This window comes from Glycomyces lechevalierae (assembly GCF_027622945.1).
In the GTDB taxonomy this organism is placed as follows: Bacteria; Actinomycetota; Actinomycetes; order Mycobacteriales; family Micromonosporaceae; genus Glycomyces; species Glycomyces rutgersensis.
This window is the reverse complement of record NZ_JAPZVQ010000005.1, coordinates 1-57,671: the sequence shown is the minus strand read 5'-3', so window position 1 is coordinate 57,671 and position 57,671 is coordinate 1. Positions and strand designations below refer to the sequence as shown.

Here is a 57,671-nt window from a genome sequence, read left to right as displayed (position 1 = left end):
GGTACTGTTTTCGCGTTTCCGGGGGTCGGGCACCGCTCGCGCCGGCGGCACGAGGCCGCGATTCCGGCGGGGGACCGGCGGGATGGCGGCGGGAATCCCGGAGGCGATCCGTCGAACCGCCTACTCGCGCAGGTCAACGGGATCATGGAGGTGATCGCGGGCGGCGGCCGGGCGATAGTGTCCCGTCATGGGAGCAGACAAGATCGAGACGTTCCGCAACGGCACCCCTTACGTCCCGGCCGGCGGATGGGCGACCTGCTTCGCCTGGCTGATCGACTTCGTGACGTACCTGGCCCTCGCCCTCACCGGGGCCGTCCTCCTGGGCGGGCTGGGCCAGGCCCTCGACCTGGGCAACGGCGTGCTCGGGCTCGCCGTGATCGTGTGGGTGCTCGTCGCCCCGCTCGTGTGCGGCCTGTGGTACCGGAACGGCCGCGCCCTCGGCGCGCTGTGCACCGGCACGCGGCTGGTGCGGCTCAGCGACGGCGGCCGGATCGGCCCGAAGGGCCCGTGGGCCATGCTCGTGCGCATGATCCTGATGCCGGTGGTGATCATCGCGGTCGTCGTGGGCGGCGGCTACGCGGACGGGACGATGCAGCGTGCGAGCATCGACATCGCCCGCACCCGGAGGCTGCACGCCGAGGGCTACCCCAGACGGGATGCCGGGCAACGGATCTGAGGGCGAAGCGCCGCGAGCCTGATCCCGCCGATCTTCCGCCTCGCGAACCGAGGCGTCCGCGGAAAGAATGGGCGGTGACTTCCCCATCGATCGAAAGAGGCCCCACTGTGCCCATCCGATACACGGCCGTCCTGCCCGTCGCCCTCGCCGCCTTGGGACTCGCCGCGTGCAGCGCGGAGGCCGGGCCCACCGTCTCCGGTATCGACGTGCAGGTCGCCGCCGAGCCCAACGGAGGCGAGGCCGCCGAATCCGCCGCAGAAGAGACCTCCTCCGCGGCGCCGCCCGCCGACGAGGCCGGGCTCGAGATCCCCGCCGAAGACCTCGCCTCCGCGGCCGCGGACGCGCTGGAGGAGCAGGTCGGCATGCGGCCCGAGATCGACTGCGGCGACGGCATCGACATCATCATTTACGAAGGCCGCCAGACCTACTGCGACCTGATCGACGGCGAATCGGTGTACGAGGTCACCATCACCGTCACGAGCATCGAGGGCACCGCCTTCGACTTCGACATCGAGGTCGCCGACGCGCCCAAATAGGCTCGCAGCGACATGAGCCGGCCAGGGAGGCGACGTTGAGGACGACCGCACTGCGGTCGCCCGCGGCCTCACGGACGAGGACCTCGCGGACCTCGCCTAGACCAGATCGGCGTCGTGGGCGAGGAGCGCGATCTGCGTCCGGTTGTCCAGGTCGAGCTTCGTGAGGATGCTCGAGACGTGCGACTTGACGGTGGTGACGCTCATGAGCAGCGCGCGGGCGATCTCCGCGTTGGACCGCCCGTTCGCGATCGCCACGGCCACATCGTGTTCGCGCGGGGTCAGCGCGGCGAGGGCCGTGCGGGCGCGCTCGTAGGCGCCGGTCTGCGCGACCGTGCGGTCCATGAGCCGGCGCATGACCCCGGGGGAGAGCATCGGGTTCCCGGCGGCGACGCGGGCGACCGCGTCCGCGATCTGGGCGGGCGGCGTGTCCTTGAGCAGGAAGCCGCTCGCCCCGGCGCGGAGGGCGTGGACGATGTTCTCGTCGGTGTCGAAGGTGGTCAGGACGATCACCTCGGGCGCGCCGGGCCGGGCCCGGAGGCGCCGGGTGGCGGTGATGCCGTCGACGTGCGGCATCTGGAGGTCCATCAGGACGACGTCGGGATGGTGGGCGTCGGCGGCGGCGACCGCCTCGCGGCCGTCGCCCGCTTCGGCGACGACGGCGATGTCCGCGGTCCCGTCGAGCATGAGCGACAGCCCGGCCCTGACCAGGGCGTCGTCGTCGACCAGGAGTACACGGATCACGCCGGCCATGGTATCCGGGCCCGCAACTGGAAGCGGCCGCAACTGCCTCCGTGATCGAGCTCCCCGCCGGCAAGGCGGACCCGCTCGGTGAGTCCGACCAGGCCCAGGCCGCTGCCGGGCACGGTCGGGCCGTCGCCTTGCGCGGGAAGGGGATTCGCGAGCTCGATGACGAGGTCGGCGCCCGGTTCGCCGCTCAGCGCCACCTCGACGGGGTGCCCGGCGGCGTGCTTGCGGGCGTTCGTCAGTCCCTCTTGGAGGACGCGGAACGCGGTGCGGCCGATCGTGGGCGGCAGCGTGTCCGCGGCGAAGTCCGTGCGAGCCTCGATGACCTGTCCTGCGGCCCTTGACTCCTCGATCAGCTTCTCGAAGTCGGCGGTCGTGACGGGCCCGCTCGCGGACGCGTCCTCGTCCACACGGAGGAGCCCGATCACCTGCCGCAGCTCTTCGAGGGCCTGGTGCACGCCTTCGCGGATCACCCCGGCGGCCACGGCGACCTTCTCAGGCGGCGAGTCGGGCCGGAACTCGAGCGCGCCCGCGTACGTGGCGACGAGCGAGAGCCGGTTCGCGAGCACGTCGTGCATGTCCCGGGCGAGCGCCCGGCGCTCGGCCGCACGGGCCTCGGCCACGCGGCGGCCCTGCTCGGCCTCGGCCCGCTCGGCGCGCTCCCGCAGCGACCACAGGAGCTCACTCCGGTTGCGGGCCAACGCACCCCAGCCGAGCAGCGCACCGTACGCGACGGTGACGAGGAGCGCCCACCAGCCGAACGAGAGCGCCGGATTCGGATGCCAGATCCACTGCAGCAGATGCGCGGCGACCCCGGCGACCGCCACCAACGCGGCCGGCCGGAACCGCCCCCGCCACGCCGCCTGGAGCGCCCCCGAAGTCGCCGCGGGCGTGGCCACGGGGGAGAGCACGGCGAGCACGGTCGCGGCGAGGGCCCCGGCGACGGGCCGCCACGCCTGCAGGTACGCGGCCCCGACACACAGCGCCGCGACCGCGAAGTCCAAGGGCCCCAAGTCGGTGCGCGACCACATCGACAGCGCGGTCAGCACGGCGATGCCGCCGACCAGGGACACCACTTCGGCAGGACGGGGTTTTCGGCGCTCGGTCACGGCCACATGCTAGCCGCGCCAAGGCCCGGCCCATCACCTCCGAAAGTAGGAGACGGCCCCTGCCCCGGGAGGGGAGAGCACGGCTTCCGGACCGAGGCGCGAACCCCTCGGCCGCAACGAGACTGGTCCACATGCAAACACGAACCCGCCGACTCCTCACCGTCCTCGCCGCCCCGGCCGCGGCACTCCTCCTCTGGACCGCCGCCGTTCCGCTCGGCGGCGTGGACCTCACGGTCGACCAGGCCGGCACCCCGCTCACGGTCGGCCCCGCCCTGGTCGCCGCCGCCGCCCTCATCGCCGGCCTCGCCGCCTGGGGGCTCCTCGCGGTCCTCGAGCGGTTCACGGCCCGAGCCGCACTCGTGTGGTCGATCGTCGCCGCCGCCGTACTCGCTTTCTCGCTCACCGGCCCGCTCGCCGCCGCGACGACCGCCGCGATGCTCGTCCTCATGGGCATGCACGTCCTCACCGGCACCATCGTGATCACGGGCTTGGTGCGGCGATGAACATCCCCTGGGGCTACCTCGTCGGCGTCGCCATTATCGCCATCCCCGCACTGCGGTTGCCGCGCATGCCGATCGGGCCCGCCACGGCCGTCTTCTTCGCCAGCATCACCGTCGTCGAACTGCCGTTCCTCGCCGCCGCGGCATTCGCTGCCAGCACCGCCCTCGCCTACACCGACGGCAGTCTCGCGTCGCCGGTCGCGATCGCCGCCGCCGTGCTCGGCGCGGCCTGCGCGACCCTGACCCTGTGGCGCGGCATGCGAACCCAGACCGTCATGCAGGACGCGATGGGCGACCTCCGCATCGGCCCGCGCCCGCCCATGTGGCGACTCGTATTGCGTCCCTTCGCATTTCAGTCCCGCTCCATCGAGAAGATCGCGGACATCGCCTACGGCCCCGCCGGAAAGCAGAACCTCCTCGATCTCTACCGCCACCGCTCGGCCCCCGCCGGCGCGCCCGTCCTCATCCACTTCCACGGCGGCTACTACACGACCGGCCACAAGAGCTCCCAGTCCCGGCCGCTCCTCCACCGCCTCGCCGGCCAAGGCTGGATCACCATCAGCGCCAACTACCGGCTGCGGCCCGACGCAGGCTTCGAGGACCACCTCACCGACGCCAAGCGCGTCATCGCCTGGGTCCGCGAGCACGGCCGCGCCTACGGGGCCGACCCCGACCGGATCGTCCTCTCCGGTTCCTCGGCGGGCGCGCACATGTCGGCGCTGGCGGCGCTCACGCCCGGCCATCCGCGGTTCCAGCCGGGCTTCGAGGACGTCGACACCTCGGTGTCCGCCGTCGTCGGTCTCGGCGGCTATTACGGCGCCTACTTCGACGGCGACCCCGAGAGCGACCCCCTGGCCCACGCCCGTCCCGACGCCCCGCCGTTCCTGATCGTCCACGGCGGCAACGACACCGTCGTCCATCCCGCAGGAGCGCGGCGCTTCGCCGAAGGCCTGCAGGCGGTCTCGACCCGACCGGTGCGCTACGCCGAGCTGCCCGGAGGCCACCACGGCTTCGACCTGTTCCACTCGCCCCGCTTCGAGGCGGTCGTCAACGCGGTCGAGGCCTTCGCGACCCGCGCGGTCGCGCGCGAGCGCTGAGACGCGGAGAGGGACCGTCCCCGAAAGGGCGGTCCCTCTGCTGACTCCCGCAAGCGCTCAGATCCCGACGAAGGCCTCCTTGTTCTCCTGCAGCCAGGTCTTGAACGTCTTGAGCCGCGGGTTGAGCGCCCGCACGGCGGCGAGGTCGCGGCGGCCGGTGAACTCGTCGTCGAACTCGGCGTAGTACTGGAACATGTTGCCGATCTCCTCGGCGGCCGGGAAGCCCGCCGCGCGCAGCCCGTCGAACGGCACCGGGGAGTACTGCACCGGCTCGCCGAGCACCTCGGTGAACGCGGCGGCGTACTCCTCGCCCGTGAGGTGCTCGCCCGCGATGCTCACCGTCTCGCCCACGAGTTCCCTGCCGCGCTTGAAGATCCCGAACGCGGTGCGGCCGATGTCCTCGGCGGCGATCCCGGCGAGCTTCGCGTCCGCCATGGCCAGCGCGAGGACGACGCTGCCGTCCTCCTGCCGCTTCGGCCCCATCCCGCTCGCGAGGCCGTCCCAGTAGAAGGTCGTCTGCAGGAACGTGGTCGGCACTCCGGCCGCGGTGAACAGCGAGTTCGCCTCGGCCTTGACGTCGAAGTGGGGGACCTTGTAGCGGCCCAGGAGGGTCGGCATGCGGTCGTCATCGAGCGGGACGGCGTCGCGCGTGTCCTCCAGGGTCGACCAGACCGCGTGCTGCACGCCCGCGCGCGCGGTCGCCCGGGCCATGTTGCCGGCCTGCTCGTACTCGCGCTCGGGGGACATGTGCTCCCAGAAGTTGGTGACGAGGTACGCGCCGTACGCCCCGTCGAAGGCCTTCGCGAGGCTCGCTTCATCGTCGAGGTCGGCTTCGACCACCTCGGCGCCGAGCCGGGCGAGTTCGCGGGCCCGCCGGGAGTCGGTGTCGCGGGTGAGGGCGCGCACGCGGAACCCGGATTCGGGCTCGGCGAGGATCGCGTGGGCGAGCCCGCCGCCTTGCTGGCCGGTCGCGCCGACGACTGCGATGGTCTTCTGTTCGGACATGATGGTGCCTTTCGGTTCGGTGTCGCGGACGTTCTCTCCGGACGCTAAGTGGATCTGGGGGTGCTCGGTGGCGGTTCGGGCGAACCGCCCGTCCTCGATGCGGGCGGGTACTAGAGGGCGTGCGGGCCGAAGCGGCCCCAGGCGACGACGGCGGTGAGGACGAGCAGGACGAGGTTGGTGACGACCGCCTGGCCTTCCTTGCGGCGGCCGTGGGTGATCGCGGCGCCGGCCATGAGCAGCGCGAGGCCGGTCGCGGCGAGCGGCACGAGGACCACGGCGGTGCCGAGCGCCGCGGGGAGGATCAGGCCGAGCGCGGCGAGGACTTCGAGCGCGCCGATGAGCTTGATGAGGCCGGGCGGGAAGTCCGCGGCCCAGCCCATGTTCGGCGAGCCGAGGAGTTTCTGCTTGGACCGGGCCAGCTTGGTGAGGCCGGCGAACAGGAAGAACGCGGCGAGCAGGCCCGCCAGGATCCAGAGGAGGAGGTTCATGGTTCCCACTTTCGAGGACGTGTAGTTGACGCGTCATGTGTCTCCTCGCGAAGGTTCATGACGCATCATCTACGCTAGCGCGAGGTAAATGACATGTCAAATACCTGGGTTCGCGAGAGGTCCGTTCCGTTCAAGACCGAGGCCCCCGGCCAGGCATAGCGTGGAGGCATGGCACGCATCACCGAGCACATGACCGAACGGGCGGCCGAGTTCATCTGGCTGACCGGCAGCACCCTCGACCAGCGCCGGCTCGAACACCTCCTCGGGGCCGGCGACCGCGACGCGATCCTCACGGCGCTCGCCGCCTACCGCACGGCTGACGGCGGCTACGCGTACGCCCTCGAACCCGACGTGAAAGGGCCCATGCCGCAGCCGCTCGCCGCGATGGCGGCCCTCGAGATCATGGACGAGACCGACACCCTCGCCCAGGACACCGCCGAGCCCGTCTGCGACTGGCTGCTCCATCACGCCGCGCCCGACCGGGGCGTGCCCGACCTCCTCGGCACCGTCGCCGACTACCCGCACCCGCCGTGGGTCGAGCCGCCGCCGCAGGACCGGGGCGGGCTCCTCACCACCGCGCGCTGCGCCGGGCTCCTGCTCGAGCACGGCATCGAACACGAATGGGTCGACGAGGCGAGCGCCTTCTGCCGCAACCGGATCAGCGTCCTCGAGACCACGCATCCCTACGAGGTCTTCAGCGTCATCAGGTTCCTCGACAACACGCCCGACCGCGACTGGGCCGCATCGGAGGCGAAGCGGATCGGCGCCCTCGTGCGCGACGGCCTCGTCCTGCTCGACCCGGCGAATCCGGACGACATGCCGACGCCGCCGGGGTACGCGGAAGGGGAGTACACCCACCCGTGCGAGTTCGCCGCCTCCCCGGAGAGCCTTGCGGCCCAATGGTTCAGCGCCGAGGAGATGGCCCTCTCGCTCGACCGCCTCGCCGCCGACCAGCGCGAGGACGGCGGCTGGCCGATCTACTACCGCCGCTGGAACCCGGCGATCGAACAGCAGGCCCGGCCCGGGTTCACGCTGCGGGCGTTGACGATCCTCGACGCGTGGGACCGGGCTTGACGAGCGCGCGCGGGCTCGCGCCCGCCCATCGCCGCACCTGGCGGCTCAGGTGCGCCTGGTCGGCGTAGCCCTGCTCGGCCGCGATGCGGCTCCAGTCGGGGACGCGGGCTTCGGTCGGGCCCGGAACTCGAACGGGCGCAACGGCTTCCATCGTGCGGCGAAAGCGCAGGATCTGCTCCAGGGTCTTCGGCCCGTACCCGGTAGCGGCCCGCACCCGGCGGCGCAGGTGGCGTTCGGAGTAGCCGAGTTCCCAAGCGAGGCTCGCGATCCCGGGAGGCCGGGGCCGATCGAGCGCGTCGGCGACGGCCACTGCGACCCGATCCGGCTCGTAGGCGGCCATGCGGTCCCGAAGTGCTGCGGCAAGCCCCGCCGCGATCTGCCACGGTTCGCGTGCTCGGGCGAGCGAGTCCGAGAGGCGAAGGGCCGCTTCGCCCCACAAGTCGCGCAGGCCGGGCTGGGCGTCGGCCACGGCGGTCGCCGGGGTATCGCCGAGCAGCGGGCGTGCGGCGCCGGGCCGCAGGCGGACGCCGACGATCAGTTCGCCAGGTGCGAGCAGCACGTCCCGGTGGCCCGTGTCGGGACCCGCGATCTCGAGTTCGCCTCGCCGCCAGAGAAGGTCGGTGCACCCGTCCGGCACGACCCGCGCGCTCGTCGCTCCGGTGTCCGGCGCGCGCCGCACCCACGCGCAGGGCGACCACGGCTGCAGCGGGCCCTGCGGCGAGCGTTCCTCATAGCCAGGTCGCACGACTCCACGGTAGCGCCGGGGCCCGACAGCACCGCCCAACGACAGCACGGTCCGACGACGATTCCGCCAGGCAGTGCGGTTCAGGCCGCGACGGGGATCCGGCGCAGGTCCTCGACGGCCGTCGCGTACGGGAGGTCTTCCAAAGGCTCGCAGGAGAAGAAGCGCAGCATGAGGTCCACGAGCTGGGCCGGGCGCTCGAGGTGGATGAGGTGGTCGGCGCGGGCGAGCTCGACGTACCAGCTCTCCGGGCAGGTCAGCGCCAGCTCGCGGCACAGCTCCGGCGGGGTGAGCGTGTCGTGCTCGCCGGTCGTGAAGAGCGTCGGCACGGCGGGCGGGATCGACGGGTCGATGAGGTCGCGCGAGAGCAGGCGGTTCGTGTTGGCGATGAACTTCGCGAGGTCCGCCTCGTCGGCCGCGTCGAACCGCATCGCGATGATGCGCCGCACGACGACCTTCGACGCGATGTCCGGGTGCGGGCTCATGAGCGCGTCCACCGCGGTCCGGCCGAAGTGCTCGCGGCGGCCGCGTTCGGCGAGGGCCACGGACGCCCGCATCATCGGCCGCGACGCGTGCGGGATGCCGCCCATCGTGCCGGCGAGGACCATGCGGGCGATCCGCTCGGGGTGGGTCTGCGCGAGCCGGTACCCCACCGAGGAGCCGTAGGAGCCCGCGAAGAGGTTCACCCGTTCGATGCCGAGGTCGTCGAGGAGCCGCACCAGCGCCTCGGCCGGGATGTCCGGCCCGAGGTAGGGCGGGAGGAGGTCGGCGCGGCCCCAGCCGGGCAGGTCCGGGCAGATCACGTCCGCGTGGTCGAGCAGGCCCTGCTCGACCCGGCCCCAGTCCTCCTTCCGGTGCAGCGCACCGCCGATGAGGACGACGGGCGCGAGCCGGGGCGAGTCGGAGTAGCGGCGCCGCGACCAGTAGGTGTAGCCCGCGAGGCGGTGCTTGTATTCCTGCGGGGTGGCGGCGTTGCGCGGCATGGAGGCTCCCGTTCGAGGTTCACGGCGGCATGGAGGCCGCCGCAGGTACGGGGAATCACCCTAGTATCCGAAATGCGAATTTCTGGTATTTTGCACCTTGCTTCGAGGCATGTCAGCCTTCCGACGCGAACGCAGCAGCGGCCCGGGGCACCCGCCCCGAGCCGCTCCCGTTAAACCGCGCTAGACCGCGACGCCCTTCCAAGCGCCCCACAGGCTCGCGTACACGCCGCCCGCCTCCAGCAGCTCCGCGTGGCTGCCCTCCTCGGCGATCCGGCCGTCCTGCACCACCGCGATCCGGTCCGCCGACTCGGCCGCCTGCAACTGGTGCGCGATCGCGATCACCGTGCGGCCGTTCAACGCCGCCGCGAGCGACGCCTCCACATTCCCGGCGCTGCCCGGGTCGATCCCCGCCGTCGCCTCGTCCAGGATCACCACATCAGGGTCCGCGAGGATCACGCGCGCCAGCGCCAGCTGCTGCGCCTCCGCCAGGTTGAGCCGGTGGTGCTCATCGCCGAGCATCGTGTCCAGCCCCTCCGGCAGATCGGTCGCCCAGCGGGCGTCCACGGTCGCCAGCGCCGAGCGCAGCGCCTCGTCGTCCGCCTCCGGCGCGGCGAGGTTCAGGTTCTCCCGCAGGCTGGCCGTGAAGATGTAGTGCTCCTGCGTCACCAGGATCACCTTGCGGCGCAACACCTCCAACGGAATATCCGCCACTGGCGCGCCGCCGAGCGTCACCGATCCGGCGCGCGGTCGGTCGATCCCCGCGACGAGCCGCGCGATCGTCGACTTCCCGGCCCCTGAAGGCCCCACGACCACGAGCCGCTCGCCGCGCCGCGGGTGCAGGCTCAAACCGTGCAGCACGTCAGGGCCGTCGCCGTACCCGAACGTCACCTCGTCCAACCGCACCTCCGCACCGTCCGGGGCCGCCTCGCGGACCTCGTCCGGCATGAGGTGCACGCCCTCGACGCGGGCCATCGCGGCCCCGCCCATCTGGAACTCGCTGAGCGACATCATGGTCCGGAACACCGGGCCGTCCAGGCGCAGCGTCAGCATCGCCACCGCGACCACCTCGCCCACCGTCACCCAGTCGTTCAGGTACCAGAGGCCGCCCACGATCGTCACGACCACCGCCGGCGTCAGGAACGTCAGGTCCGTGGCCGGGAAGAACCAGGTCTGCAGCCGCACGATCCCCTTGAGCCGGTCCAGGTGCGTCGCCGCCCGCGCGTACCCGGCCGCGCCCCGCTCCTCCTGCATCCGGTACGCCGCCACCGTCTGCGCGCCCGCCGCCGAAGCCGTCGCGGTCTCCGCGATCTCGCTCATCGCCGCCCGCTCGCTCAGGAACACCGGGCTCGCCAGCCGCAGGTACCGGCGCCCGGCGATGAACAGCATCGGCAGGCCGATCACGAACAGCAGACCCAGCAAGGGGCTCACCACGAACGCGGCCACGATGATCACCGTGCCCTCGATCATCGCGACCGCCACCTCAGGCGCGGTCTTGCGCAGCAGCTCCGCCACCGCGCCCACGTCACCCGACGTGCGCGTCGCGAGGTCGCCCGTCCCGGCGCGCTCCACCGTGCCCAGCGGCAGCCGCAGCACCCGGTCGATGAACGACTCACGCAGCCGCGCGGCCGCCCGCTCCCCGAGCCGGTAGCCGAGACGCCGGCCGGTGCGCATGAGCACCAGCTGCAGCACCACGCACGCCACGATCACGCCGCACACCAGGTCCACCCGGGACGCCGTCCAGCCCGTCCCGATCCCGTCGATGACCTCGCCGAGCATCACCGGCAGGGCCGCACTCGCACCCGCGGCCAGCACGTACAGCGCGACCACGCCCGCGAACGCGCGCCGGTCCGCGAGGACCAGCCGCTTGATCGCCTCGATCATCGCCCCGCGGCCCGCGACCGGCAGGCGCCCGCTCGTTCCATTGGCACTCATCAGGACTCCTGCCTCGAGGTGAGGGACCGGTACTCGTCTTGCAGTGAGAGCTCGGCGTGACTGCCGACGGCGCGGATCTTCCCGTCCCACATCCACGCCACCTGGTCGGCCCGCGCCAGCCACAGCGGCGAGGCCGTCACGACCGCCGTCGTCCGCCCGGCACGCGCCGCCGCGACCCGCTCGGCGATCAGCGACTCGGTGTGCGCGTCCACGGCCGAGGTCGGCTCGACCGCGAGCAGGACCTCCGCATCCGCCGCGAGGGCCCGCGCGAGGCGCAGGCGCTGGCGCTGGCCGCCCGAGAGGTTGCGGCCGCCGTTGTGGACCTCGCCGTCCATGGTGGATCCAAGGCTGGAGTGCACGTCGCCCGCGCCGGCGGCGGCGATCGCGGCCAGCGCGCGGGCCTCGCCGGCACTTCCAGCACCCGTACGCAGGGTCTCGCCGAGGGTCTGGGCGAACAGGTAGTCGTCGCGCAGGAGCAGCACGCGCTCGCGGACCTCGTCGAGGGCGAGGTCGGCGAGTTTCGCGTCCCCCCACTCCGAACTCGACTCGGCGTAGCGGGCCAGGCGCTCCATCGCGGCCTCGGCGGGCTTCGCCTCGGCGCTGACGACCACGGTGAGGCGTCCCGGTTCGATCGCGAGCCCCGACTCGGGGTCGCGCAGCGCGCCGGAAGCGCCCGTCGCGGTGCCGTCGTCGGCGATGTCGCTCTGGGTGTTGAAGAACGCGGTGAGCCGCCGGGAGGCGACCTGAGCGGCGATCACGGCCTGCGCCATGCCGATCATCGCGCCGGAGTGCTGGGCGACGAGCGCCGTCATGCCGAACGCGGCGGAGAGCTCCCCGATACTGATCGCGCCGTTCAGCGCGAGGCGCGCGCCGACCCACGTCACCGCGGCGATGAGCGCCAGCGGCAGGCTCGCTTTGAGGCCCTGCACCCACGAGTCCGCGGTCGCCACGCCGTACCCGGCGTCGCGCAGCTCCGTCGAGGCCGCCCGGTACCGCTGCGAGAACTGCTCCTCGCCGCCCACACCGCGCAGCACGCGCAGGCCGCCCACGACGTCGCTCGCCTGGCCCGTGAGGGTCGCGACCGAGGACCGGTACGCGATCTGGTGGTGCTGGAGGCGGCTGAGCACGGGCCCGACGACGAACCCGATGAGGAGCACGCCCGCGAGCGTGGTCGCCCCGAGCGCGGGGCTGGCCCGCCACAGCAGGACCGCGCCCACCGCGGTCATGACCAGGCCCATCCAGCCGAACCCGAGCTGGAAGATGAACGAACCGGTCTTGTGGGCGTCCTCAGTGGAGAGGTTCACCATCTCGCCGGGTGAGATCGCGCCGCGCACGCCCGTCCCGGCCCGGTTCAGGTGGTCGGTGAGGTTGCGGACCGTGCGCACGCGCGCGTGCGACTCGGCCATGAACAGCGACCGGTAGCCGGCGACGAACACCCACGAGGACGCGATCGCGACCACGACGAGCAGGACCGACCAGCGCGCCAGCGGCTCGGCCGTGCCCGCCAGGAGCACTTCGTCGATGATCTTGGAGATCGTCCACGGCAGCAGGATCCAGGCCGCGCCCGAGACGCTGAGCAGCACGAAGCCGAGGGCGACCAGGCCGGTCTGGGCGCGGGCGACGTACCAGAGGTACCGCCACGGGTCGGCCGGAATGTCCGCGGGGGACAAGGCAGAGGGGTGCAGTGGGTTGGGCTTCACAACTCACAAACGTAGGCACGGCCCTAGCCGTGCGACAAGCGCATAAACTACGAAGCGGCGTGTGATTCACGCCCAGGCGGCACGTAATTTCTTGCGGGCGGTCAGGCCCCGGGACCCGACCGCCCGCGCTCCATGGAGGAGGAGCGCTCCTGCGGGGACCGCGCGCGGGTGGCTTCCCGCGCGCGGCCTCGGTATGGCGACGTTCGCGAAATCCCCTCTGTCGCCGCCATCCCGCAATAGCGCCGAATGGCTTTTTTGCCATCTACTACAACACATCCAGTAGTCAAGCTGCAACAGAAAGTTTCTGCCTGTGGATAACTCCGTGCGCTGCGCCCTCACCAGCGCCTCCGCCGCCGCGTGCAGCCCCGCCGTGAATCGCGGGTTCGACGCCATCACCGGCTCCGCCCGCGCCACTGCCCGCCACGCGTCGTCCTTGTACGTCTCATCGCCCGTGACCTGGAACGCCTCCAGCATCGCGGCCGCCGCCAGCGCCCAACCCGACGCCGTCGGCCCGTCGTGCACGTCCGCGGGCCGGGTCACCAGCGCCTCCGCGTCAGCGGCCGTGTCGTAGAACCCGCCCTCGAAGTCCGTGAAATGCTCCCGGATCTGCTCGATGAGCCCCTGCGCGCGGGCCGTCCACGCCCCGCCGAGCCGCAGGAACCCGAGCGCGACCGCCGCGTAGTCCTCCAGGATCCCCGGCGCATCCGAAGCCACCCCGCCGAGCGAGGCCCGCGCCAGACGGCCGTCAGATGCAATGTGCACGCGCTGCAACAGCTCGGCGGCCCGCTCGGCCGCCAGAAGCGAATCCCGGTGGCCCGTACGCGACGCGTACTCGGCGAGCGCCGCGATCGTGAGCCCGTTCCAGGCCGCGACCACCTTGTCGTCCCGGCCCGGCTGGGCGCGCCGCCGCCGCGCCGCGAGCAGCCGGTGCCGCGCCGCCGCCCAACGCGCGCCGTCCTCCGGATCGCGCGGCAGCTCGAGCACGTTCGCGCCGTGCTCGAAGTTCGGATTCGCCGGCTCGATCCCGAAGACCCCTGCGGCCCACGCCGCGTCCTCACCGAGCGCTGACTCCAGCTCGGCCATCGTCCACACGTACGTCAGGCCCTCGACCCCGTCGGTGTCCGCATCGAACGCCGCCGCGAACCCGCCCTCCTCGGTCGTGAACCGCTCCAGCAGGAACGCCGCCGTCTCGTCCGCGACCCGCGCGAACAGCTCGTCCTCGCCGGAGAGCCGCGCATACAGCCACAGCAGCTCCGCGTTGTCGTACAGCATCTTCTCGAAGTGCGGCACCGTCCACGCCTCGTCCACGCTGTAGCGGGCGAACCCGCCCTCGAGCTGGTCGTAGATCCCGCCGCGCGCCATCCGCTTCGCCGTGAGCTTCACATGGTCGAGCAACGCCGCGTCCCCCGTGCGCACATACGCGTCGCACAGGAACCGCAACGCCGGCACGCTCGGGAACTTCGGCGCCGCCCCGAACCCGCCGTTCACCCTGTCCGCCGAAGCCAGCGTCGTCGCGGCGGCCGCGTCAAGCGACTCGGTGCGCACCGGCGGCGCCGGCGGGCACGGCCCGTCCAGCGGGCACGCCACCGTCACGTCCGCGAACGCCGGCCCGCTCCGCGCACTCGCCTCCACGATCGCCGCGCCCTGGTGCGCCAGCTCCTCCCGCTGCGTCCCCCACGCCGTGTGCACGGCGTCGAGCAGCCGCAGGAAATGCGACTTCGGGAAGTACGTGCCCGCGAAGAACGGCGTCCCGTCCGGGAACGCGAACACCGTCATCGGCCACCCGCCCTGACCCGTGATCGCCATCGTCGCCTGCATGTACACCGCATCCAGGTCCGGGCGCTCCTCCCGGTCGACCTTCACCGCCACGAACCGCGAGTTGATCGCATCCGCGACGGTCTTGTCCTCGAACGACTCGTGCGCCATCACATGGCACCAGTGGCACGTCGAATACCCGATCGAGATCAGGAGCGGCACATCGCGCTCGGCGGCCTCCGCGAGCGCCGCCGCGCTCCACTGGCGCCAGGCCACCGGGTTCGCCGCATGCTGACGCAGATACGGGGACAGGGCTCCCGCCAACTCGTTCACCCCCCAAGCCTCGCACACCGCGCGGTGAAGCGAGCGGGAGCGAGAAGGTAAGGCCTGCGGTACCAACCCCCGGGTGCTGGCGGGGGGAGCGATTCGGGTGCCTTCGTCACTGATTTCAAACCCCGATTTCGCGAGGCTTATTGCATGATCATTCATGCCCCCCTTGGCGACAGTGCCGACACTGCGACCACCCTCAAGGGACTGACGACGGCCGGTTTCACCGCGCTCGCCGCCGGGTTCGCCGCGATGGTCGTCCTCCACGCGACCTCCGGCCTCAACCCCGTCGAGGTCGTCATCAGCCTCCACCTCTACACCCCGCTCGGCTGGCTCCTGCCCGTCGCGCTCGTGCTCTTCGGCCTCGGCGCCTGCGCCTTCGCCGCCGTCGCCCGCCGCGTCCCGGCCCCGCGCTGGCTCAGCCCGATGCTCCTCGTCTGGGCCGGCTTCCTCGCCCTCGTGGCGATCTTCCCGACCGACCCGCCCGGGCTCCCCGAGGTCTCACTGATCTCGGCGATCCACCGCTACGCCGCGTTCTGCGCGTTCAGCACCATGGCCGTCATGGGCCTCGCGTTCGCCCGCTGGGCGAAGGGCACCGACTGCCCCGAGAAGACCCGCAGGGCCGTCCTCGCCACGAGCTGGATCGCCGTCGTCGCCCTCGTCGCCTGCTCCACGCCGTACGTCGCCGAGTGGTTCGGCGTGCCCCGCGAGCCCGGCGCGTTCGCGGCGGGCCTGCTGCAGCGCACCACCGTCGGCATGGAGCTGGTGGCCCTCGCGTTCGTGGGCTCCTGGCTCAAGGGCTCAGTAGAAGCCCTCGGCCTCGGACTGGTTCCAGGCGTCGCAGGGGGCGTCGTACCGGCGCTCGATGTAGTCGAGGCCCCAGAGGATCTGCGTGACGGGGTTGGTCTCCCAGTCGTCGCCGAACGCGGCCATCTTGCTGCCGGGGTAGGACTGCGGGATGCCGTAGGCGCCGATCGAGTTCTCGGCGAGTTCGTTCCAGTGGGACTCCTTGTCCCACAAGCGTTCCAGACACGCGAACTGGTCGAGGCCGTACCCGGCCTCGAGGGTGAGCGCGCAGCCGGTGGCCTTGTTCCCGGAGTACTCGCCGCAGTCGGACGGGACGTCCACTGACGTCGGGTTCGTGTTCGCCGCGGCGGCCTCGTCGGCGTCCTCCTGGGCGTCGTCGAGGCCGTTCGCCTTGTCCTCGGCGTACTCGAGGACCGCTGCGGCCTTCACGGTGACGTCGGCGCCGGCGGTCGCGGCGATGTAGTCGGCGTGGTGGCCGCGCGCCTCCTCGTACGCCTCTTCGGCCTCGGCCTGCTGCTCGGCGGCGGCCTGGCCGGGGTGATCGGCGTCGACCTTCGCGGGGTCGTCGGTGACGGCGTTGACGGCGATGAGGGCGCCGATCGCGAGCACCACGAGGGCGGCGATCCGGGCCCCGTAGCGGGTCAGCTTGGGGATCATGGGGTGGCTCCAAGAAAAAAGGACCGCCGCCCGGGGACCGGGCGGCGGTCTCGCTGCTAGTACCAGCCGACCTCTTCGGAGTGGTTCCAGGCCTCGCAGGGCGTGCCGTAGCGGCCCTCGATGTAGCCCAGGCCCCACTCGATCTGGGTGACGGGGTTGGTCTCCCAGTCGTCGCCCTCGCTGGCCATCTTGTCGCCGGGGAGGGCCTGCGGGATGCCGTAGGCGCCGATGCCGTTGGCGGCGGTCTCGTTCCAGCCGGACTCGCGGTCCCACAGGGCGACCAGGCAGCCGACCTCCTCGAGGTCGAAGCCGTGCTCCTGGGCGAGCGCGCAGCCGGTGGCCTTGTTGCCGGAGTATTCGCCGCAGCTGCCCGGAATGTCCACATCGGTCCGGCCAGCGTTGGCGGCCTCTTCGGCCGCCTCCTCGGCGGCCTGCTCGGCCTCGTCGGCGTCCTTCTGGGCGTCGTTCAGGCTGTTCGCCTTGTCGGCGGCGTAGTCGAACACGGCCTCGGACTTGACGGTGACGTCGGCGCCGGCGGTCTCGGCGATGTAGTTGACGTGCTGGTAGCGGACTTCCTCGTACGCCTCTTCGGCCTCGGCCTGCTGCTCGGCGGCGGCCTGGCTGGGGTGCCGGGCGTCGTCTTCCGAGGGTTTGTCGTTCACGGCGTTGACGACGATGACGGCCCCGAGTGCGAGGACGAGCACGGCGGCGAGTTTCGCGCCGTAGCGGGTCAGCAGTGGGATCATTCGCTCTACTCCTGTGTCCCGGGCGTCTGTCCACAGACGCCCGGGACACAGCATGCCAGAGCAGGATCCCTAGCCTTCGAGCAGGTTGGTGACCATCTCCGCGATCTCCGAACGCTCACTGCGCGTAAGCGTCACATGGGCGAACAGTGGGTGGCCCTTCAGCACGTCGATCACCGAGGCGACCCCGTCGTGGCGGCCCACCCGCAGGTTGTCGCGTTGCGCGACGTCGTGGGTGAGCACCACTTTGGAGCCCTGGCCGATGCGCGAGAGCACCGTCAGGAGCACTCCGCGCTCGAGCGACTGCGCCTCGTCGACGATGACGAACGCGTCGTGCAGGGAGCGGCCGCGGATGTGGGTGAGCGGCAGGACCTCGAGCATGCCGCGCTCCAGGACCTCCGAGATCACCACGTCGTTCGTGACCGCGCCGAGCGTGTCGAACACCGCCTGGCCCCACGGGCTCATCTTCTCGCCCTCGGAGCCGGGCAGGTACCCGAGCTGCTGGCCGCCCACCGCGTACAGCGGGCGGAACACGATGACCTTCTTGAACAGCTCGCGTTCGAGCACCTGCTCGAGCCCGGCGCACAGGGCCATCGCGGACTTGCCGGTGCCGGCCTTGCCGCCGAGCGACACGATCCCGATGTCCGGGTCGAGCAGCAGGTCGAGTGCGACCCGCTGCTCGGCGGAGCGGCCGTGCACGCCGAAGGCGTCCCGGCCCCGGACAAGGCGGATGCGCTTGTCCACAGTGACCCGGCCCAGCGCCTTCGAGCTGTTGCCGTTGAGGACGAGCCCGGTGTGGCAGGGCAGGTCCTCGTCGTGCGGCAGGTCGACCTCCGCGCCGTCGAAGAGTTGATCGATCACCTCGTCGGCGACGGCGAGCTCGGCCATCCCGGACCACGTGGGGTCCACGGCCTGCCCGTGGCGGTACTCCTCGGTGGGGATGCCGACCGCGGAGGCCTTGACCCGAAGCGGCATGTCCTTGGTGACCAGCACCGCGTCGGCGCCTTCGAGCCCCAGTGCCCGAGTGACGGCGATGATGCGCGAGTCGTTGGTGTCCACGGCGAACCCGGCCGGCAGGCCGGAGGTGTCGACGTGGTTGAGCTCGACCCGGATGGAACCGCCGTGGTCCCCGACGGGGATCGGCTGGTCGAGGCGCCCGTGCCTGATGCGGAGTTCGTCGAGGCGCCGGAGGCACTCCCGGGCGAACCAGCCCAGTTCGGGGTGGTGGCGTTTGGCCTCCAGTTCGCTTACTACTACGAGCGGAATGACCACGTGGTGTTCGTCGAACCGTGAGAACGCACCAGGGTCTGATAGCAGAACCGAGGTGTCGAGGACGTAAGTGCGTTGCACTGGCACGGTCGCCTCCCGGGTGTCGATGTGTAGGGGCGAGCCCCGTTGGTACTCACACTCTAGTTGGGAGGTACGTCACTCCGCCACCGTTAAATGCATCGAAAGCAATACTCGCAGTCATGGGAGCGTCGGAAATCCGACAAAGCAGACACGCCGGGTTGTGGTGCGATCACGGAAAGTGGACGTTTTCTCGGTGAGAATGAGCCTGTGTCCACCGTGAGCGTCGCCGAACTCAAGTCCGCCATCGCCGCCGCGCTCCAGCAGGTGCGCGACGGCCAGGCCGCCATTACCTCCGCCAGCCAGAACATCGAAGCCGCCCAAGGGAGCCTGACCGCCGTCACCGCCGGGTCGGGCCACGACTCCGTCGCCACCGCGCAGGCCGCGCTCGCGCAGGCGGCCGCCGAGCTCGAGCAGTCGCTCGCCGCCACGTTCGCCGCCGCCGAGCAGGCCGAGGCGTACGCCGCGACCCTCTAGACCTCGTAGAACGGAGCCCCCTGTGGACGTCGCCGCCCTCGCCGGGCGCCTCAAGGCCCTGGCCGCCGACCTCCCTCTGCCCGCCCTCGACACCGCCGACCAGTGCTTCGAGGCCGCCCAGGCGGAACTGAAGGAAGCCTCGCGGGAGTCGAACGCCGAGATCGGGCTCCACAAGCTCGGCGCCGCCCGCGAACGCCTCGACGCGGCCCGTGTCCGCCTCGCTGAGGCCGCCACCGCGATCGGCGACTACCTCGACGGCATCGGCGCCGGAGCTGCCGCCGCTCCTGCCACGGCCGCTCCACAAGGGAAAGCGGTGAAGCCCCCGCCGGTCGACCCGCGCCAGTGGTGGACCGACCGCGTCAACGAGCTCTGCGACCGCGCTGGCGCGGCCGACCCGCAGCAGGTGCCGCCCACGCGCTTGTTCAACGAGCTGCTCAAAGCCGCCGGCGACGGCAACGCCGAGGCCTACTGCAAGCGCCTGCGCGACGCCGGGCCCCAGACCGGCGTCAAGCTGCCGGGCCTGGCCTGGCCGCTCGTGCGCACCCTCGCCGCCGAGCACCTGGGCCGCACCCCGACCGCGCGCGACGTGCCCGGCCTGCGCGACAAGTGCGCCGAAAAGGTGCGGTCCCTCGTGCCGAAGGCCGAGCCGGACCACATCGGCGCCGCGCTCGCCTCGGCCTGCACCCTGGGGCGCAGGGGCGGGGACGACGAAGGCGACGCGGCCCGGACCGCGGCGATGGGCCCGGCCCTGGTCGCGGCCCTGCACCGGCTGAGCAAGAGCGAGCGGAGGGCCTGACCATGAGCAGTTGGCGGCGACGGTTGGTGACGGCCATGGGCGACGAACTGGGGCGCGCCCGCGGCGAGGCCCGGTTCCTCGCCGAGCGCACCGCGGCCGAGGCCGAGGCCGAACGCGACAAGGCCGAGCGGGCCATCACCGACGCGAGCCGCAAGCAGGCGCAGCTCAAGGGCATCCACGAGCGCATGCTCGCCACTCTCGAAGCCCGCAAGGCCGCCGCGGTGCGGGACGGCCACGAAGCGGCCCTCGCGGCCGCCGCGAAGGCGGCGCCTGCCGCCGCGGGGGCATTGTGGAGCGCATGGCAGCCCGAATCGGGACTGGGACGGGGTTCGGCGCCGCTGCTGCGCATCGGGCGTATCGCCGACAGCGAGTTGATGCCTTCTTCGGGGCCCTCCCTCCCCCCTCCCCACCCACCCACCACCGCCACCGCCTTGTCGGCTGCCACCTCGACCGGGCGCGCTCCGGTCGAGAGTGGTGATGACCCCGGTGCCTCCGGAAAATTCCGGATTCGTTCCGGTGCAGCGGTTGCATCCGCCGACCTGTCCAGTGTGGCAGGAGGGTACGACAATCCAGCACCCCCGGTGACGACGATCTCACTCCCCGCTCTCATTCCGCTGCTCGACCGGTCCCATCTGCGCATCGACACCACTGCGGCACAAGCACTTTCGGGCCTGCTGCTGCGGGCGGTGGGGGCCGTGCCCGCCGGGCTGGTGCGGTTGCACGTCTACGACCCCGAGCATCTCGGCGGGTCGCTGTCGGCGTTCGCCGCGCTCGGGAAGGCCGGGCTGCTGTCGTTCATCGGCCCTTCGGGGCTGCGCGAGACCCTGGACTCGCTCGTCGAGACCGTCCGGCGCGTGAACGCCGAAGTCCTTGCGGGCGAACACGCCTCACTCGCCGAGCTGGCCGCCGCCACCGGGCGGCGGCCCGAGCCGTGGCGCGTGCTGGTCCTGCTCAACGCCGACCTCGCGTCGTGGCCCGCCCACGACCAGGCGCAGCTCGCGCGGCTGCGGCGCACCGGCGTCGCCGCCGGGGTGCACCTCGTCGTCGTCGGCGACGACACCGCCGGCCCCGCCGACCTGCCGCGCCTCACCGGCACCGGCTACACCGGACTCCCTGGCGCCGTCCTCGAACTCGACGGGCCGCCGCCGCAGAGCACCATCACCGCCGCCGCGAAGTCCATCGCCGAGAAGCACAGCGCCGGAAGGGAACCCGCGCGCCTCGTCGACCTCCTCCCGCAGCGGCTCTGGGCCGCCTCCTCCGCGACCGGGCTGTTCGCCGCCATCGGCGAGACCGCCGCCGGCGACGTCGCCCGGCTCGCGCTCGGCGACAACCCGCCCCACGCCCTCGTCGGCGGGCCCTCCGGGTCCGGCAAGACGAACCTGCTCTACGCGTGGATCGCGGGGCTCGCCTCGAACTACAGCCCCGACGAACTCGCGCTCTACCTGCTCGACTTCAAAGAAGGCGTCTCCTTCGCGCGCTTCGCCTCCGGCCGCCGCGACCCCACGTGGCTGCCCCACGTGCGCCTCGTCGGCGTCAACATCAACGACGACCGCGAGTTCGGCCTCGCCCTCCTGCGCCACTTGAAAGAAGAGCTGCGCCGCCGCGCCGAGGCCGCCAAAGCCCACGAGGCCACCAAACTCGAAGAGCTCCGCGCCGCCGACCCCGAAGGCCACTGGCCCCGCATCGTCGCCGTCGTGGACGAGTTCCAGGTGCTCCTCGAGACCCGCGACGCCGTCACCGACGAAGCCGTGCAGCTCCTCGAAGACCTCGCCCGGCGCGGCCGCAGCCAAGGCATCCACCTCGTGCTCGCCTCGCAGGACATCGCCGGCATCGAAGCCCTCTGGGGCCGCCCGAGCCTCGTCGCCCAGTTCACGCTCCGCATCGCCCTGCCCAAGGCCCGCAGGGTCCTCGCCGAGAACAACCACGCCGCCGACACCGTCGCCCGCTTCCACGCCGTCGTCAACGACGAATCCGGGCACTGCAACGCCAATCGAAGCGTCGCGATACCCAACGCCGGCCACGCCGACGCCTGGGAGCCCCTCCAGAAGCGCCTCTGGGAGGCCCGCCCGATCGGCAACGAACCGCCCGCGCTCTTCGACGGCGACCACGTCCCCGACCTCACCGCCGCCGCACCGCCGCCCGAGACCGCGCTGCTCGGCCAGACCATCGACGTCGCCTCCCGCGGCGCCGAACTCGCCCTCCACCGCGCGCCCGGCCGCAACCTCGCGATCCTCGGCACCAGGGCGACCGAAGCCGCCGACATCCTCGCCACCGCCGCCCTCACCGCCGCGCGCGGCCAGCGCATCGGCGTCGACATCTGCTGCCTCGAACCCGACGCCGCCTCCTCCGCGCTCGCGCTCGCCGCCGCGCTCGAGACCGAAGGCGCCGAAGTCGACTGGCACGATCAGCTAGACGAGGTCTGCAAGGACTGGGACCGCCGCTGCGACGGCGTCCTGCGCCTCAACCTCGTCTACGCCGTCGACGCCGGGTCCGCGCGCCTCGACCCCGCCGGGACGGCCGCCTTGCGCGCCATGCTCATCGACGGCCCCGAGCGCCACCTCCACACCCTCGGCTGGTGGCGGTCCGTGCCGCGCCTGCGCGAGGACCTGGGCGGCTTCTCGGCCCGCTTCGACGCCGTCGACGCCTGGCTCGCCCTCGACGTGCAGGGACCCGAGCTCGCCCCGCTCTCGCCCGCGAGCGGAGGCCCCGCCTGGTACCCGCGCGAGCGGCGCGGCCTCTACTTCGACCGCGCCCGGCACCGCGTCCCGCAGGTCGTCATCCCGTACCGGACCACCGCCCAGCTCCCGCGGCCCGAGGCCGTCCTCGACCTGCCGTAAAGGAGCGCCCTATATGCCGATCGCTGACACCGAGTACGCCGACGCCGTCGCCGCCTACCTGAAGGAACGCGCCGACGCCGACGCCGAGATCCGCGCCGCCCTCGCCGCCTACCGCGGCGAGGCCGACCGGCTCACCGCCGCCGTCGACGCCGCCCGCACGGCCCGAGACGAGGCCGACAGCGCGTCCGTGGACGCCGCGGCGCTCGTGGCCGAGACCGACAAGACCGTCGCCGTCATGTGGCGCTCCCTCGGCGAGTTCGTGGGCCACCGTCGTACCGGCCCCACGCCGTCGGCGGGCGAGCCGGACCCGGAGCCCGACCCGGACCGCGTGCGCGCCCGGCTCGAACGCTCCGAGCGGCTGCTGTCCCTCGCCCGGCAGGGTGAACTGCCGATCGAGGCGCCCCGCCACACCGAGATCACGGCGGCCGCGATCGGCCTCGGACTCGGCGCCCTCGCGGTCTGGGCCGCGCTCGGGATCCTGTGGGCCGGGACGCTGCCGTTCGCGGAGGCGCTGGCGGCGCTGACGCTGTTCGCGGGCATCGGGACGGGCCCGATCGTGTTGGGCGCGTGGCTGTCCTGGCAGTACCGGGTGCGTCCCCGGCCGGGGCAGACGCTCGTGTGCGTGGGGGCGGCGATCGTCGCGGTGTGCGCGCTCGCCGGGCTGTTCATGAGGGGGCTTTGACGGGCGCTTGACGCCATGGGGTACACCTGATGCGTCAACGAAACGTGAGGAGTCCCGTCAATGGCCGCCATCGACGACACCGGCTCGTGGCATTACGGCCCCCTGCCGTCCACTGACGACGCCCCCGCCTGGATCTACGGAATTGTCCCGGACGGCTGGATCGCCGGCATGCCCGACGTGACCGTGGACCGCGACGAGATGATCATCATCTGCCCGCTCCCGACCCCGGACCACCCCGCCGACGCGACCGAGTCCGACCGGGCCGCGACCGAGGAGGGGCGGATCTCGCGCTTCCGGGAGGCGACGCGGGACATGCGCGTGCAGATCGCGCAGCAGCTGCAGTACCGGTACCACCGGCAGGCCTCGTGGGGCGCGCGCTGCGGCTCGACGACGATGGTGTTCACGCACCAGTCCCTGCCCGTCACGACGCGCCTGCGCCAGCCCGAGCGGCTGGTGCTCGACACGCTCGTGGGCTCGGGCGTGGCCGCTTCGCGCTCGGACGCGCTCGCTTGGTGCGTGCGCCTGGTCGAGCAGCACGCGGAGGACTGGCTCAAGGAGCTGCGCGAGGCGATGGTGAGCGTCGACGAGCTGCGCCGCCGGGGGCCCTCGGTCTAGCCGCATCCGAAAGGGCGGGAGCGCGCATCGCGCTCCCGCCCTTTTCGCGTGCTCATCTGAGGAAGAAGAAGGCCAGGACGATCGCCAGGACGATGACGATCGCGGCCACGAAGCCGATCGTCGCGCCCCGCGCGCGGTTCGGTTGCGGTTCCGGCTCTCGGTGCGCCATGGGCCTCTCCAACGCTTCGACACTCGGATGCGGCTGTGCAGACCTGCATCTTCACCCAAGACCTCGCAACGTGCGGCGATTCAGGCCAAAACGCCGCGACCCATGCGCGAAACGCAATCGCGACGGCGATCTAACGCGCTCGTTCCATGATCGAAACCGATCGCATTAGTTGTGAGGATCGGTCGAATTCAGACCCGAATGATCGGTGGTGCTCGGTCGCGCGGAAAGTGCAAGTAGTTGTGCTCGTTTCGAGCTTGAATGCGCACCAGGCCTAGTTTCACGAGAGGCGTCCCTGTTCAGGGCCGGACCGATCGCGCACGACTGCCTGCGCGTGCCCGGGGATTCCCGTAGCGTCCGAAAGACCGGTCCCGGTCGGAGCGTCCGAGCTCCGACCGGCACGGCGGTGCGAGCCGCCACAAGCGGGCAGCGCGCGCCGTGCATGAGAACAGCACCGAAGGAGCCACCGTGAGCATCGAAGCCTCCGTAGCCGATCCGTCGATCGGACTCACCGACCCGCCCACCCGCCACCACAGGCTGCTCGCCTGGGTGGGCGAGGTGGCCGAGCTGACCGACCCCGACCAGATCGTGTGGTGCGACGGCAGCCCCGCCGAATGGGAGCGCCTGACCGCCGAGCTCGTCGCGTTCGGGACCCTCGTACCGGTCCCCGCGAAGCCGGACTCGTTCCTGGCCCGCACCGACCCGAGCGACGTCGCCCGCGTCGAGGAGCGCACCTTCATCTGCTCGAACGACCCCGAGGACGCCGGGCCCACCAACAACTGGACCGCGCCCGACTACATGCGCGAGACCATGACCGGCCTCTACCGCGGCTCGATGCGCGGGCGCACCATGTACGTCGTCCCGTTCTGCATGGGCTCGCTCGAGGCCGAGAAGCCGATGTTCGGCGTGGAGCTCACCGACTCCGCCTACGTCGCCGCCTCCATGCACATCATGACCCGCATGGGCGCCAACGTGCTCGCCGCGATGGGCGGAGACGCCGACTTCGTCAAGTGCCTCCACTCCGTGGGCGCGCCGCTCGCGCCCGGCGAGAGCGACGTCGCCTGGCCCTGCAACGCCACCAAGTACATCTCGCACTTCCCCGAGGACCGCGAGATCTGGTCGTACGGCTCCGGCTACGGCGGCAACTCCCTGCTCGGCAAGAAGTGCTACGCCCTGCGCATCGGCTCCGCGATGGGTCGCGACGAGGGCTGGCTCGCCGAGCACATGCTCATCCTGCGCCTGACCTCCCCCGAAGGCAAGGTCTACCACGTGACCGGGGCGTTCCCGTCCGCGTGCGGCAAGACCAACCTCGCCATGCTCGAGCCGACCATCCCCGGCTGGAAGGTCGAGACGCTCGGCGACGACATCGCCTGGCTCCGCTTCGGCGAGGACGGCCGCCTCTGGGCCTCCAACCCCGAGTACGGCTTCTTCGGCGTCGCGCCCGGCACCGACTACAAGACCAACCCGAACGCCATGCGCACCATCGAGAAAGGCCACACGCTCTTCACGAACGTCGCGCTCACCGACGACGGCGACGTGTGGTGGGAGGGCATGGGCGAGGCGCCCGAGCACGTGATCGACTGGAAGGGCCGCGACTGGACCCCGCGCTCCGAGGAGCCGTCCAGCCACCCGAACAGCCGCTTCTGCACGCCCATCAAGCAGTGCCCGGTCCTCGCCGAGCAGTACGAGGACCCGCGCGGCGTCCCGATCGACGCGATCCTCTTCGGCGGCCGCCGCGCCAGCACGATCCCGCTCGTCACGCAGGCCCGCGACTGGGTCCACGGCGTGTACATGGGCGCCACCCTCTCGTCGGAGACCACGGCCGCCGCCGTCGGCGAGGTCGGCGTCGTGCGCCGCGACCCGATGGCGATGCTGCCGTTCATCGGCTACAACGCCGCCGACTACTTCGGCCACTGGATCGAGATGGGCAAGTCCGCCGTCAGCGAGGACCTGCTCCCCGAGGTCTTCTACGTCAACTGGTTCCGCCGCTCCGAGGACGGCCGCTTCCTGTGGCCCGGCTTCGGCGAGAACGCCCGGGTCCTCAAATGGATCGTCGAGCGCCTCGAAGGCCGCGGCGGGGCCGTCGAGACCCCGATCGGGTACTGCCCGACCCCGGAGGCGATCGACGTGGGCGGCATCGACCTGAGCGAGGCCGACCTCAAGGCCGTCCTCGAGGTCGACCGCGACGAGTGGGCAGCGGAGATCCCGCTGGTCGAAAGCTGGTTCGCGCGCTTCGGCGACCGGCTCCCGACCGTGCTCTGGAGCGAACTCGACGCGCTCAAGCAACGCCTCGACCTGCAGTAGCCCGGCTTCCACCGCCCGCGTGCCTCCCAGCGCGCGGGCGGTGGCGCGTCCGGCGTGAGGCGAAGCCTGCGGGACGTATTCGGACCTCATGGCGAAGCTCGCGAGCCGTAAATTTGGCAGAGCCTACAATTGCCGGTTGTGGCGATCTCGAACCTGCTTTACCGGATCTACGAGCGTCGGCTCACTCGCGAGCTGACCGGCCAGCCGCTGCCCAGGCACATCGGTGTCATGGTCGACGGCAACCGTCGCTGGGCCCGCGACATGGGCCTGACCGACCCCAACGACGGCCACCGCGCCGGCGCCAAGCACATCGAGCGCTTCCTCGGCTGGTGCGAGGAGCTCGGCGTCGAGCACGTGACGATCTGGCTGCTCTCCACCGAGAACCTCTCCCGCCCCAAAGAACAGCTCGACCCGCTGCTCGACATCATCGACGAGCTCGCCGGCGAGCTCGCCGAGGACGATCAGCCCTGGCAGCTCCGCATGGTCGGCGCCCTCGACCTCCTCCCCGAAGCCCACCAGGCCGCCCTCAAGAGCGCCCAGCAGCGCACCGCCGACAAGCGCGGCATGCAGGTCAACCTCGCCGTCTGCTACGGCGGCCAGCGCGAGATCGCCGACGCCGTGCGCTCCTTCATCCTCGAGCAGGCCGCCACCGGCGCGAGCCTCGAGCAGGTCGCCGAGTCCATCGACGCCGACTCGATCGCCCGCCACCTGTACATGACCGGCCAGCCCGACCCCGACCTCGTCATCCGCACCAGCGGCGAGCAGCGCATCTCCGGGTTCCTGCTGTGGCAGTCGGCCTACTCGGAGTTCTACTTCTGCGATTCGAACTGGCCGGACTTCCGCCGGGTCGACTTCCTGCGCGCGGTGCGGTCCTTCGCCATCCGCGACCGCCGCTACGGCAAGTAGCGCGATCCGGGAAAAAACCTCGAAAGCCCCTGCGTCATTCCGGACGGGTACTTCGTGTGGGGAGTGCGATCAAACCGACCGCACGCCATATTCCCTGGAAACGAGGAACCGGATGACTGCGAGCCCCATGGTGCAACAGTCCACTGTGTCCCGCGCGTCGCCAGCCGCGCGCACCGACTTCGACGGCTTCTACGCCGCGAACGTCGACCAGATCACCGCCCAGATCCGCGCCTACGTCGGTGACCTCGCCGAAGCCGAGGACCTGGTCGCCGAGGCCTTCTGCCGGGCGCTCGCCCGCTGGGGCTCGATCAGCGCCTACGACAACCCCGCGATCTGGGTGCGCCGCGTCGCGTGGAACCTCGCGACCTCGCGGCTGCGCCGCGCCGCCGTCCTCCGCAGGTTCCTGCGCCGGCAGCGGCCCGCGACCGCCGAAGGCCCCGGGCCCGAGCGGATCGACCTGGAGCAGGCGCTGGCCGAACTCAATGTGCGCCACCGGAAAGCGGTCATCCTCCGCTACATGGCGGGCATGACCACCGCGGAGATCGCCGACCAGGAGGGCGTCGCCGAGTCGACCGTCCGCTCCTGGCTCACCCGCGGGAAAGCGGCGCTCGTCGAGCGCCTGCGCATCGACGACTTCGAGGAGAACCGATGAACACCCCTCAGCGCGACCCCCTGAACGCCATGTTCGACCGGTACGCCGACGCCACGGCGGCCGAGACCACCCGGCTCACCTCCGGGCAGCTCCGCAGCCGCATGCACCGCCACCGCACCGTCCGCGTCGCCGCGGCAGGTGTCGCAGCCGCGGTCCTGGCCGTGCCTGGCGGCTGGATGCTCCAGCAGGCCAATGCGACCGATGGGCCGACCGGCGCCGCCGATCAGGGCCAGGGCCAGGAGTCGCCGCCCTGTGTGGAGGACGGCCGGTACGCGCTCCTCGCCGAGGACACCACCGTCGAGGACTACCTCGCCGCTGAGGGGATGAACGGCGCCATCATCCTCAGCCGCTACGAGGACATCGAGGAGTTCGCGGCGAACCCCGAGCTCTACCGAGTGGCCGACCTCGCCGAGGGAGTCGAGGGGGCCGAGGAGGCTGCGGTCCGACCCATTGAGGTGTACATCAACGAAGACGGGGAGGTGGAGGAAGTCCCTGTGGGCGAGAACGTCATCGCCGTCGAATTCTACGGGGCTTTCGAGCAGGGGGGAGCGGTGCAAGTGCTGTACCCGTGCGACGAGGCCGCGCCCACCGGGTCGCCGTCCGAATCGGGCACGCCCGGCGAGGAGCCCACGTCGGGGTACGAGACGCCCACGGGAGGCGAGGAACCCACCGAAGCGGGCGAGGAGCCGAGCGGGGGAGAAGAGCCCACGGAAGCCGGAGAGGAACCGACCGAAGCGGGCGAGGAGCCCACGTCGGGGTACGAGACGCCGACGGCCGGCGAGGAGCCGACCGCGGGCGACGACCCGTCCGAGCACTCCACCCCCTGATCCCAAGCGCGCCAAGGCCCCCGCAGGCATCGCCCCGCGGGGGCCTTTCGCCGTCCCGTGCCCGGCGCTGCGAGCGCCTGTTCGCGGTCCTATCGTGACGGTGCCGCACACCCACGCAGGCCCGGTGGCGCCCGCTCGCGCCGCCGAACCGAAAAACCCCGGATCAGGGGTGAGACGTTGCGCCGCGCTCGTTCGTGTGAAGGACGCGATCGACCGATCGCCATGCCGACCCCCCAGAGGAGCCCAATGGCAGCCAGCGTCGCCGTGGACACCGCCGCGTTGGACCGGGCGAGCCCGACCGACGACCGGGCCGAGTTCAACGCGTTCTACGCCAGCAACGTCGGCCCGATCACCGCGCAGATCCGCGCGTACACCGGCGATCCCGCCGAGGCCGAAGACCTTGTGGCCGAGGCGTTCCTGCGGGCGCTGACCCGCTGGAAGACCGTCGGCACCTACGACAACCCGGCCGTGTGGGTGCGCCGCGTCGCGTGGAACCTCGCGACCTCGCGGCTGCGGCGGGGCGCCTTCATCCGCACCTTCCTGCGCCGCCAGCGCGTCGCGGACGTCGAAGGCCCCGAACCCGACCGGATCGACCTCGAACGGGCGCTCGCCGGACTCAACGAGCGCCACCGCAAGGCGATCATCCTCCACTACATCGCCGGGCTCTCCGGCGTGGAGATCGCCGAGCAGGAGCGGGTCGCCGAGTCGACGGTCCGCACCTGGCTGGCCCGGGGGCGCGCCGCCCTCGCCGAACGACTGCGCATCGACGACACCAAGGAGCAGCGATGACCACCCCCGATCCGATGAAGGACCTCTTCGCCGAGTACACCGGCGACATCACCGCCGCTACCGGAACCGGTGCGGACCGATTGTGGCGCAAGGCGAAGCGCCGCCGTCTCGGCCGCGTCGCCGTCGCCGGCGTCGCCGTCCTCGCACTGACCGGCTCGGCGACCTGGGCTTTGCAGCAGACCGCGGGCGCCGACGAGCAGGACCGGCAGCAGCCGACCGCCGCGGACGAGACCCCCACGCAGTCTGAGGAGGCGAAGCGGCTCGACGCGATGGTGCTCGATGCCGAGGACCTGACGGAGGCCCCGATGGACCTGCCGCCGTTCGTGCCCGGTGACACCGACGTCGACGACGTCTGCCAGGTCGACGACGTGCTGCTGCAGAACGGCGAGCACGAGGAGCCGGCCGAGAACGGTGCGGTGTTCGTCAAGCAGGTCACCTACGCGCACGTGAAGTCCGATGCGGATGCGAGCGACGTCGCGGTCTTCGGGTGCCGGTACGGCGAGGAGTCGCTGTACCAGGTCGTGATCCTCGAAGACGCAGGCGAGGACGAGTGGGTCGCCGCCGAGCAGCTCCTCCACTCCGAGCCCGGGGGCGAGTCGCCCCAATACGTCACGGAGAGCTTCGGCGTCATCGATGAAGGCCTCGACGACGAAGGGCTGCTGGTCGGCTTCTCCGAGCGGTACGACCCGGTCGCGGACGACCTCCGGTACTGGGCCGAGCGCGTCAGCCTCGACGCCGAGGGGGAGCTGGTGCGCGAGCCGATCGGCGACGTCACCACGGAGGACTTCTCCCCCTTGACGATCGACGTGGAGGCGACCGAGACCGAGACCGAGGACGTCTGGACCGTCACGGCCACCGTGTACAACCCCGGCCCGCGGGTCGCGTCCGGATACACGTTGACGGCGCACCACGAGGCGTTCGTCGAAGTGCTCGACGGCCCGCCGGCGACGGAGACCGACGACCCGCTCTGGTCCGAGGTCGGCGCGATCGACGGGCTCGGCGTCGGGGAGACCTACTCGCTGGAGTGGACGGTGTCCGTCGACCGGGCGGCCCAGCGCGAGTGGGCCCTGGACATGGGACCGTATGCGGAGGACGCGGCCGGCAACATCGAACTCCTGCCCCAGTTCATCGTCAACTTCGAGTCGGACACGCCGATCGAGGAGCTGCCGCCGGTGATGGACGAACTCGTCTGGTGGAACGGGGGCGACAACATCGCGTTCCCCGAGTAGACCCGCATGACGGCGCCCCGCGAGCCACGCTCGCGGGGCGCCGCCGTGTCCGCCGGAAGGCCCGCCGAGGCGCAGTGGCCGACACCACTGGATCAGATCGCGGAATCCGCTGCATTACTTTGAGGGCACCGCTCGTGTATCTAAGTGCGGACCCCCGCCATACCCGAGTTGAGGAGCCCCGATGATGCCCACACGCGACAGGCCTGACACCACATTGGATGGTGAAGCCGTGGAGCGGACCGCGCCGCCGCGCGCGGACCACGACTTCGACGAGTTCTACGCCGCCAACGTCCGCTCGCTCACCAGCCAGCTGCTCGCCTACACCGGCAACAAGGCCGAAGCCGAAGACCTCGTCGCCGAAGCCTTCTGCCGGGCACTCGCCCGCTGGAAGAAGGTGCGCGAGTACCAGAACCCCACCGCATGGGTGCGCCGCGTCGCCTGGAACCTCGCCACCAGCCAGCTGCGCCGCCGCGGCGTCGTGCAGCGGTTCCTCAACCGCCAGCGGGAGACCCACGAGACCGCGCCCGACGGCGACCGCGTCGACCTCATGCGCGCGCTCTCCAGCATCCAGCCGAACCACCGCAAGGCCGTGATCCTCCGGTACATGGCCGGACTCACGGTCACCGAGATCGCCGAGCAGGAGGGCGCCGCCGAGGCCACCGTCCGCTCCTGGCTCTTCAGAGGCAAAGCCGCCCTTGCCGAACGACTCAGCATCCAAGACGAGAGGGAGCAGCGATGAGCACCCCCGAAGAAGAGACCCGCTTCGCCGAGGCCTTCAGCGAGCTCGGCGAGGCCGCCGAACTCATGGTCGAACCGCCCGCAGTGGCCGCCATCCACGGCAAGGTGCGCCGCCGCCGCACCGTCCGCGTCACCGTCGCGGCCGTGGCCGCGCTGGCGCTCGTCGCCCCGGCCTCCTGGATGCTCCAGCAGGTCGCGAACGCCGACGAGCAGGACAAGCCGGTCGTCGCCGACGACTCCACCAGCGCGATCGCCGAGGAGACGACCACCCCGGCCGCCGCCCCGACCACCCCCGCCGAGACGGAGGAGGCCGACACCGAGGAAGGCGGGCAGGAGCAGCCGGTCCTGCCGACCTTCGACGAACTGGTCGGCACCGAGATCGACCTGCCGTCCTTCATGCCCGGCAACGACATGGTCGACCAGGCCTGCCCGGTCGACGGCGCCGTCCTCGAAGACGGCACGACCGGCGAGTACATGCACGGCGACGGCCGCATCGGCCTCCTCGAAGTCGTCAACGCCCCCATGACCGAGGCCGGCGGGCGCGAACTGCCCGTGCTGTTCCTCGGCTGCCGCTTCGGCGAGGCCGCCGCCTACCAGGCCGTCGTGCTCGACCAGAGCGAAGGCACCGGCGACTGGTACGCGGCCGCGCAGCTCATCACCTCCAAGCCCGACGCGGACTCGCCCTACGACCTCGCCCTCGCCCCCGACTACGGGGTGCTCGTGGGCGTCGCCGAGAACTACGTCTGCTGCGACATGGACCCCGACGCACTCGACTACTGGGTCGAGCGGATCACGCTCGACGGCGACTTCGAGCCGGTCCTCACCGAGGTCGCCGAAGGCCCGCTCCCCGACCTCGCGATCACCGTCGACGCGACCGAGACCGACGAGCCCGGCGTCTGGACCGTCACCGCGACGATCCGCAACAACGGCGAGGCGGCCTCCGACGACTACCACCTGAGCGCCTGCGCCGACCCGAACGAGATCAGCGCGGAGTTCGAGGTCGTGGAGTGCGGCGTCGACGCCCCCGTCATCGAGGACATGAACGGGCTCGCTCCCGGCGAGGAGCACACCACCTCGTGGGAGGTGACTGTGGCGCCCAGCAGCGAGTGGATGGACGGCGCCTACCTCTGGCTCGACATCTCGCCGAACACCGCCGCCGCGGACGGCATCGCCCGCGACCAGACGTTCGCCGACAACGAGGCGACCTACGAGTTCACCGAGTAACCGCACGACAGAGCAGCGACACGACAGAGCAGCTTCACGACAGCGCAGCCACACGACACGAGGCCCCCGCGAGCATCGCTCGCGGGGGCCTCTCCGTGTGTCCGGCTCAGGCGAGCGCCACGCCCGCCGCTTCGAGTTCCTTGAGCGCCTTCGCCTTCGTCTCCTCGGCCACGGCCGCGGTGTACTCGAGGAGGACCGTGGTCTCGAAGCCCTCGGCGGCGGCGTCGAGCGCAGTCGCCCGCACGCAGTGGTCGGTGGCGATGCCGACGACGTCGACCGCGTCCACGTCCCGCTCGCGCAGCCACTCGGCCAGACCCGTCTCGCCCGCCGAGCCCTCGAAGCCCGAGTACGCGGCCTCGTACGCGCCCTTGTCGAACACGGCCTCGGCCTTCGAGTGGTCGAAGTCGGGGTGGAAGCCCGCGCCCGCCGTGCCGACCACGCAGTGCGGCGGCCACGAGTCGCGGAAGTCCGGCTCGGCCGAGAAGTGCAGGCCCGGGTCGATGTGCCAGTCGCGGGTCGCCACGATGTGGTCCCAGCGGCCCGGCGCGGAGCCGATGAGGTCGGTGACGGCGGCCGCGACGGCGGCGCCGCCCGCGACGGCCAGCGACCCGCCCTCACAGAAGTCGTTCTGGACGTCTACCACGATCAATGCCCGGCTCATACCTCGATCCTAGTGACGCGCGAGCGCCAGTGGAACCCCCGGTGCGCGGCAGTGCTCAGAAAACAGCGCTCGGAAACCCCGCGGCGGGCAAGCAAGAAGCCCGGAGCCGAACGGCTCCGGGCTTCATCGCATTGGCGTCAGTGCCCCTTGACTTCCTTGACCAGGTGGCCCCACTTCTCGTCGAAGACGGGGCGCTCCGAGCGGATGCGCGGGAGGCGGTCGAAGTTGCGCAGCGGCGGCGGGCAGCTGGTGGCCCACTCGAGCGAGCCGCCGTAGCCCCACGGGTCGTTGGTCTCGACCACGCGGCCGGTCTTCCAGGACTTGAAGAGGTTCCAGATGAACGGCAGGGTCGAGAGGCCCAGGATGAACGCGCCGATCGTGGAGATCATGTTCAGCGTCGTGAACCCGTCGGTCTCCAGGTAGTCGGCGTAGCGGCGGGGCATGCCCTCGGCGCCCAGCCAGTGCTGCACCAGGAACGTCGTGTGGAAGCCGATGAAGGTCAGCCAGAAGTGGACCTTGCCGAGCCGCTCGTCGTACATGCGGCCCGAGACCTTCGGGAACCAGAAGTACACGCCGGCGTAGACGGCGAACACGATGGTGCCGAACAGCACGTAGTGGAAGTGCGCCACCACGAAGTACGAGTCCGAGACGTGGAAGTCGACCGGCGGGCTGGCGAGCAGGACGCCCGAGAGGCCGCCGAGGAGGAACGTCACGAGGAAGCCGATGCTGAACAGCATCGGGGTCTCGAACGTCAGCTGGCCCTTCCACATGGTGCCGATCCAGTTGAAGAACTTGACACCGGTCGGGACCGCGATCAGGAAGGTCATGAGCGAGAAGAACGGGAGCATGACCGAGCCGGTCGCGTACATGTGGTGCGCCCACACGGCCATCGAGAGGCCCGCGATCGCGAGCGTCGCCGCGACCAGGGTCTTGTAACCGAAGATCGGCTTGCGGCTGAACACCGGGAAGATCTCCGAGACGATGCCGAAGAACGGCAGCGCCACGATGTACACCTCGGGGTGGCCGAAGAACCAGAACAGGTGCTGCCACAGGATCGCGCCGCCGGTCTCGGTGTCGAAGACGTGCGCGCCGAGCTGGCGGTCGGCCATGACGGCGAGGAGCGCGGCGAACAGGATCGGGAAGACCAGGATCACCAGGAGGCTCGTGATGAGGATGTTCCAGGTGAAGATCGGCATGCGGAACATGAGCATGCCCGGGGCGCGCATCGTGATGATCGTGGTGATCATGTTGACGGCGCCGAGGATGGTGCCGATACCCGAGATCGAGAGGCCCACGAACCACATGTCCGCGCCGATGCCCGGCGAGTTCACGGCGTTCGACAGCGGCTGGTAGGCGAACCAGCCGAAGCCGGCCGCGCCGCCGGGGGTGATGAACCCGGAGACGGCGAGGATCGAGCCCAGGAGGTACAGCCAGTACGCGAAGGCGTTCAGGCGGGGGAACGCCACGTCCGGCGCGCCGATCTGCAGGGGCACCAGGTAGTTGCCGAAGGCGAACACGATCGGGGTCGCGAACATCAGCAGCATGATCGTGCCGTGCATCGTGAACAGCTGGTTGAACTGCTCGGACGACACGATCTGGAGGCCCGGCTGGAACAGCTCGGCGCGGATCAGGAGGGCGAGGACGCCGCCGATCGCGAAGAACGCGAAGGACGTCACGAAGTAGAGCAGACCGATCTGCTTCGCGTCCGTCGTGCGGAGCGTGCGGGCGAGCCAGGAACCGTTGGGCTCCCGGCGTACCGGCCAGGGGCGCGCGACGATAGGCGTTGGCTCAAGCTTCGGCTCAACCGTGGTCACCTGTGGGCCTCCATGATTCATTTCCAGGTAGCGAACGCAGCATAGCCCCGGGAAGGGCCGCCTATGCGGAGGGGGATTGCACTAGCGGCGTGGCGGAGCGTGATCGGGTACTGCGTTCTTCGTGGTTGTCGCAGGTCGTGTGTACGACCCGCTCCGTGAGGGGAGCGGCGCCCGCGGGACGCCCGATGGGCGCGGCGCCCGCGGGTGAGCAATCTCCTACAGCCCGGCTACAGGCTGCCGCGGGCGTCCGGTTCGAGCGCGGCGTAGACGCGCTTGACCAGCAGGGCGGTCTCGTAGCCGACCTGGCCGAGGTCGCAGCCGGCGTTGGCGAGGACGGCGAGCTGGGCGCGGTCGCCGACGGCCATGAGCAGCAGCACGCCTTCGTCCATGTCGATGACGGACTGGCGGATCCGGCCGGCGTCGAGGACCTTGGCCGCCCCCGTCGTCAGGCTGGCGAGCCCCGAGGTGATGGCGGCGAGCTGGTCGGCCCGGTCGGTCGACAGGCCGCGCGAGGCGGCGATGGCGAGTCCGTCGACGGAGACCGTGAGCGCCTCGGAGACGTCCGGGACCTTCTCCACGAAGGAGGTCAGGAGCCAGTCGAGTTCACCGACGTTCTTGTCCTTGTTGTCCATCTCGCTGCTTTCTATTGGCGTTGTTCTTGCGCGGCGGCCGCCGCGATGCCGGACGCGAAACCGGCGAGCCGGTCCCTGATCTCGGCAGGGTCGAGGTCGGTTCCGCCGCCGCCCGTACGGGCGCTGGGGACGGAGCCGGGGAGCAGCCGGGAACCGGGTGCGCGGCGGGGCAGTTCCGCGCCGTTGACCCTGCCGGAGGTTTCGAGTGCTCGGTTCACCTTCCTGAAGGTAACATCCAGCGTCTCGGCCGCCGGGCCCGCAGGGGCGCCGGAACCGTTCCCGCCGTTGAGTGTCTCCCCCTTCGGCGACGCTTGCGAGCCGTAGTTTTGCCCAGCTACAGGCAGTGGTTCGGGGACGGCGCCGGCGCGGCGCGGGCGCGGCACGATCGGCTCGACGGCCCCGGGCGCGCCCGTCTCGGCACCCGTTCCGGTGACCGGGAGGTTCGCGGCGCGGGCCGAGAGCGCGAGCTGCGCGGCCGTCCCGGAGCGGTCGGCCGGGGCGAGCCCGACCGGGTCCTCGGCGTGCGCGCTCGCCGGGATGCGCACGAGTGCGAGCGTGCCCTTGCCCATCGTGGAGTGCAGTTGCACGCTGATCGAGTGCTCGGCGGCGAGCCGGCCCACGACGAGGAGGCCCATGGTCGCGGTGAGCTCGGAGTTGAGCTGGGTCGGCTCGGCGAGGCGGCGGTTGATCGCGGCCATCGGCTCGGGGGCGAGGCCGATGCCGTCGTCCGCGATGGAGATGACGATCTCCGAACCCGAACGGCGCGAGGTGACCCGCACCGACTGGGTCGGCGGCGAGTAGGACGCGGCGTTGTCGAGCAGTTTGGCGAGGATGCGCACGAGGTCGCCGGCGGGCTTGGTCTCGAGCCGGGCTCCGACCTGGTTCTCGACGACGACGCGGCCGGCGTCCTCGATCTCGGCGACGGCGTCGCGGATGATCGCCTCGAGCCCGGCCGGGTGGTTGTAGCGCCGCTGCGGGTCGCCGCCGGCGAGCAGCAGGAGGTTCTCCTCGTTGCGGCGCATGCGGGCGAGCAGGTGGTAGACGCTGCGCCACTCGTCGGGGATCGACGCGGCGGGCGTGCCCTCGACGAGGGCCTCCATGACCTGCTGCTGGCGGCGGATGAGCGACTGGCCGCGGCGGGCGAGGGTCTTCATCATCGCCTCGACGTCGATGCGCAGCAGCGCCTGGTTCGCGGTCTGGCGCAGGGCCTGGTGGTGGGCGGCGCTGAAGGCCTCGGCGAGGCTGTCGAGCTCGTCGGCGTAACGCGAGTCGGTCTGCAGCACCGTCTGCCGCTTCGCGGCCTGCAGCAGCCGGTCCACTTCGTTCGCATTGGCGGCCTGGGAGACCGCGGCCACGGTCTTCGGCAGCGTGTCGTACGCGGCGGTCAGGGTCGCCTCGCGGACGCCGTCGACGCGGAGGCTGATGCGCCGCGCGAGCATCGCCGCGGAGATGATCGAGGTCAGCGCCAGCACGAGCACCAGCGCGAAGGTCGTCAGGAGGGTGCGCGAGGCGGCCTCGCGCATCGCGTTCACGTCGTCCTGCATGAAGGCGATGACGGTGTCCCGCGTGGCGTCGAGGGAGGCGACGATCGCGCCCTGCGCGTCGAGGAACCCGGCCGGGGAGATCGTGGGGATGTTGCCGCGCAGGTAGACGCCCATGGCGGTCTGGGCGTCCTTGACCTCCTGGGACTCCATGGCGTTCTTGTAGGTCGTGGCGGTCTCGTTGGAGGCGTTCGCCCGGAACTCGGTGATCTGCTGGTCGAACTCGCCGGCGAGGCTCGCGACCTCCCCGAGGGTCTGGCGGCTCACCAGGACCGCACCCTGCTCGTTGAGGACCGCGAGGTCCGCGGCGACGGTGAACTGGATCTGCCCGGCGATCCGCCCGGCCTCCATCACCGCGGCGAGCGAGTCGAGGTGCGCCGAGATCTGGGCGTCGTTGACGAGGCGGGGGAGGATCGCGGCGACGCCCACGATCTGGTCGGCGGTCTCGCGGTAGACCTCGAAAGCGGCCACGACCTCGTCGTCGCCGTACTCGGCGTCCCCGTTGGCCAGCGCGTCGAACGCGAGGCGCGCGGTCTCGAACTCGGCGGACTTCTCGAACAGGGTCCGCATGTCGTTCCCCAGCTCGGGGAAGCGCGCCACGGCCGAATCGGAGATCCCCTGCAGCGCTTCGAAGGCGGCGTCGGTCTCGCGGCGGGCCACCGCGGAGTCGAACTGGCCGCCGCCGCCGTTGATGAGCGAGGTGACGACCGGCCGCAGCTCGGACTGATGCCGGTCGAGGGCGTCGTCGAGCCCCTCCGAGAGCTCGGCGAGGACCTCGGCGTCCGTGGCGTTCTGGTATTCGTCCCACACCGTCACCGTCTGGAACAGCCCGAGCACCAGCATCCCCATGAGCGCCGCCGCGATCGGCAGCATCAACTGCATCCGAATCGGGAGACGACTGGTGCGCTGCCGGCTTTTACGAGCCATCGGGGGGCGTCCTTTCTGAGGGGCGAAAGCGCTGCGGCGTGCTGGTGACCATCTTCGCTTGTGCTTTCAGGGCTGCATGAGGCGGGGCTCACTCCATGTATCGGCCGTTCAGCCCACGAGCGGCCGTCCTTCCGGGTATCGGTACAGGCGGTGGCGCGAACGCAGGGCGAGGGACGCGGCGAACAGTACCGGCCCGATGCGGCCGGTGTACATGGCGATCGCCAAGAGCCACTTGGAGGCTTCGGAGAGTTCGTACGTGACGCCGGTGGACTGGCCGAGAGTGGCCAGCGCGCTCGTCACCTCGAACATGATGGACATGAGGTCGAGCCCCGGCTCGAAGCGCTGCATCAGGAACACCCCGAAGGCGTTGCAGGCCACGTAGACGAGGGCGACGGTGAGCGCCTCGCGCACCACGGAGGGGTTGATGCGGTGGCGGAACGCCGTGACGTCGGGCTCGCCGCGCACCTCGGCCCAGATGACGAGGAGCAGCACGAAGAACGTGCCCACCTTGATGCCGCCCGCGGTCGAGGCGGAGCCGCCGCCGATGAACATGAGGATGATCGAGGCGAGCTGCGAGTCCTGGTGCATCGCACCGATGTCGATGGAGTTCAGGCCCGCCGCGCGGACCATCGAGGTCTGGAAGAACGCCGGGAGGATCCGGTCGTACCAGGGCCACTGCCCGAACGTGGCCGGGTTCGACCACTCGAACACGAGGAACGCGATCCACCCGCCGAAGAGGAGGATGCCGGAGCCGACGAGGGTGAGCTTGGTGTGGACCGACCACTGCTTGCGGCCCCAGCGGCGGCGCGTGACCTCGAAGATGACGGGCATGCCGAGGCCGCCGATGATGGTGCTGATGCACAGCGGCAGGCAGATCCACCAGTCCGTCGCGTAGCTCATGAAGGAGTCGGAGAACAGCGCGAAGCCGGCGCTATTGAAGGCGCTCACGGCGTGGAAGATCCCGTACCAGACGGCGTCGCCGAGCCCGAACCCGTAGGTGGAGAAGCGGATCGCGAGGACCAGGGCGGTCGCGGCCTCGACGACGAGGGAGAGCGCGACGGTGCGCAGCAGCACGAGCTTCACGTCGCCGAGGCTCAGCGCCTGGCTAATCTCGGTGCGGGTCATGAGCTTCGTGCGCAGCCCGAGCTTGTTCGAGACGAGGAGCCCGACGAGGACCGCGCTGGTCATGATGCCCAGGCCGCCGACCTGGAAGAGCAGCATGATGATGAACTGCCCGAACCAGCTCCAGTGGAACGGCGTGTCCACCACGGCGAGGCCGGTCACGGACACGGCTGAGGTGGCGGTGAAGAACGCGTCGGTGAAGTGGGTGACGTCGCCTTCGAGGTGCGCCCACGGCAGCATGAGCAGCAGGGTGCCGGTCATGATGGTGGCCAGGAAGATGAGCGGGATGAGCCGCGCGGGGTGGCGGAAGAAGGCCTGGACTCGGGCGGTCATGTCAGGTCGTGGACGCGAAGTGCTCGACCTTGGTGGTGTCCCCGGAGACGATGAGGGTGTCGCCCTCGGCGATCACGGTCTCGGGGGTGGCGTAGGTGAAGTCCTCGCCGGGCTGCTTGACGCCGACGACGGTGACCCCGTACTTGCTGCGGAGCTTGGACTCGCCGAGGGTCCGGCCGACGGCCTCGGCGGGGGCCTTGGTCTTGACGATCGCGAAGCCGTCGTCGAACTCGATGAAGTCGAGCATCTTGCCGCTCACGAGGTGCGCGACCCGCTCGCCCATGGCCGCTTCGGGGTAGACCACGTGGTGGGCGCCGGTGCGGTGGAGGATCTGGCCGTGCTTGGCGTTGATGGCCTTGGCCCAGATCTCGCGGACCCCGACCTCCTCGCAGGCGAGGACGGTGAGGACGCTCGCCTCGATGTCCGTGCCGATCGCGACGACGACGTGGTCGAACTCGCCGATGCCGAGCTGGTTGAGCACGGTGGACTCGGTCGAGTCGGCCTGCACGACGTGCGTGAGGGTCTCTGAGGCGCGCTGGACGATCTCGGGGCGCTCGTCGATCGCGAGGACCTCGTGGCCGAGCCGGGTGAGGGACTCGGCGACCGCGGAGCCGAAGCGGCCCAGGCCGATCACGGCCACGGTCTCCTCCGTCGGGCTTTCGCCCCTGCCGAACAGGTTCATCGGACGACCTCCGGTGCGGGCGCTGCCGCTGGTGCTGACACGGTGTCTGATTCTGCCACCCGCCGCCCGCGAGCCGGGGCGTACCCGCGCGTGGGCGGCCGGACGTCGGTCCACTTCGGATCTGCGGGCGTGAAAAAAGAGGGGGGCGGCCGATAACCCCTCATGGCCGCCCCCCTCGAACACCCCTAACACTCTCCAAGGATGGAGGAGAACCTGAAGTCTACTCCGCGAGCACGGCCCGGAGGAAGTCCTGCGTGCGCGCTTCTCTCGGATCCGAGAAGATTTCGTCGGGCGCGCCCTCCTCGACGATGACGCCGCGGTCGAACATCATCACCCGGTTCGAGACGTCCCGCGCGAAGCCCATCTCGTGCGTCACGATGAGCATCGTGATGCTGGTCGTGTCCGCGACGTCGCGCAGCACCCCCAGCACGTCCGCGACCAGCTCGGGGTCGAGCGCGCTGGTCACCTCGTCGAGCAGCAGGATGTCCGGGTCCATCGCCAGCGCCCGGGCGATCGCCACCCGCTGCTGCTGGCCGCCCGAGAGCTGCGACGGGTAGTTGTCCACTTTGGCGGAGAGGCCCACGAGGTCCAGGAGCTCCCGGGCCTTCGCCTCGGCCTCGTCCTTCGACCGGCCGAGCGTGTGGACCTGCGCCTCGGTGACGTTGCGCAGCACCCGCATGTTCGGGAACAGGTTGAACGACTGGAAGACCATGCCGATCTTCTTGCGGGCCTGCCGCAGGTGGCGCTCGTTGGCGACCACCAACCGGTTGCCCTTCTCCATGTGGGACAACGGCTTGCCCTCGACCCAGATCACGCCGCCCTCGGCGGCCGGGTCCTTCGTCGGCGTCACGTGCTCGAGGGTCATGAGCAGCCGCAGGATCGTGGTCTTGCCCGAGCCGGAGGGCCCGATGAGCGTCACGCGCTCGCCCGGGTCGACGTCGAAGCTCAACCGGTCCAGGACCGTGAGGTCCCCGAAGGACTTGTTCACCCGGTCGAAGCGGACGAGCGGGCCGGTCGCGGGCCCGCGCTCGGCGGCAGGGCGGTGCTCAGCATCAGTAATGGGATTTTGCAAGACGGTTCTCCAATCTCCGCGCCGCGACCGCCACCGGGTAGGAGGCGGCCAGGAACAGGATTCCTGCGATGGTGTAGCCCTCGACGGCGCCGTCGTAGTGCTGCCCCTGGTACTTCTGCGCCTGGGCGATCATCTCCAGCACGCCGATCACGAACAGCGTCGGCACTTCCTTGAACATGGCGATGATCCAGTTCGCGACCGCCGCGGACGAGCGCCGCAGCAGCTGCGGCAGCACGATCGCGCCCCACACGCGGTGGGTCGGCAGGCTCAAGGCCGTCGCGGCCTCCCACTGCCCCACCGGGATCGCCTCGATCCCGGCCCGGTACGACTCCGAGGTGTAGGAGGCGTAGTGGACGCCCAGCACCGCCGAGCCGACGGCGAACGCGCTCCACTCCGGATTGATGTACAGGCTCGTCGCCGTCCACACGAACAGCACCTGCACCAGCAGCGGCGTGTTGCGGATGAACTGGAAGACCCCCGAGACGACCCGCCGCACCCACGGCGGCCCGATCCGCTCGGCGATCGCCACCAGCAGGCCGAGCAGCACCGCGATGAGGCCGGCCACCAGCGTGACCTGCAGGACGACGATGAACCCCTCCCACATGGCGGGGAAGACCTCGACGACCGTGTCGTTGTTCCACTCGTTCATCAGGTCATGCCCTTCTGCGCGACGGCCGGCGTCAAGCGGCCCTTCTCGGGCTTCGCGTCGATCCCGATGCCGCGCTTGGCGCGGCGCTCGAGCGCCCGCATCCCGGTCCAGATGAGCCAGGCGAGGATGAAGTAGAGGACGAGGATGAGCGCGTAATGCGGCAACTGGTTCACGCCGCCGTCGCGCCCGCCGACGAGCCCCGCCATCGCGGTCAGGTCGGTGACGCTGATGAGCGACACGAGGGCGCTGGCCTTGAGCAGCATGATCGCGAACGCGCACAGCGACGGGATCATCTCGGGCCAGGCCTGGGGGAGGACGACCAGGCGCATGCGCTGGAACGGGGTGAAGTTCATGGCGAGACTGGCCTCGAACTGGCCCTTGGGGACGGCGGCGATCGCGCCGCGCACCACTTCGGAGCAGTACGCGCCGTAGTTGAGGCCGAGGGCGATGATGCCGGCGACGATCGCGTAGTCGAACTGGATGCCCAGGACCACCGGCATGGCGAAGGCGAACCAGAACAGCTGCACCACCACCGACGAGCCGCGGAAGAACTCCACGAACACGCGGGCGGGCGTGCGCACGGCCAGGTGCCGTGAACTGGTCATGAGGCCCAGGGCGAACGCGACGACGAGCGCCAGCGCCGCGGAGGCGAGCGTCACCTGAATCGTGACCAGCAGCGGCTCCGCGTAGCGGGGGAGCGAGTCGACGACTTCTCTGAAGTCCATGGCGACTCCTACTGGTAGGTGTCCGGGCAGAGGTCTTCGGCGGTGAGGCCGTCCGGGTGGTTCTCCTCGACGGTGAACCCGAACTCGCCGACCAGCCCCTCCCACGCGGCGGTGTCGTCGAGGAGCTTCTTCAGCTCCCCGTTCACCGCGTCGCGGAAGTCCTTGTCGCCGGGCTGGAAGACCGCCGCGCCCGCGCCGATCATGTCCTCGCCGGACTCGGGGTCGACCAGCCAGAAGCCGTCCGTGACCTCGACCTCGGGGTCGGCCTCGGCCGCCAGGCGGAGGTTCGCCGAGGTCAGCCCGATCGCGTCGCAGCGCCCGGCCTTGAGTTCGAGGATGAGCGCGGGCAGGTTCGCCTGCACGTTGATGCGCTCCTCGTCGAAGATCGCGTCCGCGACCTCCTGCTCGCTCGTGCCGTTCATGACGCCGATGACGCCGTCGGTCTCGGCCATGTCGTTGAGGGTGGTCCAGCCGCCCGGATTGCCGGCCTGGACCAGCAGCGCGTCCGGCATGATGTAGTCCGGGTCGGCGAACGCCACCGCCTCGCAGCGGTCGGGCGTGACGTACATCCCGGCGATGACCATGTCGTGGTTGGTGCCCAGGCCCGAGATGAGCGAATCGAACTCGGTGAGCTTCCATTCCACCTGGTCTTCACTGATACCCAGCTTGTCCAGCAGATAGAGCTGCACGGCCACCGATTGCCCGGTGACCGAGTCGTCGTCGCCCGTGTACGCGTACGGGGCCTCGTCCGCATACGCGATGCGGAGCGTCCCCCCGTCCTGGGCCTTCTTCAGCAGGCCGTTCCCATTGCCGTCGCCGCCCTGGTCGGTCCGGGAGCAGGCCGCCAGCGCGAGGGCCGCCGCCCCGGCGGTCGCCCCGCCGAGGACATGGCGGCGGTTGAGGTGCAGTTGGTTCGACACGATGGTCGCCTCCTGGTTCGGGGTCGGGTACCTTGCCGACCCTAACGGTCTATTGTAAGTTTGTCGACAATACGATGATCGACGTTCGATAACAAAAAAGCAAGCATGTTGACGGGGGACGCAACCGGAGCTTGCACCTGAACGTGATGTACCGGCAGCGCTAAGATGCTGCCCAGAAGAGACAGAGGGGGAGCAGACAGACGTGTCTGATCGCAGCAGCGGATTGAGCGGGCTCACCAGTGCCCGCCAGGTGGGGCGCCTGGCACCGGTGCGACGCACCTCGACGGTGGACCTCATCGCCGACCGGCTCCGCGAAGCGGTCGTGGACGGGTCGCTCCCGCCCGGGGCCGCGCTCGGCGAAGCCGAACTCGCCTTCCAGCTCGGCGTCAGCCGCGGACCGCTGCGCGAGGCCATGCAGCGCCTCACCGCCGAAGGGCTCCTCGTCATCCCGCGCCGCCGCGGCCTCGCCGTGCGCACCATGACCCCCGAGGACGTCCGCGACATCCACTGGCTCCGCGCCCGCATCGAACCCGAACTCGGCCGCCGCATCCTCGCCCGCCCCCTCGCCGAACGCAAGACCGTCCTCGCCGAACTCGGCACCGAGGTCAAGCGCATGCAGCGCGCCCTCAAGAAGGACGACGCCCGCGCCCTCGGCGACGCCTACCTCGACTTCCACCGCGGCCTCGCCGCCTGGGGCGGCTCGATCCGCCTGGCGCGCATGATGTCCACGCTCCTCATCGAGACCCGGCTCTGCACCTTCTCCATGTACGAGCACTTCGAGGTCGCCGTCGACCTCGTCCCCGAGCACCTGGCCTTCGTCGACGCGCTGGCCGCCGAGGACGCCGAGCGGTTCGACGCGCTCATGTGCGCCCACCTCGACGCCGAGGTCCGGCGCCTGCTCGCCGAACCTGAAGCGGCCAAAGAGGACGACGCCGACCGCCTGCTGGCCGAGACCCCGGACGAGCCGCAGCCGCTCGACCGCCTCGACCTCCCCGAGGGCATCTGACCAGCCGCTCCATTGTGTCCGTGACCGCTTGCCGCGCAAGCTAGAACGATGTTTGTCAATATCCCGACAATTCACGGTCCGTTGGTGGACCGTCCGTTACGAAACCTATATAAATAGGGCCCCGACCCCGGACAAAATTCGAGACGGAGCCCAAAATGTCCCACCCCCGACGAATCTCCACAATGGCGGGCGCACTCCTCGCCGCGGTCGTGTCCGTCACGGCCCTCACCGGCGGCGCCGCCCAGGCCCAGACCATCGAGTACGTCGCCCTCGGCGACTCCTACGCCTCCGGCGTGGGCACCCGCGACTACATCGACGACTCGAGCTGCCGCCGCTCCGACGCCGCCTACCCCTCGCTCCTCGCCGACGCCATCGGCGCCGACCTCACCTTCGCCGCCTGCTCCGGCGCCAAGACCGGCGACGTGCTGAACAACCAGCTCGGCGGCCTCTCCGACAGCACCGACCTCGTCACGATCACGATCGGCGGCAACGACACCGGCTGGACCGGCGTCGTCCAGAAGTGCGCCTACCCGTACCCCTGGACCTGCACCAAGGAGATCGACGCCGCCGAGGCCTTCATCCGGGACGCCCTGCCCGCCAGGCTCAACGACGTCTACAACGCGATCGAGGACGCCGCCCCGAACGCCGAAGTGATCGTCGTCGGCTACCCGCTCCTCTTCAACGGCGAGGAGTGCAACGCCATCACCCGCATCAGCCCCGGTGAGCAGGCCGCCCTCAACGACGCCGCGGACCTCCTCGGCGACGTCGTCGGCACCGTCGCAGACAGCCACGGCTTCCAGTACGCCGACGTCCGCACCGCCTTCGACGACCACGCCGTCTGCGACGACACCGAATGGCTCAACGGCATCTCCTACCCCATCGCCGAGTCCTACCACCCCAACAAGTCCGGCCAGAAGGACGGCTACTTCACCCTCCTCGACACCCTCGTCTAAGAGGCAATAGCGAAGGGCCCCACCGGGTTTCCGGTGGGGCCCTGGTTCAGTTCAGGATCAGATCTCGCCGCAGGCGACCCAGACGCCGTCTTCCTTGACGAAGTCCATGGTGTCCGCCTGGTCCTCGGTGCGCTCGGTGGTCCAGCCGGTGACCGACATGCCGTCCTCGCTCATCTCCGGCGCAGGCATGTTGTAGCTGACGGTGTAGTCGACGGTGGCGGTGTCGCCGTCCACGTTCGACCCCGTGACCTCATACGAGAAATCGACGTCGATGTCGACCTCAGGGAGATCCGAGAGGCCCATCTCCTCGGCCGCGGCGCTCATGTCGAGCTCCGAAGCGGTGGAGTCCATCTCGGCCCGCATGTCCTCGCACATGAACGGCTTGAAGTCCTCGATGACCGCGGCGACCGCGTCCGAGTCGGAGGCGAACGCGGCCTCGAACATCTCGCCCATGAGCGGGAGCATCTTGTTCGCGACGTCCTCGGGGGTGTCGGACTTCGAGGGGGCGCTGCCGCCGAAGGGGTTGGCGACGAGGAAGACGATCGCGACGATCAGGACCAGGACACCGGCGCCGACGCCGACGAAGAGGCCGGTCTTCGACTTCTTCGGAGCCGGCGGCAGGGACTGCCCGTACCCGGGCTGGGCGCCGTAACCGGGCTGCTGCGGGGGCTGCTGCCCGTACCCGGGCTGCTGGCCGTACCCGGGCGGCGGGGTCTGGCCGTAGCCCGGCTGCTGCGGCTGCCCGAATCCGGGCTGTTGCGGCACACCGTAACCCGGTTGCTGCGGAGGCTGCTGCCCGTACCCCGGCTGCTGACCATAGCCGGGCTGGGACGGTTGCTGGTTCGGGTCGAACCCCGGCTGCTGGGGCGGGTAGGCCATGACGAGTCCTCGGGTTGTCGGGAGTGGGTCGCGCCAGGTTAACACGCACGCACCACAACGAAGGACCTCCGATCTGGCCGGAGAACGAACGACGCCGGAACCGTCCAGGTCCCGGCGTCGTCCTCAAGCTGGAGCGGGTGTCAGCCGCCCTCGCCCTCAGCGGGCTCCGTCTCGTAGACCGGCACTTCCTCGATGTTGGACTGCATCTGCTTCCGCGCCTCGTACGGGTCCAGCTCCGCGCCCGTGGGAATCAGCGAGACCATCGTGTTCGGGATCGAGACCGGATCGACACCGCCGTAGCCGAGCGCGTTCTGGGTCGTGTCCGTCGGCCCGTCGTCGACGATGCCGTGCGCGATGCCCTGGTCGCTGACCATGAACGTGAACCCGGAGATCGTCGCGCCCTCGTCGGTCCGCTTGTCGATCAGTGCCGCCGTGCCAGGCGGGAGCACCGTCTGCGCCTGGAGGTTCTTGATGGTCGAGAAGATGTTGCCGTCGTCGTCGACCTCAACGGACTTCGCGTTCTCGGTGAGCGTGGAAGGAGCCTCTTCGTACATCGCGATCTGGATGCTCGTGTCGTTGTTGGACTGCGCCTGCGGGTCGTACACCGCGCACACCGCCGGGCGGCGCGCATCGGTGGTCCACAGGCTGTCGCTCAGGTCCTCTGCCGGGTAGTTCTTGGGCTCGTAGGACGCCTGGTTGCCGATCTGCGACACGGTGGTCGGCTCGACTTCCTGCTCGCTGGCGACCAAGGACTGGAGCAGCTTGAACATGGTGTCGTTGATCGGCGCGAAGGCGTCGACGCCGTTGTCGTTCAGGAGCACGTACTGGTCACCCGCGGCCCTCACCGGCGCCCCGTAGGTGACGGTGCCGCCGTCCGAGGTGGGCACGGTCGAAGGATCGCCGAACTTCGTCCTCATTTCGGGCTCGATGGGCGCGACCGAGGGGATCGTGCTGAGCATGCTCTCGTTGAGCATCACCGCGTCGGAGGCCTGCAGGCCGAGATTGCCGATAAGACCCTCCGCCGTGTCCTCATCGCCGATCGAGTACTTGCCGCCGTTCCACAGCAGGAAGTACTTGGTCGGCGTCTCGACTCCGTCGACCTTCTTCGGGGAGGTCTGCGCCAAGAGCCACTTGTCGTCCCCGAGCCAGGCGGTCGGATCGGGCAGGTCCTCGACCACGAGCTGCGTCAACTGGAACTCGGCCGTGCCGCCTTCGACCCGCGACGTCGAGCAGGTGTTCCAGTTGACGTCGTCCTTCAGCAGTTCCGACTTGTCCGGCGGCTGGGACGGAATCCCCTGGATGCCGATCGTGAAGCTGCCGCGCTGCACGCCCTTCAGCGAGGACGCCTTGAGGTTCTGGACCTCGGGCATGCCGGAGGAACCGGGCTTCGCCAGCAGCAGCGCCGACGTGTAGTTGGTGACCTGCCAGAGCCGGGCCGGGTTCTTCTCCGGGTCGGGGTCCTTGCCGTCCTTCGTGATGTACACGTAGACGGAGTTGGTGCCCTTGATCGTGATGATGTTGCCCACGACCGGCTCCGCGTTGCCCTTGCCGAACAGGGTCGCGATCGCGAACCCGCCGAACACCAGCGCCAGCACCATCGTCGACACGAAGATCGAGAGGCCGATGCGACGCAGAGGCCGCTCGATCGAGTCGGGGTTGGCCAGCACCAGCGCCTGGTTCATGCGCGAGGTGATGAACTTGTGGGCCTCCACCTGTTCGCGGCGGGAGCGCATCTGGGCCATTCGGATTCGCCTCTCTCGGAGTCGAGGTCAGGGGGTGGGGACTAGCCGCGCAGCGACAGGGCGATCGTGTACAGGTCGCAGACCCAGCCGACGAACGGCAGGATCGACACGATGAGCAGCGCCTCGATGATGTCGAGCGCGCGGCCCCAGGTGGGGGCGATCTTCTTGCCCGCCACGGCGAGGCCGTAGACCATCGCGATGAGCGTCAGCAGCGTGAGCGCGCCGAGGATCACGGTGAGCCGCACCAGGATGTTGTCCTCGCTCGCGACGAAGATGGCGGCGAGGGTCGCGGCCAGGCCGCCCATGCCGCCGGCGAGCATCACGATGCGGGCCGTGCGGTCCTCGACCGTGCGGGACCGGCTGAGCAGCACGAGCGACAGGATCGTGGCGAGGACGAGCCCCGGGATCTTGCCCGAGAACGCGAGCGCGATCGAGGCGATGAGGCCGACCACGGCCGAGAACGAGTAGAGCGCTTCGAGGTAGTTGCCCGCGTGCTCGGAGAGCTTGAGGATCCGCTTGCCGTCGATCGCTTCGGCGTCGCCCTCCTTCAGCTCCTCGGTGGTCGTGGGCAGCTGCGGGGTCGGCACCATCGCCATGGTCAGGGACAGCGACGGGGCGAAAGGCAGGATCGACAGCGACAGCGGCGCCGCGATGGCGGCGGCCGTGGCGGCCGTGCCGTCCAGGACGATCATCAGCGCCGTCGAGACTCCCAGCACCACCGCGCTGAGGATCGTCACGATGAACACCGGCGCTGATGCCATGTCCCCCACGGCGACCATTGCCAAGACGCTGAACAGCAGGATCGCCGCGGCCGAGATGATGACGTGCTGTCCGCTGAGGTCGAACAGCCCCGTGTGGTCCGTATCGGCGATGAGCAGGCCGCCCACCCCGCCGTAGATCACGGCGGTGATGCCGAAGTACGTGGCGGCGCGCGAGTCGCCGACCGCGCGCGAGAGGAGCGCCGAGGCGCCGACCAGGACCAGCGCGACGGAGAGCGCGACGATCGCGGAGGCGAGGTGCAGGGTCAGCAGGAGCGCGACGGCGCCCACGGCCAGCGCCGCGGTGCCGATGCCGACGCTGAAGCGCTTGGTCGCCAGGTAGTCCCAGCGGTTGCCGCGCTGCTCGGTCGCCGTGGCGATCGCGTCGATGATGTCGTCGAAGACCACCTCGGGCTTGGCGGCGTCGGCGGGGTTGAGGTACAGCATCTCGCCGTCGTTGATCCCGAGCTGGGAGCACGAGTGGCCGGTGTCGATGGCCTCCTCGCCGAGGCGGGCGAGGATCCAGCCGCCGTTGTCGCCGGCTTCGTCGATGTAGTACTCGCCGGCTTGGTGCAGGATCGTCGGCAGCAGGTCGGAAAGGGGGACGTCTGAAGGCAGTGCGAGGTCGATCCTGGTGCGAGGACTGACGATCGTCACCCTTGAAAGAGTGGCCGACTTGGTGCTCACCGTGCGAACCTCCGGGTCGGGTCGGTGATCGGGGGACCGTTCAAGGATAAATGCCTCATGCAACGGCGGGTGTACCGGCTGAGTGGCGATACCCTTCTAACCTGTTAGGTGCGATACTCGACAGAGCGCACTTACATCTTTTATACGACAGCGCTAAGTTACGGCCAGCAAGCGTCCCCGTGGTAGGCGCATCCCCCGGTGAGCACAAGGACCCTCTGTGACGACCAAACTCTTCCGCAGGCCTCCGCGCAAGCGCGGGCCGCAGGCACCGCGCGGTGACATCCTCCTGGAGTCGCCGCCGGACATGCCCGACCCGCAGCCCAAGAACATCACGCAGTATCTGATGATCCTGCCGATGCTCGCGGGGGCCGCGGCCATGGCCATGATGATGATGAGCCGGACCACCGGCGGCGCCGGCGGCGGCAACAACACGCTGCGCATCGCCATGGGCGCCATGATGGGCATCTCCATGGTCGGCATGATGGCGACGAGCATGGGCGGCAACCGCGCCCAGAAGAAGGCCGAGTTCAACGCCGACCGCCGCGACTACATGCGCTACCTCAACCAGGTGCGCCGCCGCGCCCGCAAGGGCGCCGAGCGGCAGTGGCGCGCGGCCCGGTGGCGCCACCCCGACCCGAAGGCCCTGTGGTCGCTCGTCGGCTCGCGCCGCATGTGGGAGCGCCGCGCGAAGGACGACGACGCGCTGGACATCCGCGTGGGCGTCGGCAAGCAGCGCATGACGATGAAGCTGGTCCCGCCGGAGACCAAGCCGGTCGAGGACCTGGAGCCGATGACCTCGATGGCGCTGCGCCGCTTCGTGGCCGCGCACTCCAACGTCATCGACATCCCCCGGTCGATGAAGTACACCGAAGCCGCCCGCGTGGTCCTGCGCGGCGACCGGGCGCTCGTCGTCGACAACATCCGCGCGCAGCTGGTCCAGGGCGCGGTGCTCCACTCTCCCGACGACTTCATCATCGCCGTGGTCGCGGACAACGAGCGGATGCCCGAGTGGCACTGGATGAAGTGGCTGCCGCACCTGCAGCACCCGTCCGCCGAGGACGGGGCCGGCCCGGTCCGCATGTTCTACAACACGACCACGCAGCTCGAGAACTCGCTGCGCGAGCAGCTCTCCGGCCGCGGCGCCTGGTCGCCCGGCGCCACCGCGGGGGAGGGCCAGCCCCATCTGGTCGTCATCCTCGACGGCGGCGAGGTCGACCCGACCGGCATCATCGCCGCGGACGGCATGGGCGGGGTCACCGTCTTCGACTTCTCCGGGTACCTGCCCCGCAAGCCCGGACCGCAGATCAAGCTCTACGACGTCACGGTCGAGGAGATCTACACCGACCAGGCCGGCCGGCGCCGCGTGCTCGGCAAGCCCGACCGCATGTCGTACAACCAGGCCGAGGGCGTGGCCCGCTCGCTCGCGCCCTGGCGGCTCACCCTCAAGGGCGCGGCCGGCAAGACCGAGTCGGGGGACGAGGACCAGTCGCCGCTGGCGAACCCGTCGTCGCTGCCCGAGATGCTCGGCTTCAACGACGCCGCAGCGCTCGACCCGGCCGTGCACTGGCGCGAGAAGCCGGTCAAGGACTACCTGAAGGTCCCGATCGGGCCCGGCCCGGACGGCGGCATCGTCGACATCGACTTCAAGGAGTCCGCGGTCGGCGGCATGGGCCCGCACGGCCTGCTCATCGGCGCGACCGGTTCGGGTAAGTCCGAGGTGCTCCGCACCATCATCGGCTCCCTGATCGCCACGCACTCATCCGAAGAGCTCAACTTCATCCTCGTCGACTTCAAGGGCGGCGCGACCTTCGCCGCCCTGGACGACCTGCCGCACGTCTCCGCGGTCATCACGAACCTCGCCGACGAGATCGAGCTGGTCGACCGCATGGCCGACGCGCTCGAAGGCGAGCTCGTGCGCCGCCAGGAGGTGCTGCGCGCCGCCGGCAACTTCACGAACCGCTGGGAGTACGAGAAGGCCCGCAAGGCCGGGCAGCCGATGGACCCCATGCCGACGCTGCTCATCATCGCGGACGAGTTCTCCGAGATGCTGGTCGCGAAGCCCGAGTTCATCAACCTGTTCCTCCAGATCGGCCGCATCGGCCGCTCCATCGGCGTGCACATGCTCCTCGCGTCGCAGCGACTCGAGGAGGGCAAGCTCAAGGGCCTCGACACGTTCCTGTCGTACCGCGTCGCGCTCCGCACCTTCTCGGCGCAGGAGTCCCGTACCGTGATCGGCTCGGGCGCGGCCTACGAGCTGCCGCAGGCGCCCGGCCACGGGTACCTCCAGGTCGGCACGCAGGACCTGGTGCGCTTCCGGGCCGCCTACGTCGGTGGCCCCTACAAGCCTCCGAAACGCGTCGCCTCGCGCGCCGAGCGCATCGCGGCCGTGCAGCACAAGGTGCAGCGCTTCCTGCCCGGCTTCGTCGAGCTCCCCCCGGAGCCCGAGGTCGAGGAGGAGCCCGAGGAGGTGCTGGAGGCGACCGAGGCCGACGACGAGAACGAGAAGCTCTCCGAACTCGAGGTCATGGTCAACAACTGCCTCGGCATGGGCCGCCCGGCCCACGAGGTGTGGCTCCCGCCGCTCCTCGAGCCGCCGACGCTCGACCAGCTGCTGCCCCCGCTCGAAGCCGATCCGGTGCGCGGCCTGTCCCCGAAGGGCTTCTCGCTCAACGGGAAGCTGCACGCCGTGCTCGGCGAGGAGGACCGCCCGTTCGAGCAGCGCCGCAGCCCGTTCGTGGTCGACCTCTCCGGTGCCCAGGGCACCGTGGCCATCGCCGGCGGGGCCCAGTCGGGCAAGTCGACGATGCTCCGCGGGCTCATCGGCTCGCTCGCGCTCCTGCACACGCCGCGCGAAGTGCAGTTCTTCTGCCTCGACTTCGGTGGCGGCACCCTGCGCGGCATCGAGGACCTCCCGCACGTCGCGGGCGTCTTCGGCCGCCAGGAGGAAGAGGGCGTGCGCCGCACGATCCAGGAGGTCACCTCGATCCTCGACGACCGTGAGAAGTTCTTCACGGACAACAAGATCGACGGCATGAACTCCTACCGGCGCATGAAGGCCGACGGGCGCTTCCAGGAGGACCCGTACGGGGACATCTTCCTCGTCATCGACAACTGGATGACCCTGCGCGAGGACTTCGAGTCGTTCGTCGACCAGGTCCGCGCCATCGGTAACCGGGGTCTGGCCTACGGCGTGCACGTCATGGTCACCTGCACCCGCTGGGGCGACATCCGCATGAACATGCGCGACATGTTCGGCCTCAAGCTGGAGCTGAAGCTCTCGGACAACATGGAGTCCGAGATCGACCGCAAGGCGGCGGCGAACGTGCCGAAGAACCGCCCCGGCCGCGGCCTCTCGCTCCAGAAGCTGCACTTCCTCTCCGGCGTGCCCCGCATCGACGGGATCCGCGACGGCGACGACCTGCAGCCCGGCGTCGAGGACTTCGTCAAGAAGGTCAAGCAGGCGTGGCGCTTCGCGCCCTGCCCGCCGGTGCGGCTGCTGCCGCGCCAGCTCCATGTGGCCGACTTCCTCCAGGCGGTCGACCGCACGAAGCCGGGCATCCCGATCGGCCTCAACGAGGCCGGGCTCAAGCCGGTGTACCTCGACTTCCAGACCGAGCCGCACCTGCTCGTGTTCGGCGACTCGGAGTCCGGCAAGACCAACCTCCTGCGGCACATCGCCCGGCAGATCCAGGCGACGTACTCGCCCAAGGAGGCCAAGGTCATCATGGCGGACTACCGGCGCGGCATGCTCGAGGAGATCTCGAAGCCGACGCTGCTGGACTACGCCATGTCGGGCAAGCAGTTCGAGAACTCGATCAAGAACCTCAAGGGCCCGATCGAGCGGCGGCTCCCCGGAGACGACGTCTCCCCGGCGCAGCTCCGCGACCGGTCCTGGTGGACGGGCCCGGACCTGTACCTGATCGTGGACGACTACGAGATGGTGGCCCAGCGGGTGAACCCGATGACCGCCATCGCCGAGCTCATCCCGCAGGGCCGCGACATCGGCTTCCACGTCATCGTCGCCCGCCGCGCCTCCGGCGCGTCCCGCGCGATGATGGACCCGATCGTGGGTCAGATCAAGCAGCTCGAATCGCCCGGCCTGCTCATGAGCGGCCGCAAGGAGGAGGGCGCGATCTTCGGCAAGCTCCGCCCGAGCCCGCAGCCGCCGGGCCGCGGCACCCTGGTGCGCCGCAAGGACGGTGAACAGCTCATCCAGACGACGCTGCTCCCGCCGAACGGCACCGCCTGACGCGTTTGACGCAGATCGCAGGGCCGCCGACCGCAACCGGTCGGCGGCCCTGCGGCGTATTACTGTCAGAAAGGACGCGAACCCCGCTCGCGCCTCTGACACCAAGGCCCCGCATGAAACCGCTGCTCACCCGACCCGGACCCGCCGCACCCACTGTGCTCAGTGGTACGGCCGGGACGGCGGACCGGCACACCCGGCCGCGGCCCCCCGCGAGCGTCCAGGTCCTGCGAATCCTCCTTCTCGCCGCCACCGCCTCCCTCATCGCGACCTGGCTCTGGGCCTGGCAGGGCGTGCAGGCCTACGCCTGGCCCGGCATCGACAACGGCCTCACCGAACGCGGCCTCGCCTACCTCCTCATCCTCGCGCCCGCCGCCCCGGTCAACGTCATCGCCGCGATCCGCCTCGCCCGCGGCGGCACCGGCGCCCGCTTCTACCTCGCGGCCGCCGCCACCCTCGCCGTCGCGCAGACCGTGCTCCTCCTGACCCCCGGCGCGATGCCCTTGGGGGATGCCATGAGCGACGGCTCCACGAGCGTCGGCGTGCGCCACCTCGTCACCGTCGGCCCCCTCCTCATCGCCGGACTCTGGATCGCCGCCACCCGCAAGGCCCGCACCTGGCTCGGCGTGACCCCCGCACCCCGCCGCCGCCTCTTCGTCCTCGAAGCGGCCGTCTGGTGCCTCGCCCTCGCCTGCGCCTTCACCATGGGAACCGAAGTGCGCCAATGGACCCAGACCGCCGCCGCGCCCCTCGTCCCCAGCGGCGAGTACGCCGAACCCGGCACCTGGGCCGCCCTCGAACGGGCCGTCGCGGACACCACCGACGCCATCGCGGACTTCGCCGGCTTCACCGCCCGCACCCTCGACGTCGTCACCTGCGACTACTACACCCCCGCAGGCCTGCCGACTTACCGCTACGAACTCGCCTACGAACTCCGCGCCGGCGCCGCCGATGCCGCCGCCGCGATCGCCGCCGCCTGGAGCCAAGGCGACTTCACGCTCACCTACGACGGCGAGACCCTCGACGGCATCCGCCGCGTCACCGCCGAACACGCCTTCCCCACCGCCGACGGCACCTACCCCACCGCCACCGGCCTCCACGCCCTCGCCCTCGAGTACACCGAGACGGCCACCCCCGCCCTCCACGCCACCAGCCCCTGCGTCGAGCGCGCCACCGAACCCACCGAATGCATACTGCCCCAGGGAAACCCGACCCGCGACACCATCAACGGCATCACCTGCCGCGACTGACCATCGGGGTGTTGAATCATCCCCATGTGGGATACCGCTGTGGTGATCGTCAGGGATGAGGCCGGCCGGGTGCTGCTGGTTCGGCAGGTCTACGGGTTCAAGTTCTTCGGTCTTCCCGGGGGAGTGGTCGATCCGGGCGAAACTCCGGCCCAGGCGGCGGTTCGCGAGGCGCTGGAGGAGACGGGGCTAGCGGTGACCGTGGGGGAGCGGCTGGCCGTGGACGAGCTCGTGTACCCGACCGGCGAGCACTACCGCGCGCATTCCTTTGCGGCGGAGAGGATCGAGGGCGTGCCCGCAGTGCAGGACCCGACGGAGATCTCGTCGGTGGCCTGGTACGACCTGGCCGATCTGCCCGAACCGCTGACGCCGTCGGCAGCGGCCGTGCTGGGGCGGCTTCAAACCGTTTGAACCGACGCTGAGCCGGCGAATCAGACGACGTCGAACTCGTTCCCCTCGGGATCCTGCATGGCCGCGGCATAGTGCCCCATGTCCGGCTCATCGTTGATCCGCGAGACCGTGGCGCCGGCGGCGATCAGCCGCTTCACCGTCGCGTCGACACGCTCTTTCCGGACGTCCAACGGGACGTCACGGCCCCCGCCCACCTTCAGGTCGAAGTGCCACCGGTTCTTGGCGACCTTCGGTTCAGGCACTTGCTGGAACCACACCCTGGGGCCGTGCCCCGCCGGGTCGACGATCGACTCCGGAATGTCCCCGGCGCCGGGAGGCAGCTCTTCCGCGGGCACTCCTATGGCCGTCCAGTAGGCGCGCCAGGTGTCGTGCCCCTCCGGCGGCGGCTCGGGCGCGTAGCCCAGGGCCTCGGCCCAGAAGGCCACCATCCGCTGCGGGTCGGAGCAGTCGATCGTGAGTTGCATAGCCATCTCCATGCCCTCGAGCATCCCAGAAAGGTCCGACAGAATCCCAGATCAACCGGACTCACGGGCCTGGGTTTGGTCCGGTATCTTGTGGGACAGAGCGGACCGCGCTGTAACGACCGGCATACGGAAGGGGTCTCACCCTATGGCCACACCTCTCACGCCAATCCCTCCGCAACCCCGGCCAGCGCAACGCAGCTCAAGCCGCCGAGCCGTCTTCGGTGCCGGCCTCGCCGCCGCCGCAACAGCAGCCGTCATCGCCGCGACCCCGAGTGCCGCACTGGCGCAGGACGACACCTACGCGGCCGACAACGCCTGGGTCCCCGAACAGGTCCAGGCTCCCGCGGCATGGGAGACCACCAAAGGCAAGGGCATCACCGTCGCCGTCATGGACACCGGCATCAGTGACCACCCGTTCTTCGATGACAAGGACATCCTGCCCGGCTATACAGGGTTTTCCGACGAGGCCGATGGGCGCAACGACACGGATGGACACGGTTCGGCTGTGGCTGCTGGTGTACTACTTACTGCGCCCGAAGCGACCATCATGCCGGTCCGCATGGATTCCGGCGCAACTGACTTCGGTGGAGCTCTGGGGGAGAAGTCCTTCGAAGCCTTCCGCTGGGCCGTTGACAATGGAGCTGATGTTCTTGTTATTCCGTGGGGAATTCAGGCCGCTGACTCCGTTTTCACTGGTCAGTACCTTGAGACGCTTCAGTATGTCATTGACAAGGGTGCGATCATCGTTGCCTCCGCTGGCAATGACCCCAATCAAGGCGTGAGTTATCCCGCAAAGATTCCAGGGGTAGTTGCGGTAACTGGCACGAATCGTAGCGGCGATATCTGGTTCGAGAACACGACAACCGGGCCGGAAGTTGTAGTCGCAGGGCCTGCCGATCAGATGACTGCACCAGTACCGCAGGACCCCACGTTGGGAACGACCGAACTTTACGCAGATGTGGTTGGTGGCACCTCGATGGGATCGGGGGTGGTCGGCGGAGTCGCGGCATTGACTTGGGCCGCGCATCCTGAACTCGATGCGAGCAACGTCATCCAGCGCATCATTCAAACAGCCGGAGACGGCAGCGGCAACAAGAGCGAAGACACCGGCTATGGCCTGGTGAACGCTGATCAGGCCGTCCACGCTGAAGGGATCGAAGAGGTCTCGGAGAACCCGCTCGGCTATCCGATGGGCGAGGCCGGCGCCAGCGGCGCCGCCCCGGACGACGCCGAAACCGAAGAACCCGCTGAGACCGGCGCCGCAGGCGAAACCGTTGGACCGGCAACCGGTGGGGCAGAGGCGAACAAGGAATCGAATCTCTCGACCATCATCGTCGTCGCTGCAGCGGTGGTCCTGATCGGCGCGGCGATCGCGGTCTGGCTCGTGCTTCGCGGTCGCGGACGCAAGAGCGCCGCCGCGACGCAGCAACCCGGGGCGTTCAACCCGAACGGCGGGCCGGTCCAAGGCGGGTACCAACAGCCGCCCGCGATGCAGCAGCAGTACGGCGGTCCTCCTCCGGCTGGAGGCGGTCAAGGCTACGGCCCGCCTCCCGGCCCGCAGGGGTACAGCAGCCCCCCGCGCAGCCCGCAGGGATTCAACCCGCCGCCGCCCACCGGCCCGGAACAGGGCCAGCCCTGGCGGCCGAGCGACCCGAACAGGCAATAGATCTGAACGTCAGGGCCCCAAGCGCGTTGGGCTTGGGGCCACGATATCTGCGCTTGAAATGAGTGAGGGG

Annotated in this window: 50 protein-coding genes and 1 pseudogene; 25 read left to right on the top strand and 26 right to left on the bottom strand. The window is 70.3% G+C overall.

The genetic code is table 11. The annotated features are described in order from the left end of the window. Positions 1-187 precede the first annotated feature (187 nt). Both O2L01_RS10635 and O2L01_RS10630 read left to right on the top strand, forming a co-directional pair. Positions 188-676 carry an RDD family protein gene (locus O2L01_RS10635; protein ID WP_270121907.1) on the top strand — a complete coding sequence of 163 codons (489 nt, stop codon included), beginning with the start codon at positions 188-190 and terminating at the stop codon, positions 674-676. A gap of 107 nt (positions 677-783) precedes the next feature. After that, a complete protein-coding gene (locus O2L01_RS10630; protein WP_270121906.1) occupies positions 784-1,212 on the top strand; it encodes a hypothetical protein in 429 nt (142 codons plus the stop codon). 96 nt (positions 1,213-1,308) lie between these two features. Here O2L01_RS10630 and O2L01_RS10625 read toward each other — a convergent pair whose 3' ends face one another. Together O2L01_RS10625 and O2L01_RS10620 are read right to left on the bottom strand one after the other, a co-directional pair. Next, positions 1,309-1,962 carry a response regulator gene (locus tag O2L01_RS10625; protein ID WP_270121905.1) on the bottom strand — a complete coding sequence of 218 codons (654 nt, stop codon included), beginning with the start codon at positions 1,960-1,962 and terminating at the stop codon, positions 1,309-1,311. Continuing rightward, on the bottom strand, positions 1,950-3,065 hold the full coding sequence (locus tag O2L01_RS10620) for a sensor histidine kinase (protein WP_270121904.1): 1,116 nt from the start codon (positions 3,063-3,065) through the stop codon (positions 1,950-1,952). Before O2L01_RS10620 ends, O2L01_RS10625 begins: the two co-directional genes overlap by 13 nt. A 131-nt stretch (positions 3,066-3,196) precedes the next feature. Here O2L01_RS10620 and O2L01_RS10615 point away from each other — a divergent pair, with 131 nt between their 5' ends. Further along, positions 3,197-3,568 (top strand): DUF6069 family protein, encoded by a 372-nt coding sequence (locus O2L01_RS10615; protein WP_270121903.1) that lies wholly within the window; start codon positions 3,197-3,199, stop codon positions 3,566-3,568. Continuing rightward, positions 3,565-4,662, top strand: coding sequence for an alpha/beta hydrolase (locus tag O2L01_RS10610; RefSeq protein WP_270121902.1), 1,098 nt, complete (start codon positions 3,565-3,567; stop codon positions 4,660-4,662). Before O2L01_RS10615 ends, O2L01_RS10610 begins: the two co-directional genes overlap by 4 nt. A 57-nt stretch (positions 4,663-4,719) precedes the next feature. Here the strand turns inward: O2L01_RS10610 and O2L01_RS10605 are convergent, their stop codons facing one another. Beyond that, the gene (locus O2L01_RS10605; RefSeq protein ID WP_270121901.1) at positions 4,720-5,667 is read right to left on the bottom strand and encodes an NmrA/HSCARG family protein; all 948 of its coding nucleotides are present in this window, start codon (positions 5,665-5,667) and stop codon (positions 4,720-4,722) included. 110 nt (positions 5,668-5,777) lie between these two features. Beyond that, positions 5,778-6,155: a DoxX family protein gene (locus tag O2L01_RS10600; protein ID WP_270121900.1), complete on the bottom strand. Its 378-nt coding sequence runs from the start codon at positions 6,153-6,155 to the stop codon at positions 5,778-5,780. A 168-nt stretch (positions 6,156-6,323) separates the two neighbouring features. Between O2L01_RS10600 and O2L01_RS10595 the strand changes: the two genes are divergently transcribed. After that, a complete protein-coding gene (locus O2L01_RS10595; RefSeq protein ID WP_270121899.1) occupies positions 6,324-7,229 on the top strand; it encodes a hypothetical protein in 906 nt (301 codons plus the stop codon). On the opposite strand, the gene O2L01_RS10590 is transcribed toward O2L01_RS10595, so the two are convergent. The 5 genes from O2L01_RS10590 to O2L01_RS10570 form a co-directional block, all read right to left on the bottom strand. Beyond that, on the bottom strand, positions 7,183-7,974 hold the full coding sequence (locus tag O2L01_RS10590; protein WP_270121898.1) for a helix-turn-helix domain-containing protein: 792 nt from the start codon (positions 7,972-7,974) through the stop codon (positions 7,183-7,185). The genes O2L01_RS10595 and O2L01_RS10590 overlap by 47 nt on opposite strands. Before the next feature lie 80 nt (positions 7,975-8,054). After that, positions 8,055-8,954: an alpha/beta fold hydrolase gene (locus O2L01_RS10585; protein WP_270121897.1), complete on the bottom strand. Its 900-nt coding sequence runs from the start codon at positions 8,952-8,954 to the stop codon at positions 8,055-8,057. A gap of 180 nt (positions 8,955-9,134) precedes the next feature. Then, entirely contained in the window at positions 9,135-10,886 is a 1,752-nt protein-coding gene (locus O2L01_RS10580; protein WP_270121896.1) for an ABC transporter ATP-binding protein, read from the bottom strand. After that, positions 10,886-12,586 (bottom strand): ABC transporter transmembrane domain-containing protein, encoded by a 1,701-nt coding sequence (locus O2L01_RS10575; protein ID WP_270121895.1) that lies wholly within the window; start codon positions 12,584-12,586, stop codon positions 10,886-10,888. The genes O2L01_RS10580 and O2L01_RS10575 overlap by 1 nt, the downstream gene beginning before the upstream one ends. Positions 12,587-12,652: 66 nt before the next feature. Next, the gene (locus O2L01_RS10570) at positions 12,653-14,980 is read right to left on the bottom strand and encodes a thioredoxin domain-containing protein (protein ID WP_270121894.1); all 2,328 of its coding nucleotides are present in this window, start codon (positions 14,978-14,980) and stop codon (positions 12,653-12,655) included. Between O2L01_RS10570 and O2L01_RS25650 the strand changes: the two are divergent. Continuing rightward, positions 14,921-15,394: pseudogene (locus O2L01_RS25650) on the top strand (DUF998 domain-containing protein); the annotation flags it as partial. The gene O2L01_RS10570 and the pseudogene O2L01_RS25650 overlap by 60 nt on opposite strands. Positions 15,395-15,469: 75 nt before the next feature. On the opposite strand, the gene O2L01_RS10560 reads toward O2L01_RS25650, so the two are convergent. The 3 genes from O2L01_RS10560 to O2L01_RS10550 form a co-directional block, all read right to left on the bottom strand. After that, complete coding sequence (locus tag O2L01_RS10560; RefSeq protein WP_270121892.1) at positions 15,470-16,132, bottom strand: aggregation-promoting factor C-terminal-like domain-containing protein; 663 nt, start codon at positions 16,130-16,132, stop codon at positions 15,470-15,472. A 56-nt stretch (positions 16,133-16,188) separates the two neighbouring features. Further along, positions 16,189-16,878: an aggregation-promoting factor C-terminal-like domain-containing protein gene (locus O2L01_RS10555; RefSeq protein ID WP_270121891.1), complete on the bottom strand. Its 690-nt coding sequence runs from the start codon at positions 16,876-16,878 to the stop codon at positions 16,189-16,191. 69 nt (positions 16,879-16,947) lie between these two features. Beyond that, positions 16,948-18,252, bottom strand: a complete 1,305-nt coding sequence (locus O2L01_RS10550; RefSeq protein ID WP_374727673.1) for a PhoH family protein — start codon at positions 18,250-18,252, stop codon at positions 16,948-16,950. Positions 18,253-18,432: 180 nt separating this feature from the next. On the opposite strand from O2L01_RS10550, the gene O2L01_RS10545 reads away from it, so the two are divergent. The 13 genes from O2L01_RS10545 to O2L01_RS10485 all read left to right on the top strand — a co-directional run bounded on the left by O2L01_RS10545 (position 18,433) and on the right by O2L01_RS10485 (position 32,464). Then, entirely contained in the window at positions 18,433-18,699 is a 267-nt protein-coding gene (locus tag O2L01_RS10545; RefSeq protein ID WP_270112488.1) for a hypothetical protein, read from the top strand. Between the two features lie 22 nt (positions 18,700-18,721). Next, entirely contained in the window at positions 18,722-19,495 is a 774-nt protein-coding gene (locus tag O2L01_RS10540) for a hypothetical protein (RefSeq protein ID WP_270121889.1), read from the top strand. Between the two features lie 35 nt (positions 19,496-19,530). Then, positions 19,531-22,332, top strand: coding sequence for an FtsK/SpoIIIE domain-containing protein (locus O2L01_RS10535; protein ID WP_270121888.1), 2,802 nt, complete (start codon positions 19,531-19,533; stop codon positions 22,330-22,332). A 13-nt stretch (positions 22,333-22,345) separates the two neighbouring features. Further along, on the top strand, positions 22,346-23,014 hold the full coding sequence (locus O2L01_RS10530) for a hypothetical protein (RefSeq protein ID WP_270121887.1): 669 nt from the start codon (positions 22,346-22,348) through the stop codon (positions 23,012-23,014). A 60-nt stretch (positions 23,015-23,074) separates the two neighbouring features. Then, positions 23,075-23,629, top strand: a complete 555-nt coding sequence (locus tag O2L01_RS10525; protein ID WP_270121886.1) for a hypothetical protein — start codon at positions 23,075-23,077, stop codon at positions 23,627-23,629. Positions 23,630-24,263: 634 nt separating this feature from the next. After that, the gene (locus tag O2L01_RS10520; RefSeq protein ID WP_270121885.1) at positions 24,264-26,099 is read left to right on the top strand and encodes a phosphoenolpyruvate carboxykinase (GTP); all 1,836 of its coding nucleotides are present in this window, start codon (positions 24,264-24,266) and stop codon (positions 26,097-26,099) included. 138 nt (positions 26,100-26,237) lie between these two features. Beyond that, on the top strand, positions 26,238-27,005 hold the full coding sequence (locus tag O2L01_RS10515) for an isoprenyl transferase (RefSeq protein ID WP_270121884.1): 768 nt from the start codon (positions 26,238-26,240) through the stop codon (positions 27,003-27,005). Between the two features lie 112 nt (positions 27,006-27,117). Beyond that, a complete protein-coding gene (locus tag O2L01_RS10510; RefSeq protein WP_270121883.1) occupies positions 27,118-27,657 on the top strand; it encodes a sigma-70 family RNA polymerase sigma factor in 540 nt (179 codons plus the stop codon). Then, positions 27,654-28,484, top strand: coding sequence for a hypothetical protein (locus tag O2L01_RS10505; RefSeq protein ID WP_270121882.1), 831 nt, complete (start codon positions 27,654-27,656; stop codon positions 28,482-28,484). The genes O2L01_RS10510 and O2L01_RS10505 overlap by 4 nt, the downstream gene beginning before the upstream one ends. 246 nt (positions 28,485-28,730) lie before the next feature. Then, a complete protein-coding gene (locus O2L01_RS10500; RefSeq protein ID WP_270121881.1) occupies positions 28,731-29,273 on the top strand; it encodes an RNA polymerase sigma factor in 543 nt (180 codons plus the stop codon). Beyond that, positions 29,270-30,502: a hypothetical protein gene (locus tag O2L01_RS10495; protein ID WP_270121880.1), complete on the top strand. Its 1,233-nt coding sequence runs from the start codon at positions 29,270-29,272 to the stop codon at positions 30,500-30,502. Before O2L01_RS10500 ends, O2L01_RS10495 begins: the two co-directional genes overlap by 4 nt. Before the next feature lie 181 nt (positions 30,503-30,683). Next, positions 30,684-31,241: an RNA polymerase sigma factor gene (locus O2L01_RS10490; protein WP_270121879.1), complete on the top strand. Its 558-nt coding sequence runs from the start codon at positions 30,684-30,686 to the stop codon at positions 31,239-31,241. Continuing rightward, a complete protein-coding gene (locus O2L01_RS10485; RefSeq protein ID WP_270121878.1) occupies positions 31,238-32,464 on the top strand; it encodes a CARDB domain-containing protein in 1,227 nt (408 codons plus the stop codon). Before O2L01_RS10490 ends, O2L01_RS10485 begins: the two co-directional genes overlap by 4 nt. Positions 32,465-32,570: 106 nt before the next feature. On the opposite strand, the gene O2L01_RS10480 is transcribed toward O2L01_RS10485, so the two are convergent. The 10 genes from O2L01_RS10480 to O2L01_RS10435 form a co-directional block, all read right to left on the bottom strand. After that, positions 32,571-33,125: an isochorismatase family protein gene (locus O2L01_RS10480; RefSeq protein ID WP_270121877.1), complete on the bottom strand. Its 555-nt coding sequence runs from the start codon at positions 33,123-33,125 to the stop codon at positions 32,571-32,573. Between the two features lie 137 nt (positions 33,126-33,262). Then, positions 33,263-34,939, bottom strand: a complete 1,677-nt coding sequence (gene ctaD, locus O2L01_RS10475) for an aa3-type cytochrome oxidase subunit I (RefSeq protein ID WP_270121876.1) — start codon at positions 34,937-34,939, stop codon at positions 33,263-33,265. A gap of 227 nt (positions 34,940-35,166) precedes the next feature. Then, positions 35,167-35,571 (bottom strand): roadblock/LC7 domain-containing protein, encoded by a 405-nt coding sequence (locus tag O2L01_RS10470; RefSeq protein ID WP_205324330.1) that lies wholly within the window; start codon positions 35,569-35,571, stop codon positions 35,167-35,169. A gap of 11 nt (positions 35,572-35,582) precedes the next feature. Further along, on the bottom strand, positions 35,583-38,039 hold the full coding sequence (locus O2L01_RS10465) for an ATP-binding protein (RefSeq protein ID WP_270121875.1): 2,457 nt from the start codon (positions 38,037-38,039) through the stop codon (positions 35,583-35,585). Positions 38,040-38,147: 108 nt separating this feature from the next. Further along, on the bottom strand, positions 38,148-39,494 hold the full coding sequence (locus O2L01_RS10460; RefSeq protein WP_270121874.1) for a TrkH family potassium uptake protein: 1,347 nt from the start codon (positions 39,492-39,494) through the stop codon (positions 38,148-38,150). 1 nt (position 39,495) lies between these two features. Further along, entirely contained in the window at positions 39,496-40,176 is a 681-nt protein-coding gene (locus tag O2L01_RS10455; RefSeq protein ID WP_270121873.1) for a potassium channel family protein, read from the bottom strand. Between the two features lie 220 nt (positions 40,177-40,396). Further along, positions 40,397-41,248: an ectoine/hydroxyectoine ABC transporter ATP-binding protein EhuA gene (ehuA, locus tag O2L01_RS10450; RefSeq protein ID WP_374727644.1), complete on the bottom strand. Its 852-nt coding sequence runs from the start codon at positions 41,246-41,248 to the stop codon at positions 40,397-40,399. Beyond that, a complete protein-coding gene (locus O2L01_RS10445; RefSeq protein WP_270121872.1) occupies positions 41,229-41,897 on the bottom strand; it encodes an amino acid ABC transporter permease in 669 nt (222 codons plus the stop codon). Before O2L01_RS10445 ends, ehuA begins: the two co-directional genes overlap by 20 nt. Beyond that, the gene (gene ehuC, locus O2L01_RS10440) at positions 41,897-42,622 is read right to left on the bottom strand and encodes an ectoine/hydroxyectoine ABC transporter permease subunit EhuC (protein ID WP_270121871.1); all 726 of its coding nucleotides are present in this window, start codon (positions 42,620-42,622) and stop codon (positions 41,897-41,899) included. The genes O2L01_RS10445 and ehuC overlap by 1 nt, the downstream gene beginning before the upstream one ends. Positions 42,623-42,630: 8 nt before the next feature. Next, a complete protein-coding gene (locus O2L01_RS10435; RefSeq protein WP_270121870.1) occupies positions 42,631-43,542 on the bottom strand; it encodes a transporter substrate-binding domain-containing protein in 912 nt (303 codons plus the stop codon). A gap of 202 nt (positions 43,543-43,744) precedes the next feature. Between O2L01_RS10435 and O2L01_RS10430 the strand changes: the two genes are divergently transcribed. Continuing rightward, the gene (locus O2L01_RS10430) at positions 43,745-44,548 is read left to right on the top strand and encodes a GntR family transcriptional regulator (protein ID WP_270121869.1); all 804 of its coding nucleotides are present in this window, start codon (positions 43,745-43,747) and stop codon (positions 44,546-44,548) included. Between the two features lie 182 nt (positions 44,549-44,730). Next, the gene (locus O2L01_RS10425; protein WP_270121868.1) at positions 44,731-45,501 is read left to right on the top strand and encodes an SGNH/GDSL hydrolase family protein; all 771 of its coding nucleotides are present in this window, start codon (positions 44,731-44,733) and stop codon (positions 45,499-45,501) included. 57 nt (positions 45,502-45,558) lie between these two features. Here O2L01_RS10425 and O2L01_RS10420 read toward each other — a convergent pair whose 3' ends face one another. The 3 genes from O2L01_RS10420 to eccD all read right to left on the bottom strand — a co-directional run bounded on the left by O2L01_RS10420 (position 45,559) and on the right by eccD (position 49,567). Next, positions 45,559-46,380, bottom strand: a complete 822-nt coding sequence (locus O2L01_RS10420) for a hypothetical protein (RefSeq protein WP_270121867.1) — start codon at positions 46,378-46,380, stop codon at positions 45,559-45,561. Between the two features lie 140 nt (positions 46,381-46,520). After that, a complete protein-coding gene (gene eccB / locus O2L01_RS10415) occupies positions 46,521-48,122 on the bottom strand; it encodes a type VII secretion protein EccB (protein ID WP_270121866.1) in 1,602 nt (533 codons plus the stop codon). A gap of 41 nt (positions 48,123-48,163) precedes the next feature. Further along, positions 48,164-49,567 (bottom strand): type VII secretion integral membrane protein EccD, encoded by a 1,404-nt coding sequence (gene eccD / locus O2L01_RS10410; RefSeq protein WP_270121865.1) that lies wholly within the window; start codon positions 49,565-49,567, stop codon positions 48,164-48,166. A gap of 217 nt (positions 49,568-49,784) precedes the next feature. On the opposite strand from eccD, the gene eccCa reads away from it, so the two are divergent. The 3 genes from eccCa (at position 49,785) to O2L01_RS10395 (ending at position 55,471) form a co-directional block, all read left to right on the top strand. Then, complete coding sequence (gene eccCa / locus O2L01_RS10405) at positions 49,785-53,816, top strand: type VII secretion protein EccCa (RefSeq protein ID WP_270121864.1); 4,032 nt, start codon at positions 49,785-49,787, stop codon at positions 53,814-53,816. Positions 53,817-53,929: 113 nt separating this feature from the next. Then, the gene (locus tag O2L01_RS10400; protein ID WP_270121863.1) at positions 53,930-55,063 is read left to right on the top strand and encodes a hypothetical protein; all 1,134 of its coding nucleotides are present in this window, start codon (positions 53,930-53,932) and stop codon (positions 55,061-55,063) included. A 24-nt stretch (positions 55,064-55,087) separates the two neighbouring features. Continuing rightward, positions 55,088-55,471, top strand: coding sequence for an NUDIX hydrolase (locus tag O2L01_RS10395; RefSeq protein ID WP_270121862.1), 384 nt, complete (start codon positions 55,088-55,090; stop codon positions 55,469-55,471). A 20-nt stretch (positions 55,472-55,491) separates the two neighbouring features. Here the strand turns inward: O2L01_RS10395 and O2L01_RS10390 are convergent, their stop codons facing one another. Next, positions 55,492-55,947, bottom strand: coding sequence for a VOC family protein (locus tag O2L01_RS10390; RefSeq protein ID WP_344469338.1), 456 nt, complete (start codon positions 55,945-55,947; stop codon positions 55,492-55,494). A 133-nt stretch (positions 55,948-56,080) separates the two neighbouring features. Here O2L01_RS10390 and O2L01_RS10385 point away from each other — a divergent pair, with 133 nt between their 5' ends. Next, complete coding sequence (locus O2L01_RS10385) at positions 56,081-57,601, top strand: S8 family serine peptidase (protein ID WP_270121860.1); 1,521 nt, start codon at positions 56,081-56,083, stop codon at positions 57,599-57,601. The last annotated feature ends 70 nt before the right edge of the window (positions 57,602-57,671 follow it).

Bases quoted from the DNA above. Each gene is read 5' to 3' on its own strand.
- O2L01_RS10635 (WP_270121907.1), top strand. From the start codon at position 188: ATGGGAGCAGACAAGATCGAGACGTTCCGCAACGGCACCCCTTACGTC.
- O2L01_RS10625 (WP_270121905.1), bottom strand. From the start codon at position 1,962: ATGGCCGGCGTGATCCGTGTACTCCTGGTCGACGACGACGCCCTGGTC.
- O2L01_RS10615 (WP_270121903.1), top strand. From the start codon at position 3,197: ATGCAAACACGAACCCGCCGACTCCTCACCGTCCTCGCCGCCCCGGCC.
- O2L01_RS10610 (WP_270121902.1), top strand. From the start codon at position 3,565: ATGAACATCCCCTGGGGCTACCTCGTCGGCGTCGCCATTATCGCCATC.
- O2L01_RS10605 (WP_270121901.1), bottom strand. From the start codon at position 5,667: ATGTCCGAACAGAAGACCATCGCAGTCGTCGGCGCGACCGGCCAGCAA.
- O2L01_RS10600 (WP_270121900.1), bottom strand. From the start codon at position 6,155: ATGAACCTCCTCCTCTGGATCCTGGCGGGCCTGCTCGCCGCGTTCTTC.
- O2L01_RS10595 (WP_270121899.1), top strand. From the start codon at position 6,324: ATGGCACGCATCACCGAGCACATGACCGAACGGGCGGCCGAGTTCATC.
- O2L01_RS10585 (WP_270121897.1), bottom strand. From the start codon at position 8,954: ATGCCGCGCAACGCCGCCACCCCGCAGGAATACAAGCACCGCCTCGCG.
- O2L01_RS10580 (WP_270121896.1), bottom strand. From the start codon at position 10,886: ATGAGTGCCAATGGAACGAGCGGGCGCCTGCCGGTCGCGGGCCGCGGG.
- O2L01_RS10560 (WP_270121892.1), bottom strand. From the start codon at position 16,132: ATGATCCCCAAGCTGACCCGCTACGGGGCCCGGATCGCCGCCCTCGTG.
- O2L01_RS10555 (WP_270121891.1), bottom strand. From the start codon at position 16,878: ATGATCCCACTGCTGACCCGCTACGGCGCGAAACTCGCCGCCGTGCTC.
- O2L01_RS10535 (WP_270121888.1), top strand. From the start codon at position 19,531: ATGGGCGACGAACTGGGGCGCGCCCGCGGCGAGGCCCGGTTCCTCGCC.
- O2L01_RS10530 (WP_270121887.1), top strand. From the start codon at position 22,346: ATGCCGATCGCTGACACCGAGTACGCCGACGCCGTCGCCGCCTACCTG.
- O2L01_RS10525 (WP_270121886.1), top strand. From the start codon at position 23,075: ATGGCCGCCATCGACGACACCGGCTCGTGGCATTACGGCCCCCTGCCG.
- O2L01_RS10510 (WP_270121883.1), top strand. From the start codon at position 27,118: ATGACTGCGAGCCCCATGGTGCAACAGTCCACTGTGTCCCGCGCGTCG.
- O2L01_RS10505 (WP_270121882.1), top strand. From the start codon at position 27,654: ATGAACACCCCTCAGCGCGACCCCCTGAACGCCATGTTCGACCGGTAC.
- O2L01_RS10500 (WP_270121881.1), top strand. From the start codon at position 28,731: ATGGCAGCCAGCGTCGCCGTGGACACCGCCGCGTTGGACCGGGCGAGC.
- O2L01_RS10495 (WP_270121880.1), top strand. From the start codon at position 29,270: ATGACCACCCCCGATCCGATGAAGGACCTCTTCGCCGAGTACACCGGC.
- O2L01_RS10490 (WP_270121879.1), top strand. From the start codon at position 30,684: ATGATGCCCACACGCGACAGGCCTGACACCACATTGGATGGTGAAGCC.
- O2L01_RS10485 (WP_270121878.1), top strand. From the start codon at position 31,238: ATGAGCACCCCCGAAGAAGAGACCCGCTTCGCCGAGGCCTTCAGCGAG.
- O2L01_RS10480 (WP_270121877.1), bottom strand. From the start codon at position 33,125: ATGAGCCGGGCATTGATCGTGGTAGACGTCCAGAACGACTTCTGTGAG.
- O2L01_RS10470 (WP_205324330.1), bottom strand. From the start codon at position 35,571: ATGGACAACAAGGACAAGAACGTCGGTGAACTCGACTGGCTCCTGACC.
- O2L01_RS10465 (WP_270121875.1), bottom strand. From the start codon at position 38,039: ATGGCTCGTAAAAGCCGGCAGCGCACCAGTCGTCTCCCGATTCGGATG.
- O2L01_RS10460 (WP_270121874.1), bottom strand. From the start codon at position 39,494: ATGACCGCCCGAGTCCAGGCCTTCTTCCGCCACCCCGCGCGGCTCATC.
- O2L01_RS10455 (WP_270121873.1), bottom strand. From the start codon at position 40,176: ATGAACCTGTTCGGCAGGGGCGAAAGCCCGACGGAGGAGACCGTGGCC.
- O2L01_RS10445 (WP_270121872.1), bottom strand. From the start codon at position 41,897: ATGAACGAGTGGAACAACGACACGGTCGTCGAGGTCTTCCCCGCCATG.
- ehuC (WP_270121871.1), bottom strand. From the start codon at position 42,622: ATGGACTTCAGAGAAGTCGTCGACTCGCTCCCCCGCTACGCGGAGCCG.
- O2L01_RS10425 (WP_270121868.1), top strand. From the start codon at position 44,731: ATGGCGGGCGCACTCCTCGCCGCGGTCGTGTCCGTCACGGCCCTCACC.
- O2L01_RS10420 (WP_270121867.1), bottom strand. From the start codon at position 46,380: ATGGCCTACCCGCCCCAGCAGCCGGGGTTCGACCCGAACCAGCAACCG.
- eccB (WP_270121866.1), bottom strand. From the start codon at position 48,122: ATGGCCCAGATGCGCTCCCGCCGCGAACAGGTGGAGGCCCACAAGTTC.
- O2L01_RS10400 (WP_270121863.1), top strand. From the start codon at position 53,930: ATGAAACCGCTGCTCACCCGACCCGGACCCGCCGCACCCACTGTGCTC.
- O2L01_RS10395 (WP_270121862.1), top strand. From the start codon at position 55,088: ATGTGGGATACCGCTGTGGTGATCGTCAGGGATGAGGCCGGCCGGGTG.
- O2L01_RS10390 (WP_344469338.1), bottom strand. From the start codon at position 55,947: ATGGAGATGGCTATGCAACTCACGATCGACTGCTCCGACCCGCAGCGG.
- O2L01_RS10385 (WP_270121860.1), top strand. From the start codon at position 56,081: ATGGCCACACCTCTCACGCCAATCCCTCCGCAACCCCGGCCAGCGCAA.